General features: G+C 39.1%; 52 protein-coding genes and 1 rRNA gene (2 of these 53 running past the window's edge). 7 read left to right on the forward strand and 46 right to left on the reverse strand.

The genetic code is table 11. The features are described 5' to 3' along the window. From IGL15_RS09360 to IGL15_RS09385, 6 genes are all read right to left on the reverse strand, one after another. A 16S ribosomal RNA gene (locus IGL15_RS09360) occupies positions 1–1313 on the reverse strand; it reaches 247 nt to the left of the window's first position. Positions 1314–1999: 686 nt separating this feature from the next. Then, positions 2000–3505: a HAMP domain-containing sensor histidine kinase gene (locus IGL15_RS09365; protein WP_002298265.1), complete on the reverse strand. Its 1506-nt coding sequence runs from the start codon at positions 3503–3505 to the stop codon at positions 2000–2002. Then, positions 3502–4188, reverse strand: coding sequence for a response regulator transcription factor (locus tag IGL15_RS09370; RefSeq protein ID WP_002290973.1), 687 nt, complete (start codon positions 4186–4188; stop codon positions 3502–3504). The genes IGL15_RS09365 and IGL15_RS09370 overlap by 4 nt, the downstream gene beginning before the upstream one ends. Before the next feature lie 192 nt (positions 4189–4380). Further along, a complete protein-coding gene (gene gndA, locus IGL15_RS09375; RefSeq protein WP_002295350.1) occupies positions 4381–5802 on the reverse strand; it encodes an NADP-dependent phosphogluconate dehydrogenase in 1422 nt (473 codons plus the stop codon). A gap of 169 nt (positions 5803–5971) precedes the next feature. Beyond that, positions 5972–6151 (reverse strand): 50S ribosomal protein L32, encoded by a 180-nt coding sequence (gene rpmF / locus IGL15_RS09380; RefSeq protein ID WP_002290970.1) that lies wholly within the window; start codon positions 6149–6151, stop codon positions 5972–5974. A 57-nt stretch (positions 6152–6208) separates the two neighbouring features. Next, entirely contained in the window at positions 6209–6778 is a 570-nt protein-coding gene (locus IGL15_RS09385; RefSeq protein WP_002295352.1) for a YceD family protein, read from the reverse strand. Positions 6779–6963: 185 nt separating this feature from the next. Between IGL15_RS09385 and IGL15_RS09390 the strand changes: the two genes are divergently transcribed. Then, complete coding sequence (locus tag IGL15_RS09390) at positions 6964–7866, forward strand: LysR substrate-binding domain-containing protein (protein ID WP_002295354.1); 903 nt, start codon at positions 6964–6966, stop codon at positions 7864–7866. Between the two features lie 34 nt (positions 7867–7900). Here the strand turns inward: IGL15_RS09390 and pyk are convergent, their stop codons facing one another. The 3 genes from pyk to dnaE all read right to left on the reverse strand — a co-directional run bounded on the left by pyk (position 7901) and on the right by dnaE (position 14203). After that, positions 7901–9685: a pyruvate kinase gene (gene pyk / locus IGL15_RS09395; protein ID WP_002295355.1), complete on the reverse strand. Its 1785-nt coding sequence runs from the start codon at positions 9683–9685 to the stop codon at positions 7901–7903. Positions 9686–9758: 73 nt separating this feature from the next. Continuing rightward, positions 9759–10721 carry a 6-phosphofructokinase gene (gene pfkA, locus IGL15_RS09400; protein WP_002304759.1) on the reverse strand — a complete coding sequence of 321 codons (963 nt, stop codon included), beginning with the start codon at positions 10719–10721 and terminating at the stop codon, positions 9759–9761. Between the two features lie 167 nt (positions 10722–10888). Continuing rightward, complete coding sequence (gene dnaE / locus IGL15_RS09405) at positions 10889–14203, reverse strand: DNA polymerase III subunit alpha (protein WP_002325491.1); 3315 nt, start codon at positions 14201–14203, stop codon at positions 10889–10891. 230 nt (positions 14204–14433) lie between these two features. On the opposite strand from dnaE, the gene IGL15_RS09410 reads away from it, so the two are divergent. Continuing rightward, a complete protein-coding gene (locus IGL15_RS09410) occupies positions 14434–14619 on the forward strand; it encodes a YjzD family protein (RefSeq protein ID WP_002295359.1) in 186 nt (61 codons plus the stop codon). Positions 14620–14680: 61 nt separating this feature from the next. Here IGL15_RS09410 and IGL15_RS09415 read toward each other — a convergent pair whose 3' ends face one another. Together IGL15_RS09415 and IGL15_RS09420 are read right to left on the reverse strand one after the other, a co-directional pair. Then, on the reverse strand, positions 14681–15877 hold the full coding sequence (locus IGL15_RS09415; protein WP_002290958.1) for a multidrug efflux MFS transporter: 1197 nt from the start codon (positions 15875–15877) through the stop codon (positions 14681–14683). Between the two features lie 169 nt (positions 15878–16046). After that, complete coding sequence (locus tag IGL15_RS09420; RefSeq protein WP_002298256.1) at positions 16047–17483, reverse strand: NCS2 family permease; 1437 nt, start codon at positions 17481–17483, stop codon at positions 16047–16049. A gap of 292 nt (positions 17484–17775) precedes the next feature. Here IGL15_RS09420 and IGL15_RS09425 point away from each other — a divergent pair, with 292 nt between their 5' ends. Then, a complete protein-coding gene (locus tag IGL15_RS09425; protein WP_002296740.1) occupies positions 17776–18585 on the forward strand; it encodes a Cof-type HAD-IIB family hydrolase in 810 nt (269 codons plus the stop codon). Between the two features lie 185 nt (positions 18586–18770). Here IGL15_RS09425 and IGL15_RS09430 read toward each other — a convergent pair whose 3' ends face one another. The 5 genes from IGL15_RS09430 to IGL15_RS09450 form a co-directional block, all read right to left on the reverse strand. Next, complete coding sequence (locus tag IGL15_RS09430) at positions 18771–20924, reverse strand: peptidoglycan D,D-transpeptidase FtsI family protein (RefSeq protein ID WP_002287654.1); 2154 nt, start codon at positions 20922–20924, stop codon at positions 18771–18773. Positions 20925–21216: 292 nt separating this feature from the next. Then, positions 21217–22065 carry a MurR/RpiR family transcriptional regulator gene (locus IGL15_RS09435; RefSeq protein ID WP_104765602.1) on the reverse strand — a complete coding sequence of 283 codons (849 nt, stop codon included), beginning with the start codon at positions 22063–22065 and terminating at the stop codon, positions 21217–21219. Between the two features lie 224 nt (positions 22066–22289). Further along, positions 22290–24230 (reverse strand): threonine--tRNA ligase, encoded by a 1941-nt coding sequence (gene thrS, locus IGL15_RS09440; RefSeq protein WP_104765601.1) that lies wholly within the window; start codon positions 24228–24230, stop codon positions 22290–22292. 336 nt (positions 24231–24566) lie between these two features. Beyond that, on the reverse strand, positions 24567–24746 hold the full coding sequence (locus tag IGL15_RS09445; protein ID WP_002287649.1) for a 2-hydroxymuconate tautomerase: 180 nt from the start codon (positions 24744–24746) through the stop codon (positions 24567–24569). Positions 24747–24792: 46 nt separating this feature from the next. Beyond that, positions 24793–26616 carry a heavy metal translocating P-type ATPase gene (locus IGL15_RS09450; protein ID WP_086319352.1) on the reverse strand — a complete coding sequence of 608 codons (1824 nt, stop codon included), beginning with the start codon at positions 26614–26616 and terminating at the stop codon, positions 24793–24795. Between the two features lie 277 nt (positions 26617–26893). Between IGL15_RS09450 and helD the strand changes: the two genes are divergently transcribed. After that, positions 26894–29173 carry an RNA polymerase recycling motor HelD gene (gene helD / locus IGL15_RS09455; RefSeq protein WP_002287644.1) on the forward strand — a complete coding sequence of 760 codons (2280 nt, stop codon included), beginning with the start codon at positions 26894–26896 and terminating at the stop codon, positions 29171–29173. A gap of 92 nt (positions 29174–29265) precedes the next feature. Here helD and IGL15_RS09460 read toward each other — a convergent pair whose 3' ends face one another. The 21 genes from IGL15_RS09460 to fabT form a co-directional block, all read right to left on the reverse strand. After that, entirely contained in the window at positions 29266–29913 is a 648-nt protein-coding gene (locus tag IGL15_RS09460) for a hypothetical protein (RefSeq protein ID WP_002295372.1), read from the reverse strand. 178 nt (positions 29914–30091) lie between these two features. After that, positions 30092–30811, reverse strand: a complete 720-nt coding sequence (locus tag IGL15_RS09465) for a YebC/PmpR family DNA-binding transcriptional regulator (protein ID WP_002287641.1) — start codon at positions 30809–30811, stop codon at positions 30092–30094. Positions 30812–30941: 130 nt separating this feature from the next. Next, a complete protein-coding gene (locus tag IGL15_RS09470) occupies positions 30942–32093 on the reverse strand; it encodes a nucleotidyltransferase (RefSeq protein WP_002319387.1) in 1152 nt (383 codons plus the stop codon). A gap of 216 nt (positions 32094–32309) precedes the next feature. Then, positions 32310–33050: a class I SAM-dependent DNA methyltransferase gene (locus IGL15_RS09475; RefSeq protein ID WP_002287639.1), complete on the reverse strand. Its 741-nt coding sequence runs from the start codon at positions 33048–33050 to the stop codon at positions 32310–32312. Between the two features lie 3 nt (positions 33051–33053). Next, the gene (gene rsfS / locus IGL15_RS09480; RefSeq protein ID WP_077940756.1) at positions 33054–33413 is read right to left on the reverse strand and encodes a ribosome silencing factor; all 360 of its coding nucleotides are present in this window, start codon (positions 33411–33413) and stop codon (positions 33054–33056) included. Between the two features lie 20 nt (positions 33414–33433). After that, a complete protein-coding gene (gene yqeK / locus IGL15_RS09485; protein ID WP_002287635.1) occupies positions 33434–34027 on the reverse strand; it encodes a bis(5'-nucleosyl)-tetraphosphatase (symmetrical) YqeK in 594 nt (197 codons plus the stop codon). Further along, positions 34011–34661 (reverse strand): nicotinate-nucleotide adenylyltransferase, encoded by a 651-nt coding sequence (locus IGL15_RS09490; RefSeq protein WP_002287632.1) that lies wholly within the window; start codon positions 34659–34661, stop codon positions 34011–34013. The genes yqeK and IGL15_RS09490 overlap by 17 nt, the downstream gene beginning before the upstream one ends. Positions 34662–34670: 9 nt before the next feature. After that, a complete protein-coding gene (gene yhbY / locus IGL15_RS09495) occupies positions 34671–34982 on the reverse strand; it encodes a ribosome assembly RNA-binding protein YhbY (RefSeq protein WP_002287630.1) in 312 nt (103 codons plus the stop codon). A gap of 15 nt (positions 34983–34997) precedes the next feature. Then, complete coding sequence (yqeH, locus tag IGL15_RS09500; protein ID WP_002295377.1) at positions 34998–36107, reverse strand: ribosome biogenesis GTPase YqeH; 1110 nt, start codon at positions 36105–36107, stop codon at positions 34998–35000. Continuing rightward, on the reverse strand, positions 36104–36631 hold the full coding sequence (locus tag IGL15_RS09505; RefSeq protein WP_002287626.1) for a YqeG family HAD IIIA-type phosphatase: 528 nt from the start codon (positions 36629–36631) through the stop codon (positions 36104–36106). The genes yqeH and IGL15_RS09505 overlap by 4 nt, the downstream gene beginning before the upstream one ends. Before the next feature lie 227 nt (positions 36632–36858). Further along, positions 36859–37644: an acetyl-CoA carboxylase carboxyl transferase subunit alpha gene (locus IGL15_RS09510; RefSeq protein ID WP_002287624.1), complete on the reverse strand. Its 786-nt coding sequence runs from the start codon at positions 37642–37644 to the stop codon at positions 36859–36861. Then, the gene (gene accD / locus IGL15_RS09515) at positions 37637–38506 is read right to left on the reverse strand and encodes an acetyl-CoA carboxylase, carboxyltransferase subunit beta (protein WP_002287623.1); all 870 of its coding nucleotides are present in this window, start codon (positions 38504–38506) and stop codon (positions 37637–37639) included. Before accD ends, IGL15_RS09510 begins: the two co-directional genes overlap by 8 nt. Continuing rightward, on the reverse strand, positions 38507–39886 hold the full coding sequence (locus IGL15_RS09520; RefSeq protein WP_002287622.1) for an acetyl-CoA carboxylase biotin carboxylase subunit: 1380 nt from the start codon (positions 39884–39886) through the stop codon (positions 38507–38509). 7 nt (positions 39887–39893) lie between these two features. Beyond that, positions 39894–40313 carry a 3-hydroxyacyl-ACP dehydratase FabZ gene (gene fabZ, locus IGL15_RS09525; RefSeq protein ID WP_002287621.1) on the reverse strand — a complete coding sequence of 140 codons (420 nt, stop codon included), beginning with the start codon at positions 40311–40313 and terminating at the stop codon, positions 39894–39896. Between the two features lie 24 nt (positions 40314–40337). Next, positions 40338–40814, reverse strand: coding sequence for an acetyl-CoA carboxylase biotin carboxyl carrier protein (gene accB, locus IGL15_RS09530; protein WP_002290844.1), 477 nt, complete (start codon positions 40812–40814; stop codon positions 40338–40340). Positions 40815–40816: 2 nt separating this feature from the next. After that, positions 40817–42052, reverse strand: coding sequence for a beta-ketoacyl-ACP synthase II (gene fabF / locus IGL15_RS09535; protein ID WP_081156730.1), 1236 nt, complete (start codon positions 42050–42052; stop codon positions 40817–40819). A gap of 18 nt (positions 42053–42070) precedes the next feature. Continuing rightward, positions 42071–42808, reverse strand: coding sequence for a 3-oxoacyl-[acyl-carrier-protein] reductase (gene fabG, locus IGL15_RS09540; RefSeq protein WP_002287617.1), 738 nt, complete (start codon positions 42806–42808; stop codon positions 42071–42073). An 11-nt stretch (positions 42809–42819) separates the two neighbouring features. After that, positions 42820–43737 (reverse strand): ACP S-malonyltransferase, encoded by a 918-nt coding sequence (gene fabD, locus IGL15_RS09545; RefSeq protein ID WP_104765585.1) that lies wholly within the window; start codon positions 43735–43737, stop codon positions 42820–42822. Positions 43738–43843: 106 nt separating this feature from the next. Next, positions 43844–44068, reverse strand: coding sequence for an acyl carrier protein (locus tag IGL15_RS09550; protein WP_002287614.1), 225 nt, complete (start codon positions 44066–44068; stop codon positions 43844–43846). Between the two features lie 52 nt (positions 44069–44120). Next, on the reverse strand, positions 44121–45083 hold the full coding sequence (locus IGL15_RS09555; protein WP_002287612.1) for a beta-ketoacyl-ACP synthase III: 963 nt from the start codon (positions 45081–45083) through the stop codon (positions 44121–44123). 9 nt (positions 45084–45092) lie between these two features. Beyond that, positions 45093–45533 carry a fatty acid biosynthesis transcriptional regulator FabT gene (gene fabT, locus IGL15_RS09560; protein WP_002287610.1) on the reverse strand — a complete coding sequence of 147 codons (441 nt, stop codon included), beginning with the start codon at positions 45531–45533 and terminating at the stop codon, positions 45093–45095. 305 nt (positions 45534–45838) lie between these two features. Here fabT and IGL15_RS09565 point away from each other — a divergent pair, with 305 nt between their 5' ends. Further along, a complete protein-coding gene (locus IGL15_RS09565; RefSeq protein ID WP_104765586.1) occupies positions 45839–46804 on the forward strand; it encodes a GIY-YIG nuclease family protein in 966 nt (321 codons plus the stop codon). Positions 46805–46860: 56 nt separating this feature from the next. Here IGL15_RS09565 and IGL15_RS09570 read toward each other — a convergent pair whose 3' ends face one another. The 6 genes from IGL15_RS09570 to IGL15_RS09595 form a co-directional block, all read right to left on the reverse strand. Continuing rightward, positions 46861–47091 (reverse strand): YkuJ family protein, encoded by a 231-nt coding sequence (locus IGL15_RS09570; protein WP_002287607.1) that lies wholly within the window; start codon positions 47089–47091, stop codon positions 46861–46863. An 85-nt stretch (positions 47092–47176) separates the two neighbouring features. Then, positions 47177–48064, reverse strand: coding sequence for an NAD(P)-dependent oxidoreductase (locus IGL15_RS09575; RefSeq protein WP_002287606.1), 888 nt, complete (start codon positions 48062–48064; stop codon positions 47177–47179). Between the two features lie 88 nt (positions 48065–48152). Further along, positions 48153–49376 carry a glycosyltransferase family 4 protein gene (locus tag IGL15_RS09580; RefSeq protein ID WP_002287605.1) on the reverse strand — a complete coding sequence of 408 codons (1224 nt, stop codon included), beginning with the start codon at positions 49374–49376 and terminating at the stop codon, positions 48153–48155. Between the two features lie 16 nt (positions 49377–49392). Further along, on the reverse strand, positions 49393–50439 hold the full coding sequence (locus tag IGL15_RS09585; RefSeq protein WP_002323526.1) for a glycosyltransferase family 4 protein: 1047 nt from the start codon (positions 50437–50439) through the stop codon (positions 49393–49395). Positions 50440–50602: 163 nt separating this feature from the next. After that, complete coding sequence (gene ptsP, locus IGL15_RS09590) at positions 50603–52330, reverse strand: phosphoenolpyruvate--protein phosphotransferase (RefSeq protein WP_002295388.1); 1728 nt, start codon at positions 52328–52330, stop codon at positions 50603–50605. Continuing rightward, a complete protein-coding gene (locus IGL15_RS09595) occupies positions 52330–52596 on the reverse strand; it encodes a phosphocarrier protein HPr (protein WP_002287602.1) in 267 nt (88 codons plus the stop codon). The genes ptsP and IGL15_RS09595 overlap by 1 nt, the downstream gene beginning before the upstream one ends. Before the next feature lie 478 nt (positions 52597–53074). On the opposite strand from IGL15_RS09595, the gene IGL15_RS09600 reads away from it, so the two are divergent. Both IGL15_RS09600 and IGL15_RS09605 read left to right on the forward strand, forming a co-directional pair. After that, positions 53075–55309 (forward strand): ATP-dependent Clp protease ATP-binding subunit, encoded by a 2235-nt coding sequence (locus IGL15_RS09600; protein ID WP_002287598.1) that lies wholly within the window; start codon positions 53075–53077, stop codon positions 55307–55309. Positions 55310–55456: 147 nt separating this feature from the next. Continuing rightward, positions 55457–55777, forward strand: a complete 321-nt coding sequence (locus tag IGL15_RS09605) for a DUF1827 family protein (protein ID WP_002290825.1) — start codon at positions 55457–55459, stop codon at positions 55775–55777. A gap of 204 nt (positions 55778–55981) precedes the next feature. Here IGL15_RS09605 and IGL15_RS09610 read toward each other — a convergent pair whose 3' ends face one another. The 3 genes from IGL15_RS09610 to IGL15_RS09620 all read right to left on the reverse strand — a co-directional run. Next, positions 55982–56206 (reverse strand): hypothetical protein, encoded by a 225-nt coding sequence (locus IGL15_RS09610; protein WP_002287661.1) that lies wholly within the window; start codon positions 56204–56206, stop codon positions 55982–55984. A 100-nt stretch (positions 56207–56306) separates the two neighbouring features. Continuing rightward, positions 56307–57260, reverse strand: a complete 954-nt coding sequence (locus tag IGL15_RS09615) for an IS30 family transposase (RefSeq protein WP_438767043.1) — start codon at positions 57258–57260, stop codon at positions 56307–56309. A gap of 210 nt (positions 57261–57470) precedes the next feature. Further along, a protein-coding gene (locus IGL15_RS09620; RefSeq protein ID WP_002298237.1) for a peptide chain release factor 3 crosses the window boundary here: on the reverse strand, positions 57471–57671 show its final stretch. Its footprint extends 1380 nt past the window's final position; 201 of the gene's 1581 nt are visible here — the last part of the coding sequence; its start codon lies beyond the right edge, outside the window — the gene reads right to left on this strand; its stop codon occupies positions 57471–57473.

Consider the following 57671-nt stretch of genomic DNA (forward strand, 5'->3'; position numbering starts at 1 on the left):
AGAAGCTTTAAGAGATTAGCTTAGCCTCGCGACTTCGCAACTCGTTGTACTTCCCATTGTAGCACGTGTGTAGCCCAGGTCATAAGGGGCATGATGATTTGACGTCATCCCCACCTTCCTCCGGTTTGTCACCGGCAGTCTTGCTAGAGTGCCCAACTGAATGATGGCAACTAACAATAAGGGTTGCGCTCGTTGCGGGACTTAACCCAACATCTCACGACACGAGCTGACGACAACCATGCACCACCTGTCACTTTGCCCCCGAAGGGGAAGCTCTATCTCTAGAGTGGTCAAAGGATGTCAAGACCTGGTAAGGTTCTTCGCGTTGCTTCGAATTAAACCACATGCTCCACCGCTTGTGCGGGCCCCCGTCAATTCCTTTGAGTTTCAACCTTGCGGTCGTACTCCCCAGGCGGAGTGCTTAATGCGTTAGCTGCAGCACTGAAGGGCGGAAACCCTCCAACACTTAGCACTCATCGTTTACGGCGTGGACTACCAGGGTATCTAATCCTGTTTGCTCCCCACGCTTTCGAGCCTCAGCGTCAGTTACAGACCAGAGAGCCGCCTTCGCCACTGGTGTTCCTCCATATATCTACGCATTTCACCGCTACACATGGAATTCCACTCTCCTCTTCTGCACTCAAGTCTCCCAGTTTCCAATGACCCTCCCCGGTTGAGCCGGGGGCTTTCACATCAGACTTAAGAAACCGCCTGCGCTCGCTTTACGCCCAATAAATCCGGACAACGCTTGCCACCTACGTATTACCGCGGCTGCTGGCACGTAGTTAGCCGTGGCTTTCTGGTTAGATACCGTCAAGGGATGAACAGTTACTCTCATCCTTGTTCTTCTCTAACAACAGAGTTTTACGATCCGAAAACCTTCTTCACTCACGCGGCGTTGCTCGGTCAGACTTTCGTCCATTGCCGAAGATTCCCTACTGCTGCCTCCCGTAGGAGTTTGGGCCGTGTCTCAGTCCCAATGTGGCCGATCACCCTCTCAGGTCGGCTATGCATCGTGGCCTTGGTGAGCCGTTACCTCACCAACTAGCTAATGCACCGCGGGTCCATCCATCAGCGACACCCGAAAGCGCCTTTCAAATCAAAACCATGCGGTTTTGATTGTTATACGGTATTAGCACCTGTTTCCAAGTGTTATCCCCTTCTGATGGGCAGGTTACCCACGTGTTACTCACCCGTTCGCCACTCTTCTTTTTCCGGTGGAGCAAGCTCCGGTGGAAAAAGAAGCGTTCGACTTGCATGTATTAGGCACGCCGCCAGCGTTCGTCCTGAGCCAGGATCAAACTCTCATAAAAAGTTCGAACAATCTTGCGATTGTTAAGCTCAATTTGTTTGCTAGCATATTGCTTGCTTGTTAAAAATGTTTGTTGTCTTGAATTGAATCAAGACGCCCTACACATTTGGTTTGTCTTACTTTGTTCAGTTTTCAAAGGTCTAATCTTTTTGTTTCAACAACTCTTTAATCTTATCAGATTCAGAAGAGAATGTCAACAACTTCTTTGTTTATTTTTTCTAAACGTCTTTGTCACTCATTAGCAGCGACTTGATTATCATATCATCTTTATTGTTATTTGTCAATAACTTTTTCGAAGTTTTTTTCGATAAAATCAAGCTTTATTAGCTATCTCATCCAAACGACTTCGTTATTATAACATGACATCAAAAGTGCGTCAACACTATTTTTTATAATTTTTAGTGACACCTTAAAGGAATCATTTAGAACAAATAATAATATAGCAATCTCTTTATAAAATTGCAATAGAAAATTCCCTATTTTTATTTATTATTTTTAAACACGAATATTACAGCATTTTATTGTTTTTTCGTTCATCTAAAAGCTACTTACATTTAATTAACGGATGTTATTCTATTTAATTGTTCGCTAGTTTTTTTTATAATGACATCCCTGAATTTCTCACTTGCTTGTATTTTGTACCTTATTCTTTGTTGGATATATAAAAAAACAAGTAAAGCACATGCTTTACTTGTCTTCTGCCTTTGCGATAGGAATAAAGATTCTAAAAATTGTCCCTTGCCCTACTACACTTTCTGCTAAGATACGTCCTTTATAGTTTTCAACCAGTTGTTTAGCGATAGACAACCCCAGACCATTTCCACCCTTCGTTCTAGCTCTTGCTTTATCCACTCGATAAAAACGATTGAAGATCTTATTAAGGTCTTCTTTGGGTATTCCTTCGCCAAAGTCCTGAATCGCGATCTCAAATTCATTCAGAGTGGAAGAAATAGAGATATGGACTTCTTTTCGTGTAGTTGAATACTTTACTGCGTTATCCAATATGATAATGATTAATTGTTCAAAGTGATTACGATAAATTTGCAGGGTCACTTCTTTTGTCAAATCATCATCTAAAGTGATCACATAGTCTGGATATAATATCTTGAAATTATTATAAACTTGATAGGTGACTTCTTTTCCTTTAGTTGTTTCATTCGCATAATGAACATCTACTTGTTCTGCTCTTGATAAGTCTAGCATCTCTTGAACTAAGCTTTTCATACGGCTGATTTCTTGCATGCTGGCGCTTAATGATTCTTCTAATATCTCAGGATCATCTTTCCCCCAACGATTTAGCAGACTAAGATGCCCTTCAATAATTGCAACAGGTGTCCTTAACTCATGAGATACGTCTTCCACGAATTGCTCTTGTTGTTCAATATACAAACGCATACGGTCAAGCATCTCATTGAATATTTCAGCTAAATCTGCCAATTCATCATTTGTGTCGATTTCAGGCATGTGGATATCTGATTGCGGATCTTTACGTATAGTATCCATTGTATCTCTGAGTACCTTGAGTGGTTTTAAGAAATAAGAAGATAAAAAGAAACCTAAAATACTACTTAAGATCAAAGAAACAACTTCTAAAACAATAAGAGTCAATAATAGCTTATTTCGAATATCATAGAAAGAAGATAATTCATAGAAGCTTTGCGCATAGCCGATCTTTTCTCTTGTACCTTTAGAATATATAGGCTGGATAGATAAAAAGCCAGTTTTTCCTTCTAGTGTAACGATCGTTGGAACTTTACGTGTAGTCTGAATCAGGTTTCGACTGTTTTCATGGGTTTTAAAAATCAAGTTCTCGTCCAAATCATAAACATAAAGATCCATTGATGGCTGCCCTAGCTCAGCTATAAAGGAATCGATCTTCATTAAGTTTCCTTCGACCAGTGAAGTATGATCTACGACCTCATCTCCGTCATTTGTCGCTTTCGTCAGATTACGATACGTATTTACTAATGTCAGTTCTTCATCCGAGTTAGCCAAACGAGAAGCTACTTCTGAAATCGTACGCTCTACATTGTTTCTTTCTTTTGCCACAATCAGATTGATAGATGATTTATAGGTAATGACAGCGAAAATTGTAAACACAACGAATATGAAGAAAGAACTCGCAAAGGCCCACTTGATTGTCAAGGAGGGCCCTTTCAGTTCTCTTTTTTCCGATTTTTTCGGCTTTATCACGAGCGCATCACATAACCTGTTCCGCGTACAGTTTGGATATAGCTTTCCTCCCCGGGAACGTCAATTTTGTTGCGAAGATAACGAATATATACGTCCACTACGTTTGTTTCAACTTCTGTTTCGTATCCCCACACTTTATTTAGTAAAACGTCACGTGCTAATACCACGTTCACGTTTTCCATTAAAGTAAGCAGCAACTCGTATTCTCTTTTTGTTAGTTCAATTACTTCATTTCCGCGACGTACGACACGGTTTTCTTTTTCGATAGTCAAATCGCGATAAGTAATAGTAGTTTGTTTAGCCACATTTTTATCGCCTTCAATATCGATTCGACGCAACAATGCACGAAGACGTGCTAATAATTCTTCGATAGCAAATGGTTTGACGATGTAGTCATCTGCTCCGTGGTCAAGTCCAGATACACGATCGATCACAGAATCTCTTGCAGTCATCATAATGATTGGTGTATTTTTGACTTGGCGTACACGTCTGCAGACTTCTAAACCGTTCAATTCTGGGAGCATCAGATCCAACAATATGGCATCCCACTCATTATTTAATGCCGCATCTAAACCAGTTCGGCCGTTGTAGTGGACTTCTGCGTTATACCCTTCATGCTTCAACTCTAGCTCGACAAATCGTGCCAAGTTCTTTTCATCTTCAATGATTAGAATATTGCTCATTTATTATTTTATCCTTTCTATTCTACTGGCTTTTTAAAAACTCTATCATTATACCGATAATATGCTTAAAAATCTATAGTCATTTTATCATGGATAGCAATTTTAAAAAAGAGCTGAAGTCTACTCATAACAATCGACTTCAGCTCTTTCGTCCTCTTTTTATTTTCTCATTTCCTAACAGCCGAAAGACTATTATTCTTCATGGTACCATGAGTAATGGAAGATTCCTTCTTTGTCGACACGTTCATAGGTATGTGCGCCAAAGTAATCGCGTTGGGCTTGGATTATATTTGCAGGCAGACGTTCTGCTCTGTATGAATCGAAGTAAGCGATGGCTGATGAGAAAGTCGGTACAGGTACGCCAGCTTGGACAGCCAAGGCAACGACGTCTCTGACTGATTGCTGATATTTTTTCGTGATTTCAACGAAGTAATCATCTAGCAATAAATTTTCGATCTCAGGATTTTTGTCATAGGCATCCGTAATTTTTTGCAAGAATCGAGCTCGGATGATACATCCAGCGCGCCAGATTTTTGCGATTTCACCAAATGGCAAGTCCCAATCAAATTCTTTTGAAGCGACACGTAATTGAGCAAATCCTTGGGCATAACTCATGATTTTACTGAAATACAACGCTTCTCGGATTTTTTCGACCAATTCTTTTTTGTCTCCCGTGAACTCAAAATCGTTCGTACGAGACAAAATTTTACTTGCTTGTACGCGTTCTTCTTTATAAGCAGAAATATAGCGGGCAAATACAGATTCAGTGATCAATGGAAGTGGCACACCTAAGTCAAGCGCGCTTTGGCTTGTCCATTTACCTGTTCCTTTATTCCCAGCTGCATCAAGGATCACATCTACTACTGGTTTACCTGTTCCTTCATCGTCTTTACGTGTCAGAATGTCAGCAGTGATTTCTATCAAATAGCTGTCTAATTCGCCTTGATTCCATTCTTTAAAGATATCAGCCATTTCTTCTACTGAAAGGTTTAAAATATTCTTCATTAAGTCATAAGATTCAGCAATCAGTTGCATATCTCCATACTCAATACCGTTGTGTACCATTTTCACATAATGTCCGGCTCCATTTGGGCCAATATATGTGACACATGGTGCTCCGTCTTCTGCTTTTGCAGAAATTTGCTCTAAGATTGGTGCAACTAGCGCATAGGCTTCTTTTTGTCCACCAGGCATGATTGAAGGTCCTTTTAAAGCTCCTTCTTCACCACCGGAAACGCCTGTACCGATAAAGTTGATGCCAGAGTTGGCTAACTCTTCATTACGACGCATCGTATCTTTAAAGAATGTATTTCCTCCGTCAATCAAAATATCGCCTTTATCAAGGTGAGGAAGTAACTCTTGGATTGTTGCATCTGTTGCCGGTCCTGCTTTGACCATTAGCAAGATCCGACGTGGTTTCTCGATAGATTCTACAAATTCTTCGATTGTATATGTTGCTTTGAAATTTTTATCTGGGTGTTCTTCTACTACAGCGGTTGTTTTAGCCCCTGTACGATTGAATAAAGCCACTGAATAGCCGCGGCTTTCTATGTTCAAGGCTAGATTTTTACCCATAACGGCCATACCGACAACACCGATTTGTTGTTTTGACATATGAACTCCTCCTACATACGGGATTTCTCCCTAATCTCTTACATTATAGCTTAACACGGCTACATTGCAAACTAAAGAACAACATATTTTTTATTTACCGACTACAAAAAAATAAACCTCAAGGCTCCATGGTTAGCCTTGAGGTTTTACATTTTCTAATTAAAATGTATTAAGCTTCTTTTGACATTACGTCCTTACCATCATAGTAACCACAATTTGCACATACGTGATGGCTTTTTTTCATTTCACCACAGTTTGGACATTCGTTTAACCCTTTGATTGTCAATTTGTAGTGTGTACGACGTTTTGCTTTTTTAGCTTTTGATGTTCTTCTAGCTGGTACTGCCATTTTGCTACACCTCCTTGTAAAGTCTTGTATCTAAATTAGACACAATATATTCCAATCTTACTTGTTATCGTCGTCTTTTGATTTAGAATCAAAAAGTTCAGATAGTTTTGCAAGACGAGGATCAATTTTATTCTCGGCTTCTTCCATTTTTCTGCGCTGGTATTCTTCTTCGGAAACAACTTCCCAATCATTGCCTTTTGGAAGTTCTGTTGCTGCTTCCTCTTCTTTTGTCAATACCCGCATTGGAATCGCCAATAAGATGTTGTCTTCAATCGACTCTGCTAAATTCAATAATGGACCTTCAATTAGCAAAATCTCATCCGCAGACATTTGTTCATCTCTACTTTGGAATTGTTCTTCTGTCATGAATACTTCGTCTACAGAAAAATCCATGGGCAGTTCAACAGGTTCTAGTGAACGTGTTGAAGGAACTGTCAAAGTCGTCTGCACAGTGTAATGAACGATATAGCCTTTCTTATCAACTGAGACCAAACCTTCGACTTCCACTGGCGCAACATCAAGTATTAAATTGTCTCGCTTCATGAGAGCGGCTTTCAAGTCGAGCGTCTCATGAAAAGTTAACGGTGTCTCCTGGTATTTTCTCAATTCCAATAAAGACCATTTCATTTTTCATCACTCCTAAGCAACAAAAGCAATTATACAGGGCAAAAAGCATGTTGTCAATGAAATTTTCTTGACACCTTGCAGTTCATAAAAAAACAGAAAAATCTTTATTAGAAAGCCTCTGTTTGCTATCATCCTCAGAATCATTTACAATAATCATTATTCCATTAAAGGAGCGGATGATCTTCATGAACACGAAAGATATCGAATACTATGTCCAAATCGTCAAACAAAAAAATTTTACGAAAGTGGCTAATTATTTCCGTGTGAGCCAACCTACTATTACATATGCATTACAACGTCTTGAAAAAGAGTTTGACACCGTACTTATTACAAGAGATCGATCGCATCACGAATTAATCGTCACGCCTTCTGGAAAGCAGCTGTTTCTCCATGCACAAACCATTCTCCAAGAGATTTCTACTGCAAGAGCTGAAATCACTCAGTTGCAAAAGAAAAAGCTTCGTTTTGGCATGCCTCCTATTATCGGCAATGAATACTTTCCTAAACTGTCAAGTTACTTTATCAAGCATGAATTGATGAATCAAATTGAGATTACCGATGGAGGCTCTCGGGACTTATACGGGATGATCCGACAAGGGAGGATCGATTTAGCTGTATTAGGCTCAACACAGCCAATCGTGGATCAATATTTAGAAACAGAGTTACTTTTGGACAAACGTTTCATGATCGTCGTGCCACCTACACATCCTCTTTCCAAGCAGGATACTGTCTCTTTCAAAGATATAGCAGATGAACAGTTTGTACTATTGAACGAACATTATGTCCACCCCGCAGCATTCACTAAGCTTTCTAAACAAACACATACTCATCCAAAAGTTGTTTATCAAAGCAATGACTTGACGATTTTAAAGAGTATGGTCCGAGAAAATGTGGGTATCGGTTTTTTGGCAGAGATTGCTGTCCATCCTGAAGATCATTTAGTTTGCCTCCCTCTTTCAGATGAAGTTCAGCCTCGCTTCTTGATTTCATTGGCAAAACGAACACAGCAGATCGTCACACCTCTTCAAGAACAAGTAGTCCAAGTTATCCATGAATTCGTTACAGCACAAAAAAACAGCTCTTCGTAAAAGAAGAGCTGTTTTTATTTTTTATTAAGCTAAATTAGATAGCTGTTGTTTCGCCACGGTAAACGATGCCGCGACGTGAATCAACGGTAATCAATTCACCTTCTGTAATTGTTGTTGTTGCGCCTTTAGCACCAACGATTACAGGAATATCTTGTGCAATTCCTACAACTGCAGCGTGAGAAGTCAATCCGCCTTCTTCAACGATAACAGCAGCTGCTTTTTCGATTGCAGGCATATATTCTTTGTCAGTTGATGGTACAACTAGAACCATTCCGTCTTTTGCTTTTTTTACAGCTTCTTCAGCAGATGAAGCAATAACTGCATTTGCAACGACAGATTTTTGTCCAACGCCTTGAGCTTCTAATAATTTAGAACCAATCATTTGAATTTTCATCACGTTAGTTGTTCCGCGTTCACCAACTGGTACACCAGCAGTGATCAAGATTAAATCGCCTTCTGATGCGAAACCTAATTCAACAGCTTTTTTAGCTGCTAGTTCAAACATTTCATCAGTTGTTGATGGTTTTTCAGCAACTGTTGGGTAAACGCCCCAGTTTAACATCAAACCACGTTTTGTGCGTTCGTCAAAAGTAACAGCCAAGATATCTGCATCTGGACGATATTTTGAAATCATTTTTGCAGTGTATCCTGATTCAGTTGCAGCAACGATTGTTTTCACGCCTAGATTTTTTGCAGCACGAGCTACAGATAAACCGATTGTTTCAGTTACATCTGTTTTATCGAATTCGTTCAATTGGAATGTACCTAATTCTGATAATGCATTTTCAGCTTCTTGGTCGATACGTGCCATTGTTGAAACAGCTTCAACTGGGTAGTCCCCGTTTGCAGATTCACCAGATAGCATTGTTGCATCTGTGCCATCAAATACAGCATTAGCAACGTCAGAAGCTTCCGCACGTGTTGGACGTGGGTTTTCTTGCATTGATTCTAACATTTGTGTAGCAGTGATAACTGGGATACCAGCAGCATTACATTTTTTGATGATGCGTTTTTGAACCATTGGTACTAGTTCAGCTGGGATTTCAACACCCATATCTCCGCGGGCAATCATAACACCGTCAGAAACTTTGATGATTTCGTCAATGTTGTCGATACCTTCTTGAGATTCGATTTTAGGGAAGATTTGAACATGAGTCATGTCTTTTTCTTCTAAGATTTCGCGGATATCTAGAACGTCTTGTGCTTTACGTACAAAACTTGCAGCGATAAAGTCGATATCGTTGTCTAAACCAAAACGAATATCGTCAGCATCTTTTGGAGTAATACCTGGCAAACTAATAGAAACGCCTGGTGCATTTACCCCTTTACGTGATCCTAGCATACCTGCATTTTTAACTTCTACGACTAATTCACGGTTTGCTTCGTCTTTTTCAATGATTTGCATATCGATCAAACCATCATCAAATAAAATGTGTCCACCAACGTGAACATCGTCAAATAATCCTGGGTAAGTAACCGCGATTTTTTCTTTTGAACCTACATGTTCAGGATCCATAGAGATGCGTGTTTGATCTCCTACTTCAAATTTGATGTATCCTGCACGACCAAAATCAGCTTCTGTTGTGCCTTGAACAGTTGTACGGATTTCAGCTCCTTTTGTATCTAAAAGAATACCGACATCTTTTCCTGTCTTTTTAACTGCTTCACGGACCATAGTCATACGTGATAATTGTTCTTCATGGTCACCATGAGAAAAGTTAAAGCGGAAGACATTTGCCCCAGATTCAATCAATTGAGAAATAATTTCTACTGAGTTACTTGCTGGTCCTAATGTACTAACGATTTTGGTTTTTTTCATTTAAAAAACTCTCCCATTCAATTTTGTTTATTTAAAGCTGTACACAGCTTAAATAGCTTGGTTTCTTTCACTCTTAAAATGAAAGTGAATTATTTAGATCATATAGTGATAAGTCTGGTTTATGTTTGTTGTTTTCAAGTGTATCAATGATGTCAGACGCAACGATTTCGTTGTCATGGATACCGACACATAATCCACCTTTTCCTTCTTGAAGCAATTCGACAGCGTAAGCACCGAATTTACTTGCCAACACGCGGTCGCGTGCGCTTGGTGCTCCACCACGGACAACGTGTCCCAAGATAGATACACGTGTATGATAGTCACCAAATTCTGAAAGTTTCTCAGCGAATTCATTTCCGCCCATTACACCTTCAGCCAAGATGATCAAGCAATGTTTCTTCCCGCGATCGCGGCCTTCTTGGATTTTTTTAGCAACTGAAGCCATATCAAAATCATGTTCTGGGATGATGATTTCATCCGCTCCGCCAGCCACACCTGACCATAAAGCGATGTCTCCTGCATTGCGTCCCATTACTTCGATAACGAATGTACGAACATGAGAAGTCGCTGTGTCACGAATACGGTCAATTGATTCTAGTACTGTATTGATTGCTGTATCAAAACCGATTGTGAAATCAGTCCCAGGAATATCATTATCGATTGTTCCAGGAATACCTACTGCTGGGAAACCGCGTTTTGTCAAAGCCATTGCGCCATGATAAGAGCCGTCTCCTCCGATAACCACTAGACCTTCGATTCCGAATTTTTTCAATTGTTCGATTCCTTTTAATTGACCTTCTTCAGTTGCAAATTCTGGATAACGTGCAGAATACAAGAATGTACCACCACGTTGGATCTTGTCACCTACATCTGCCACATCAAGACGACGAATATCTCCAGCAACTAAACCGGCAAAACCATAATTGATCCCGTATACTTCCAGTCCTTCGTAAATACCTTTACGAACAACGGCACGAACAGCTGCATTCATTCCAGGTGCGTCTCCGCCACTGGTCAAAATTCCGATGCGTTTCATAATAAACATTCACCTCATTAAAATACTTTATCCTAAGTATGACTTAGGTTTACAACCATTTTTGCGTTAACCACGACTAACATTCTAACATTATTTTTCTCACTTGTCTTGATTTACGGATAAAAAAATGAAAAAAAATGAAAGCAAGTAGTATTTTTTACCGTAAGTTATTTGAAAACCACATTATCTTCGCCAAGCAGATAAATAAGTTGCCCCTTTATACTCTTGCTGTCATCCACCCAATAAGCATCTGACAGAACTACTTTTCGTTGCGTTTTTTCGTGATACATAACTACTGGTATATATCCTGGGTGTTTCTGAAAAATCACTTGTAATTGTTTCATTATCTCGGGATCTTCCCGTTCTTCTGTAATACGCAAATAGCAAGTTTGTGAAGGATACTGGGCTTCTAACTGGTTAGGATCAGCAAAGCTTTCTCCAATTAGTTGCAGTTCCTGATTATATTTGCTGATTTCGCTCCGCCCTTGAACAAAGATCACTCGATCAACGGCAAACAAATTACGATATTTACGATAAAGAGTTGGAAAAACTGTGACAGAAATTTCTCCACTACTGTCGGTTCCTTCAACAAAGGCCATCAGTTCTCCTTTTTTTGTCCGAATTTCTCTAACTTCCTTGATCATCACTAATAAATTGACTGGTTGATTAGGGACGATATCTGTAATCAGCTGAACTTGTTTAGCTAAACGAAGACGATCAAACCCTTCTGCAGGATGACCTGACAAATAAATACCTAAGTACTCCTCTTCCAGCTTCAAGCGTTCTTCTAGTGTATAGTCAGCGACTTCTTCTTCTTTTAATGCCATGATTCCCAGCAAGTCAAGACTTCCACCACTGTAAACGATATTTTGGATTTTTCCTTCGAGATCAAGCATCAATTGTTTCCTGTTAGGAGATAATTCATCAAAAACGCCTACTGCTGTCAGTGATTGCAGTAACTCTAATTTCAGCCAACGCTTATCGATCCGTATGAGGAATTGATCCACTGACTGGAACGGGCCATTTTGTTTTCTTTCGTTTAATATATCTTCTACAAAATCACGCCGAATACCTTTTATCGCTGTCAGTCCGAATCTGATTTCTTCCTTATTGACCAACTCAAAACTGGAATTACTTTGATTAATGGACGGCGAGGAAAGTTTGAGTTTATTTTTACGTGCTTCTGCAATATATTCTTTCAATTTTGATGTGTTATGCCGAACAGAATTCATCAGGCTGGTAAAGAAAGCACCTGGATGATGGGCTTTTAGATACGCCATTTGGAATCCCACGAATGAATAAGCAAATGCATGTGACCGATTGAATCCATAGTTTGCAAATTTTTCGATATATTCATATACGGTCGCTGCTGTTTTTTCCGAATATCCCTGTTGTAATGCTCCTGATACAAAATGCGACTTTTCTTCATCTAATACGTCTTTTTTCTTTTTACTCACTGCCCGTCGCAGAATATCTGACTGCCCTAATGTAAATCCAGCCATAGTCGAGGCGATCTGCATGATTTGTTCCTGATAGACGATCACTCCATATGTGTTTTTCAAAATCGGGATCAGTGAATCATCTGGGTAGCGAATGGCTTCTTTTCCTTTCTTCCTGGCAATGAAGGTATCTATATTTTGCATAGGGCCTGGTCGATACAATGCATTGACTGCGGCAATATCTTCGATGTTTTCTGGACCTAATCTTCGTAAAACGTTCCGGATACCAGCAGATTCAAATTGAAATACTCCTGAGGTTTCGCCTCGTTGAAACAAGAGCAGCGTTTTTGCATCATTTAGCGGGATCTCTTTTAATCGGATCTCATACCCTTCTACTCGCTTAACAGCTTTCAAAGTAAAATCAATAATCGATAAGTTGCGTAGTCCTAAAAAGTCCATTTTCAAAAGACCGATTGCTTCTACCTCATTCATCGTATACTGGGTCAGAAAAGCTTCATCAGAACCGCGTTGGAGCGGAACTAGTTCAAGTAGATTCTTATCGCTGATAACTACACCTGCTGCGTGAGTCGAAACATGTCTTGGCAATCCTTCTAAAATCACTGCAGTTTTGAATAAAAGTTGGTTTTTTTCGCTTGCCTGAACTAATTCTACTAATTGATGCGAAGTTTTATAAGCTTGGGTCAATGTGATTTTCAATTGATTGGGTATTGCTTTTGACCAGCGGTTTGCTTCACTTTGCGATAAACCAAACACTCTAGCTGCATCTCTAAGAACCATTTTTGCTGCCATTGTGCCAAATGTTGCGATTTGTGCCATATGATATTGTCCATACTTTTCTCGAACATAATTCAATACTTCTTCACGTCGATTGTCAGGAATATCCAAATCGATATCTGGCATCGTAAAGCGTTCGGGGTTTAAAAAGCGTTCGAACAGCAAATCATATTCTAATGGATCCACATCTGTAATTTCTAACACATAGGCTACTAATGAACCCGCAGCAGAACCACGACCTGCACCGGTAACGATTTTGTTTCTATGAGCAAAAGCCATTACATCCCATACGATCAAGAAATAATCATCGAATCCCATTTGATGGATGACAGATAACTCGTAGTCCAAACGTTCTTGGTATTCCTTTGTATAATCAGTGATTCGGCGTTCCACTTGCGAATAGCATAACTCTCTTAAATATTCTCCAGCTTGTTTTCCATTAGGAACTGGATAATGCGGAAGTAATTTCTGATGGAACTGGAATTCAAATGAAATCGATTCAGCTAAACGCTGGGCGCCTATTACAGCTTGGGAAAGACCCGCTTTTTCGAATCGTTTGATCATTTCTTGTTCTGAAAGAAGATAGCCATTTGCTGTTAGTGGTAAAGATGCAGATAAATTTTCTAAAGGTATTTGGCTTCCATCTTTGATATGTTTCATCACTTCAAGTGCAAAAAGTTCTTCTTGTTGTAAACTAGCGATGGGATGTAATGCACAAAGCGAATAATTTTCTTTTATCACATACTGATACCATTCAGGCAATTGATCAGGCGTGTTTTCTGTCAAGCCGATATAAAAATTTCTAGTAAAAACATTTTCAAGTAAAAACTGCCAATGACCGAAAAAGTTATCCTCTTTATTGAAAGCCTCAGAAACAGAATGATTTGCCGGAACAACAAACGCTAGATGGTCGGTTTCTGTCATTTCTGCAAGTTCCAATTTTTCTTGGATCATTTTTCGGCTGGAAAGTTTCATCAGCTGCTGATAACCTATTTCATCTTTTGCGTACGCAAGCAAGCCATAATTTTTTTCTTCATAAGTATAACTAAGATGTAATCCAATGATTGGCTGTACTCCTTCTTCTACACAAATACGATAGAATTCAGGTGCACCGTATAAGACATCTTTATCCGTTATGGCTAATGAAGTGTAGCCTTGTTTTTTTGCTTCTTGTACATATTCTCGAATACGTATCGTACTTTGTAAAAGAGAATAAGAAGTAATTGTATAAAGTTGTGGGAAAAACATCTTGCATTCCGCCTTTTTTTTCGTTAAAATTCACTAGCGTTAAAAGGTTTGATCCTTTTACTTTCATTAAGATAGCAGGCGCTGAAGTTGATTATTCCACTTCATTTGCTTGCTTGTAATCTGTAGGAATGAGTTCTTTCGTAAGAACTCAAATTTTATTGAGATTTGGTCTCGTTTCTTTACATTCAAAGAAAATCTGGTAAAATTAAGATAGAAAAGAGGTGTTCTTTATGCGATATATCGTTACATTATTCTGGGCTGTCGTTCTAGGTCAAGTAGTCGGTTATATTGGTGCTGCATTAACAAGCGGAACATATGATTTTACTTTGACAACAATCATTTCATTCATTGCGGGTGTCATTATCCTTTTGATTGGTGCAGTTGCGCCAAGAAAAGAAACCTCTGCCCATTCGTAAAAAAACAGCCAAGAGCTTGAGATATCTCAAGCTCTTTTTTATTTTCTGCTCCTCACCACCATTATAATCTGCTGCGAAGAACTTTACGAAAGTTGAATAAAGAAAGAAGAATATTTGACAGAACAAACAAACTTGTCACAATAAAAACAGCACTGTAATTATAAGCATGCGCGACTGTCGATCCTAGCATGGGACCTAAAACTTGTCCAAAGTTGCTAAACATCTGATTGTAGCTATAGATTCGGCTGACTCCTTCTTGAGGCGTAATCTTACTGATCAGTGTATTGACAGAAGGCATCAAAGCGCCAGTTGAAAAGCCTAAAATAAAGCGAAGTATACCTAATTGGAGCGGTGTAGTGACGAATGCCATAGGTAAATAACAGCAAAATGATAAAATGAGTCCTCCAATTAGAACTTTTTGATTCCCAATCTTATCCCCTAGTTTTCCTAGTTTCGGTGAAGAAAAGACAGCGGAAACACCAGCTATCGAAACAATCAAGCCGCTGACAAAAAGGATATTTTCTGTACTTCCGCTCAATTCACGAATATATAAGGTCAAAATAGGGCTGATCGTAGTGATTCCTATCTGTAAAATCAAGGTCGTAATGAAGAGACCGATCAAAATAGAGAGATGATCCATTTTTGAAAAAATTTCTTTGGTGCTTATCAGATCTTTTTTCTCGATCGGATGGAAATCTTCTTTGACTAAGAAAATGGTCAATACCGTTGTGATCATCAACAAAGCCCCTGTGATCAAGAATACATTTTCCATACCAAACCACTGAGCCAGTGCACCGCCCATTGAAGGTCCGATCAGATTTCCAGCAATCGCTCCGGTAGACAATGTTCCTAACGCCCATCCGCTCTTTTCTCTAGGTGCCTGTGAAGCAATCATCGCTGTGGCATTTGGAATATATCCAGACAAAATCCCATTCCAAAACCGCATGATCAAAAGCCAATACGCGTTCGGTACAAAAGCCAAAGATCCCATTGTTAATGTCATCCCTGCTGCTGCACGGATCATCATGAGTTTTCGTCCTTTTCGATCAGCTAGATTTCCCCAGATTGGTGCAACCACGGCAGACGCAAAAGCAGTCACAGAGATTGCTAGTCCTGAAAACAATTCGATTTGGTCTTTTGGTGTTCCTAGTTGCTCGACATAAACTGGTATGAATGGCATAACTAAACTAATACTTGCACCAGTGAAAAAACAGCCAATCCACGCAATCACTAAATTTTTTCTCCAATTAATCTCCATCTATCATCCCTCTTTCGTCTCTTTTATCATACCTATTTTCGAATAAACAAGCAACGATCTCGCCAGTAAAAAGAGAAAAATCCCGCAAAGGTCATTTTATATGTAACGTTCTTTTTATGTAAAACAAAAAGAGATCAGAACAAATACTGTTCCAATCCCTTCTCTTTAGTTAAATTGTTGCTAGAATGATGAAGTTGATAATGAATAAAATATCAACGATCCACAAAGCAACAGAAACTTCATTGTATTTTCCTTTGATTACTTTCACAATTGTATAGAAAATAAATCCTGCTGCAATCCCATAGGAAATGCTATAGCACAATCCCATAAAGATCGATGCAAAGAAGGCCGGTAAAGCTTCTTCCATATCTAGCCATTTGATGTCTGCAAAAGAAGCCATCATCATTACTCCAACTAAAATCAATGCTGGCGCAGTTGCTTGATTTGGTACAATAGCGATCAGTGGAGAGAATAAACTACTTAATGCGAATAGCACTGCCACTACTACTGAAGTCAAACCAGTACGTCCACCGGCCCCGATCCCAGCTGCAGATTCGACATAAGTTGTTGTATTCGATGTACCAAAGATAGCCCCCACGGAAGTAGCGATCGCATCGGCAAATAGTGCTTTATCCATTTTTGTTTTGAACCCACGACCATCTTCCAACGCGATCTCGTCTTCTTTTGAGAAAATGCCTGTGCGGCGTCCTGTACCGATAAATGTTCCGATCGTATCGAAAGTATCAGATAAACTGAATGCGATTATCGTCATCAATACTTGAGGAATCTTGGAAGAATCACTGAATAAAGATTGCATGCCTTCAGAACCAAATGCTGCACCAAAAGTTGTTCCTAATTCTTTAAATGAATTACCTAACGAATTCGTTTGCCAATCAATGGAACTCAAATCAACAACACCCATAAAAATACCAAGGACTGTGGTCGCTACGATACCGATAAGAATAGCCCCACGGACATTTTTTACAACTAAAATGGCTGTCAGTACCAAACCAATCACAGCCAATAAGATAGGAGCGTTGTCAAAGTTGGCTAACGCAGGGACGATTCCACCATTTATCGTAACATTTGTCGCTTTTCCGCCTTCAACGACAGAGCTCGAAATAGCTGACTGGTCTGCTGAAAAAGATAAGAATCCTGCATTTTTGATTCCGACATACGCAACGAAAATACCGATCCCGCCACCAATCGCATGTTGAAGACTTTCGGGAATCGCCCGAATAATCATTTTTCGAATATTTGTGACAGTAATAAAAATATTGATTAATCCGCAAATAAACACCATTGCCAAGGCTTGTTGCCAAGAATAACCAAGCCCAAAAACGACCGTAAAAGTGAAAAATGCGTTCAATCCCATACCAGGTGCCTGAGCATATGGTACATTTGCGAACAATCCCATTACCAGCGTACCAATAATCGATGCAATGATTGTCGCTAGAAATACTGCTTGGAAGGGCATACCTGATGCTGACAAAATCGTCGGATTTACGAATAAGATATAACTCATGGCAAAGAATGTCGTTACTCCCGCCATTATTTCAGTTGATACATTTGTATTGTTTTTCTTTAAACCGAAAAACTTTTCCATAAAAAGTTCCACTCCCTGAATTTTTTTCTGATGGAAAACTATAATAATAAAAAATAAGTAAAATAGGGCAAATCCATCGAACAATTTCAAATTATATAGACGTTTCATTCGCTTTTCAACGTTTTTTTAACAAAAAAAGCGAAAACAATACTTAACGTTCGTGTTTAGCTTATGTTTAGCTATTTATATAGCCATAACTGTAGTTTTTGTTAGGAATAGCTGATTGCTCTTGTTAATTACCTAAAATATGCTAGACTAAAACAAATGCTAGTTGAGGAAGGAAGGACCCTTATTGAATAAAAAATTAATTGCCATCGATCTGGACGGAACTACCCTCAATCAAGATTCGATGATTACATCTAAAACAAAAGAGACTCTGAAAAAAGCAATCAATGCCGGTCATCATGTCAGTATTGCTACAGGACGCCCATTCCGAATGAGCCATCAGTTTTACCAACAATTAGAATTAACAACACCGATGGTTAATTTTAACGGCGCATTAGTACACATCCCTAATCAGCACTGGGATGGTGAAAGAGAAACGTTGATCAATCGTGAAATCGCTTTTGAAATCTTATCGCAAAAAAAGCAGCTAAATTTAGATTTTATCGCTGCTGAAAATCGTGATACTTTTTTTATTGACAGTTTTGATTTCTTTGATGAAAAAATTTTTGCTTCTTCTCGTCCAGGAGAGAAGAATTTGCTTTCTCCTAAAAATTTGACGACAAATCCTACATCTTTGCTTGTCCGAACAGACAAACGTTTTGCAGGAGCTGTATCTGCTGAATTAACACGTCAATTTGGCAGTTATGTCGATGTTCGGACATGGGGTGGACCTACTGCCATCTTAGAGATTGTTTCAAAAGGAATCCAAAAAGCAAAAGGCGTGCAAGAGATTGCTAACTACCTGTCTATCGATCAAAAAGACGTCATTGCCTTTGGTGACGAGCATAATGATTTGGAATTGTTGGATTATGCAGGTTGGGGAGTAGCTATGGCTAACGGTACTGATCAACTCAAAGGCATTGCAAATGATGTCACTCCTTTGAGCAATCAGGAAGACGGTTTAGCTGTTTATCTGGAAAAACTACTTAAACTATAATAGAGAATTAGATTCCACAAAAAAGAGGTTGTGACAATTTTTGTCACAACCTTTTTTGCCGAGTAAACGGTGTTCAAAAGCCAGTTTCTCGGTATGAAGTCAAATTTAAGCAAAAATGTGAGAAGCTATTTTCACAAAATTTTTCTTCATACTCGAAACTAAGCGGCTTTTTCACGACCTCTTTTTTATTTTGCCATGAACATATCATAATACGCGTCCATTATTTCTTTAGCAATCGTCAAGTTCATGTGGTCTTGTTCGTCTAATAAGTTCGGCAAGACAACACTGATGGCAATTTCCGGATTGTCTGTTGGTCCGTATGCCACGATATTACTATTGACTGTCGTAATATCTGGATGACCTTCCGCAACCGTTTCTGCAGTCCCTGTTTTTGCGGAAAGGTCCATTTTCGCACTGGCTAATGGTTTGGCTGTTGTGTAAGGATCGGTACCATGGACAACTTGGTGGAATCCTTCACGGAGGATCGCCATATTTTCTGCAGAAATATTGACCGTATTTTCTACTGTTGTGCCAATTTCTTTCTTCACTTCACCCAAGTTTCCATTTTCGTCATTGCCATAGATCGCTTTGACTAGGTGCGGCTGTACTCGTTTCCCGCCATTAGCGACTGTTGAAGCATATTGAGCTAATTGGATTGGTGTATATGTGTCAAACTGTCCAAATGCCAAATCGGTAAAGTTACCTGGAGTATACCATTCTTTGCCATTATCCGCATTGAACTTCTTCATATAATCAACAGAACGTGAGATCCCAGGAGATTCATTCGGCAAATCGATCCCAGTCGTTGTACCAAGACCAAACTCTTTGAAAGAGTCTCTCAATTGCTGATAAGCTTTAGCTTCTTCATCTAAACTAGGTAGTCCCATTCCAGGTGTATAGTCTAGTCCTAACATCTTTAACGCCACTTTGATCATATACGTATTAGAAGACAATTCCAATGCTTTGACTGCATCAAGAGCAACTTGTCCGCTTCGATTAAAGACAGAGCTTTTTTCTGAAGCACCTTGCAGACGAATCGGCTCATCAATCAAAACTTGATTTCCGCTGATCGCGTTACTTGCCCAGCCTGCTGTCAAAGTACCAGCCTTGACTACAGACCCTGGAGCAAAGGCGCTAGTAATCGTGCCTAAAGCATTCTCGGTGATTTCTTTGGAACCTTGTTCATGACTGAAACCAGTCATTGCTAGCACTTCTCCTGTCTGAGGATTCATAGCCACTGCATAAGCACCAGGCGAATACTGTGCTTTGCCGTTGTTGATCAATGTTTGATAATTCCTTTTCAAAATTTCTTCTACTTTTGATTGGAATTCTGCATTCATAGATAACATTAAATTAGAACCTTTTTCCCCAGAGAAGATTTCTTTTTGATTCGAAACATTTCCTTCATTATCAAGGGAAACTTCATATTGGGTTTTGGTTCCTTGCAGGACATCTTCATATTGTTTTTCCAAATAACTTTGTCCTACACGGTCATTCCGAGAATAACCTTTTGCTAGGTATTTCTCTGCTTCATCTGCTGGAAGTCCTTGCTTTTCAGTCGTCACACTGCCAAGAATACTTTTCAGTGAACTTGCTGCATTATATTCTCGTGTCCAGTCTGTGCCAGTCGAAACTCCTGGAAGTTCAGAAGCGCGTTCTGCCACAACAGCTAACTCTTGATCAGTAACACCAGAGTTTTTGATATAGACAGTGTTTAATTCATATGCACTATTCATCCGTTTAAAGATGGTAGCAATTTTTAATTGCTCCTCGTTTAAATTAATCTCATCAGCTGTGACTTTATTGACCATCGCACTATATTGTTCGCTGTTCCCTAATTGCTTTTCTTTTGCCGAAAGTCTTTTTGTGGCTTCTTTCAAATGTTTGGGATCAGCCAGCCAAAAATCTTTTTTATCTCTATCTGTCAGATTTTCATCTACCGGAACATCGATCAGCGAGTTCAGCTTCGTTGCGATTTCAAGCAAATCTTTAGCCGTAACTTGTGTTCCTCTCGTATATGTGATGGCCTGATTCGCTTTATTCGTAACTAAAGCTTTTCCTGTGGAGTCGTAGATCATTCCGCGAGGAGTACTTTCTTGGACCGTAATCGTAGAAGTAGACTTCACTCGCGCCTCCATCTCTTCGCCGTTCACGATCTGCAAATAACCCAATCTAGCAATCAACGCAACAAATAACGTAAATATAATGAAAAAAAGAAAATTTAAGCGAAAAGGAACATGGGACCGGCGAAACGTTTTGTTCTTAGGTTCTTGTGCACCTTTTCTTATTTTTTCTAACCAAGAAGTATTTAATATTTTTTTCATAAAATCTTTCATCATTTCCTATCCTTCCGCCTATTTACATTCATGCTTCATTGTACCCAAAAACTTCTTAATAAAAAAGAAAAAATGGGCGGAGCAAGAAATTCTTTACCTAATTTCAAGATAAAATCAACTTTTTGTTTCACAGCAATCACTTAAAGTTACATATCCAACTATTTTTTTCATTAAAAAATAAACTTATTTTTGAAAATTATGTTTTCTTAAGTCGTGAAACACTTTGATGGATCATTTATTTGTGGAAAACTACGTTTTGTTATTCTAAAAAACTTATATAAAAATAGTAAGGTTTTTATTTCGAATCCATAAAATATTCTTGGATTGCTTCTCGTGTTTTTTTCACTTTTTCGCTAAGCTTTTCGTTTTTAGCCATATAGAAATAAAAAATGATATCGATCGTAGCAAATTGGGCCAAAAGTGAATTAGTTGCTGCACTTCGATTCGTGATTTCTTTTGGTCTAGACGTTTGTACGAGTACATCGGCTATCTTGCTAAGCGGGTTATTTCCAAATTGCGTCAACGCAATGATTTCGATACTCATGCTTTTCGCCAGCTCGGCTAATGCGACTACATCTGCACTTCTACCTGAGTTTGAAACAAGCCAAAGCACTTTCTTTTTCTCATTGCTGACAAGTTGCGGGAGCAAGACGTGGATATCTTTTTCAAAAATGATTGGCTTACCGACACGAGACCATTTTTGCAGAATATCTTCTACTACTAAAGAAGAGGCGCCAACCCCATATAAAAAAACAGTCTCTGCCGATTCCAAACACTCTACGACTTTTTGGATCGTTTCTTCTTCTAGAATATCTACTGTTTCTTTTATCGCTACTTGTGCATTGTTACCAAGTTTGTTTTTGATAGAGTAAAAGGACTCATTTGCTTCTATATCACTAAAACCTTCATCGATTCCAGTCTGTAGTTCTGTTGAAATCGTGATTTTGAAGTCCGTCAGACTTTGAAAACCTATTTTTTTGGAAAAACGTACAACTGTCGGCGCACTCAACCCGGAAGCTTCTGCTAATTCATTAGCTGTCATTGTAGGGACCTTCTCAATATTACCGATAATGTAGTTGGCCAACTTTTTTTCTGCTGAAGAATAATCTTCCATCATACTTTCAATACGACTAATTACGCTCATAAGTTCCTCCACCCTTTTAATGATAGTCTATGTAAGTATACCATATCAGACCCTTATTCACGGTCGTATACTGGATAAAAAAACAAAAAAACAATCCGCCCAACAGAATATCTTATCCCATCAATCCCACAGATTCTATTGAGCATCTGTGTCTTTGAGGAATATCTGTTATCTATTGTTCGGATTGTTTTCTATCTACTACTTTTTTACAGGAAATTTACCTATTAGTTTTCTCTGCTGTAATTTTTGACTTCTGCTTCCATAGCATCAATAAAGATATTCAAATCTTCTACAGCTGTTTCTTTACTTCCATAACGACGTACGTTCACTGTTGCATCTTCCAATTCCTTGTCTCCAACAACCAATTGGTAAGGGATCTTTTGTGTTTGAGAGGCACGTATCTTATAGCCCATTTTTTCATTACGATCATCAACTTCTACACGCAGCCCCTTCATTTGCAAACGTTCTTTGATTTCATAAGCATAATCGCCATGTGCATCAACAGAAACAGGGATGATTGTTGCTTGTATTGGGGCCAACCATGTTGGAAAAGCGCCTTTGTATACTTCTGTTAAATAAGCAACAAAACGTTCCATTGTAGAAACGATTCCGCGGTGGATAACTACTGGACGATGCGTATTTTCCCCGTCTTCTCCAACATATGTCAAATCAAAGCGCTCTGGCAATAAGAAGTCTAATTGTATAGTTGATAATGTTTCTTCTGTACCAAGAGCTGTTTTGACTTGAACATCTAGTTTTGGTCCGTAAAAGGCTGCCTCGCCTTCTGCTTCAAAGTAATCTAGTTCTAATTCATCCATAGCGGCTTTCAGCATTGCTTGGGCTTTTTCCCACATTGCGTCATCATCAAAATATTTATCTGTATTGTTTGGATCGCGATAGCTCAAGCGGAAACGATAATCTGTAATATTGAAGTCAGCATATACTGCCACCATCAATTCAAGAGTACGTTTAAATTCATCTTTGATTTGATCAGGACGAACAAATGTATGACCATCATTCAACGTCATTTCTCGTACACGTTGTAAACCTGACAAAGCACCTGATTTTTCATAGCGATGCATCATTCCTAATTCAGCGATACGAATTGGTAATTCACGATAAGAATGGATCGTGTTTTTGTAGACCATCATGTGATGAGGGCAGTTCATTGGACGAAGAACAAGCATTTCGCCATCTCCCATATCCATTGGCGGGAACATGTCTTCTTGATAATGATCCCAGTGTCCAGATGTTTTGTACAACTCAACATCTCCCATTATTGGTGTATATACATGTTGGTAACCTAGACTAACTTCTTTGTCTACAATATAACGTTCGATCGTGCGTCGGATTGTTGCCCCTTTTGGAAGCCAGAATGGCAAACCAGAACCTACTTCTGGGGAAACCATGAACAAGTCAAGTTCTTTTCCTAGTTTACGATGGTCTCTTTCTTTTGCTTCTTCACGGAGACGGATATATTCTTTCAAAGCTTTCTTGTCAAAAAAGGCTGTCCCGTATACACGTTGCATCATTTGATTGTTTGAGTTTCCACGCCAATAAGCACCTGCCACTGATAATAATTTAAATACTTGTATACGGCCAGTGGATGGAACATGTGGTCCACGACACAAATCGATGAATTCGCCTTGTTGATAAGCAGTAATCACTTCTTCTTCTGGCAATTCACTAATCAGTTCTACTTTGTACGGATCACTTGCAAAAATTTCTAATGCTTCCTGTTTTGAAAGAACACGGCGTTCGATCGGCAGATTTTCTTTGACGATTTTCATCATTTCTGCTTCGATTGCCGGCAAATCTTCTGCAGTTACTTGGTTTTGTCCATTATCTGTATCGTAGTAAAACCCTGAATCGATAGCTGGTCCAACGCCAAAGTGGATATTTGGATAGAGGCGACGCATGGCTTGGGCCATCAAATGAGCTGCTGAATGACGGACTAAGCCAAGTGCATCTTCATGGTCTGGTGTGATGATCTCAATACTTGCATCTTCCTCGATTGGACGAGTCAAATCAACGAGTTTTCCGTTCACTTTACCAGCTAAAGCTTTTTTTGCTAAGCTTTTTGAAATGCTTTCAGCAATTGTCAATGTTGTTGTTCCAGACTCAAATTCTTTGACTGCACCATCTGGAAAAGTAATTTTTATCATAATAGTTTCCTCCTTGAAATGTTTTGATTGATCAGATCATCAAGCTGAAAAACAAAAAAATCCTAGCATCTCTTGAAAAGAGATACTAGGACGAAAAGTTCGTGGTTCCACCTAATGTTCAAACGCAAATGCGTTCCTCAAGCGTTGTAACGGTCCGACCGCCCTTGCTTCAACAAGGGTTTCGAAAGTGGTCATCCTTTGGTTTTCTCCTGGAAAAGTTTCAGCCTAGCTTTTCCTCTCTTATCGAAGACTCTCAAATTCAGTTGGCTTTCTCATCAATCAATTATGTGTTTATTTAACCACTAATAAATAGAAAAATCAAGTGGGAAACTAAACTTATTTTTTCCATTCCCCATTTACACCGTATGTTCCTTTTTTCATCTCATTGATGATGACATGGATGTGTTCTTTTGGTGCCTGCGTGTTTTTATGAACAGCTTCCGTGATATCTTTCATCATATTTTCTAATTGTTCCGGACTGCGACCTTCTACTAATTCGACATGTACGAATGGCATAATGCTCTCTCCTCTTTCTGATCGTTCTTTTTTCAACTCGATTCTATCATACTATGTTTGTCTTGGGTACTGAATCAGGAAAAATGGCTGGATCTTTTTTTGCTCTCAAGGCACTCAAAATAGAGACCGTATCCACGACTTCTTGCAAAACAGCTCCGTATAATGCGGGGATTAGTCCCGTACTTGCAATTAACATCAAAAAAATACAAATAAAGATGCCAATCAGTACAGACTGTTTAGCTATTCTCATCGTATCTCTTGAAATCACTACTGCTTTTGCTACACGCAAGAGATCATCTTTCAAGATGACCGCATCTGCACTTTCACTAGCAGCTGTAGAACCATGAGCCCCCATTGCAATACCGATATCTGCAGCAGCAAGTGCTGGAGCGTCATTCACGCCGTCTCCTACCATCGCAACAGGTCTTTGATCTTTAGGGATACTTTCTAAAATGGTCAGTTTATCTTGAGGCAAGCTACGGGCATGTACAGAATCTAATTGGACTTTTTCTGCAATCGTTTGAGCAATGGCAGATCCATCCCCGGTGATCATCATCAAATTTTTCACATCAAGTTTTCTTAGCTCCTTGATTGTCTTCGCTGCTTCTGGGCGAATCTGATCCGAAAATAGGATCGTTCCTGCAAAAGATCGATCAATTGTTACATAGATTGCTGTATTGGACGTTTCTATTTCTTCAGCTGAAACAAAAGAGGCACGTCCAATCTTTACTTCATGATTATTGACTACTGCTTGGATTCCTTGACCGGTCACTTCTTTCAGTTGACTAACAGGATACAGTTGGCTGTTTTTCACGTTGTTCACTAACGAACGAGCTAAGATATGGCTAGATTCCTGTTCTGCACTAGCTGCATACAGAAGTAGCTCTTCTTTTTTTATTCCATTGACTGGCTGAATCGCCTCTACTTCCAATATCCCTTTGGTAAGCGTTCCTGTTTTATCAAAAGCAATCGTTTTTGTACGTGCGAGCTTTTCAATCGTTGTTCCAGTTTTTACAACGATCCCGTTTTTACTTGAACGGCTCATTCCTGCAACTAAAGCAATGGGCGCAGCTAGAATCAGTGGACAAGGTGATGCCACTACCAGTACCTCAGCAAATCGTAAAGGGTCTTTTGAGAACCACCAAGAAATACCACCGATCAAATAAGCAATCAACGTGAAAGGGACTGCATAACGATCAGCTAAACGGACAAATCGGGCAGGCTTTTCTTTTGATTCTTCGACTAGTTTAATAATCATTTGATACTGGCTGTCTGCGGCACGTTTTTCAGCGATCATTTGGATCGATCCGTCTCCATTTAAAGACCCTGACATAATCTGATCTCCAGGTTTCTTGGTTTCCGGGCGGGACTCACCTGTCAAAGAAGATTCATCGACCGAAGATTCTCCTTTGGTCACTCGACCATCTGCGGGTACAAGTTCGCCAGGCTTGACTAGTAACTGGTCATCAATATTTATTTCATCGATTACTATATCCTGCAATTTTCCTTCTTTGAATCGATGGGCAATTCTTGGGGTGTTATCTAACAAAGACTGCAGTTCTTTACCCGCTCGTTTATTCGCGTAATCCTCTAGACTATCTCCGCCCGTAAGCATGATCAATATCATCAAACTAGCCCAGTATTCTTTGACGGCTAATGTTGCAAGGATTGCGGTAATCGCTAATACATCTACGCCATATCTTCCTGAACGTAACGTCTTGATCATTTCCAAAAACATCAAGAAGGCGAGAATTCCTCCAGTAAATGCGACAATCGCAAATGCAAGGGCCGGCTGGTGAAAAACAAATTCACTTAATAAAGCTATCCCACCAATAAGCAAAGTAAGTAAAAATTTTTTGAAATGTGTCATTGTTTTTTCTCCTCTTTTATGTGACTTAGAGAGGTTAGTAATAAATTTCCAGCTGCCTCTTTCATCTTAAGCATAGTCCTTGACTAGCACTTTTTAAAACAATAGGCCTTAATTGAAAACAACTATCACTATCAGCGTTTCCAAAATTCATCAGTTCTACAAACAAAAATATTCAGCAAGGATTACTTTTTCGATTCATCAGTTAAAAAGTACCTTTTTTCGAAAAACTATGCTATACTTTTAATTCGTTATTTACGGCGGAAGGAGCAAACATGCGATGAATGAGAAACAACTAGAACAAACGCACGTGGATGAAACGATCGAACTAATCCAGATCGAACAAAATATGCTGGATACAAAACAACAAGAATTGACTCAGGAAATGAATCATTCGACAAAAGACACAGCTAATCACAAGATTCGAGCTGGTTCCAATGAAGCTTTTTATGAATCTGCTGTTGAATATCGCCAACATGAGCAGGAATTGCTTTTGAAATACCATACTCTTGAAGCACAGCAAAAACGCCTGCAAACGTTGTCTGTCATGAAAGATAGTCCTTATTTTGCCCGTATCGACTTTAAAGAAGACCGTGAAACAGAAACATTATATCTAGGTATCGCTTCTTTAAGAGATCTGGCAGAAGAAACAATCGTTATTGACTGGCGCGCACCAATTGCCAATCTTTATTATGAAGGTGAGATTGGTCCCGCATTTTATGAAACTGAAACAGATAGAATAGATGTCGATCTGCAGTTGAAACGACAATTTAAAATCCAAGAAGGACGTATTTTATCTATGGTAGATACGTCGGAAGTAATCAATGATGACTTTTTGCTAGAGATATTGGATGAATCATCAAGCAACCATATGAAAAACATCGTCTCTACGATACAAAAAGCACAAAATGCAATCATTCGGGACACAACAAGTAAAGTAATGCTGATTGAAGGAATCGCCGGAAGTGGAAAGACATCCGCTTTGCTTCAACGTATTGCTTTTCTGTTGTATCATAATCGCAAGTGGCTCGAGGCTGAAAACGTTCTTCTATTTTCACCCAACCATTTGTTTTCTGATTACATCTCGACTGTATTGCCTTCATTAGGTGAAAGCGGCGTGCCTACACAGACATTCAAAAATTATTTGGTGCAGCTGCTGCCAGAGTTTTCTTTACTAGATGAACAGCAACAAGAAAGTGGTTTTTTGCTAGGGGAAAAAGATCCGATACAAGTGATGAAAAGCGGATTGACCTTAGTCGATCAGATTGATCGCTATATCCAAGGCATCACAAACTACGGTCCCTTGTTCCGTGATATGAAAATAAATGGCCGTACGATCCTATCAAAGGAATCGATTCGCCAATGGTATAAAGAAACAAATGAACAATTACCTTTACATCATAGACTTTCTCTATTACAAACGAAGCTCCTGAAAAAATTAGGCGGTCTGCAAAAAGACGAAACACGTCAGCAATGGGTCAAAGATCTGGCGGAAGAACAGCTCCAAGAACTATACGCAACAGATCCAAATCTTGAATATACAGAACAAAAGGAGCGTTCATTACGTAAAAAACTGGCCAACCAAATCGTACGTAAAAGATTCCGTCGAATCCATCGAGGGATCATGAATTATCAATTTGTCAATATAACGAAACAATATCTCCACTTTCTACAAACTGTGCCACTTTCTCTTCTAACACGACATAAAATCAGCGAGACCAGGTGGCAGGAACATTTGACAACTGTTCGTACACACTTGCGTCAAAGAGAATTGCGTCAAGAGGATGCTGTACTATTCTTTTTACTGATGCGCCGAACATATCCAGTGACGGTTACACACAAAGCTCGCTATATCTTTATTGATGAAATGCAGGATTTCGCACCATCACAAGTGGCATTGCTGCAAGCCTTGTTCCCAAAAGCAAATTTGACTTTCTGTGGAGATCTAAATCAAAATGTCTTTGGAAATGAAACGATCGTTGGATCATTGGAAGACCTTTTCGTGGACCGTGAAGTCACTCGTTTCCAATTAACGACAAGCTATCGCTCCACAAAAGAAATCACTGATTTTGCTAATCATTTTATTGTGAAAGAACATCAAGTAGAAACAACAGCAAGAAAAGGAGACCTTCCTTTGCTCATCCAAGGAACAACAGATGATATCAAATTGAATTGGTTAGCAGATACCATTCGAACGACTCAGGGAAAAGCCCGGTATTGGCGTACAGCAATCATAGCTAAAACACAAGAAGAATGCGAAGCTCTTTATGCTCAACTGCCAGACGAGTTGAAACAACAAGTCCAACTGATTTTAAATGAGAGTGACTTTATGAAACGTTCCATTATTTTACTTCCAGCCTTTTTAGCAAAAGGTCTGGAGTTTGACCGAGTTTTCTTGTGGGATGTAGATGCAGAACATTTTTCTTCTCAGCAAGACAAATTGATCCTTTACACCATGTGTACACGTGCGATGCATGAATTGACCCTTTTTACCTCCAATAATGAAAGTCCTTTGTTAAACAATATGGATATTTCATCTTATGAGAAAAAAGTACTGTAAATAAAAAGACAACTGCTATCATTAATGTTAGCAGTTGTCTTTTTATTTACAATAATAATTGCAGAAAAAGTAATTCAATCATTTAAGGTCATTTATTCTATATATAAATCCAAATCTGTTTCAGGATATTTTAATTTGACAAGCGAAATAATCATTTTCAGTTCTTCCATGTTTTCTGGATATTCTGGGTCAAATACCTTGCTATGACGGCCAATCCCGCCATTGTCGATCAATCGGTAAATTCGATTCCATTCAATGAACTGGTCAATTGATTGGAAATTGCTGATTGGATAGCCGCCACAATCCAAAATCTCTGATACACGAAATGCTAGGTATGCACTATCGATCACATTATTTTTTTTCGTGTCTATCTTCTCATTTCTTTCGATAAGAATTTTTTCAGGACGATGCTTCAAGCTCCACTCTAATAGTAGAAAGAAAGCCTCCATCCGATACTCTTCTTCAAATAACCGAAAGGCTGAATCAGAACGACGAAAAAGCAGCGGAATCAAATATTTTTGTCTATAAATCAGCATTGGTGCGCGGTCCACCATACACTCTAAATAACGGTTCAGATACCCTGTACCGACATAGTTTCCTAATCGATAGCCTTCAACGCCGAATCTTGCGTATTTTTGCGCTAATTTTGAACAATCAGTTACGTTCACAGCTAACTCTTCTACTTTGCGGTAACCGCTTAAGATACGTTCAAAAGGTTCTAAAGTGATTTTTGCTTCCATATTCTTCCCCGTCCATCTTCCACATACTTCATATCATTTCACATGATACTTATGCTCTCATCATACCACAGGTTGAATTAGAAAAGAAAATAAATCACACAAAAAAGCAAGACAATCTGTTAGTGAGATTGTCTTGCTTTTCGAAAAAGACTGAATACTTTTCGTTAAAACTGGTTGCTTAGTCTTCTAATGCCACATTATGGAACACATGCTGTACATCTTCTAGATCTTCCAGTGCATCAATCATTTTTTCAAATGTTTCTTGATCTTCTGGAGATAGTGTTACCTCGTTTTGAGGGATCATTTGGATCTCAGCGATTGAAAAATCAGTGATTCCTTTTTCTTTTAATGCTTCTTGTATACTATGGAAATCCGCTACTTCACCGTAAACGATGATTTGTCCTTCTTCTTCCATTACATCGCGAACATCGATGTCTTTTTCCATTAGATATTCAAGGATCTCATCAGCGTCTTCTCCTGCAAAAGCAAAGATTGCTGTATTGTCAAACATGTAAGAAACCGCTCCGGAAACACCCATGTTCCCGCCATTTTTCCCAAATGCTGCCCGTACGTCTGCTGCTGTTCGATTCACATTGTTCGTCAATGTATCAACAATCACCATTGAGCCGCTTGGTCCAAATCCTTCATAGCGCAATTCAGAGTATGTTTCATCTCCTGCACCTTTTGCTTTTTCGATTGCTCGGTCAATAATATGTTTTGGTACATTATAAGTTTTAGCGCGATCAATGACGAAACGTAGTTTTTGGTTTGCATGCGGATCAGGATCACCTGATTTTGCTGCCGCGTAGATTTCAATCCCAAATTTTGCATAAATCCGGCTATTATTAGCATCTTTAGCAGTTTTCTTTGCTACGATATTTGCCCATTTACGTCCCATATTTTCACTTCGCTTTCTGATTTGATAGTTTCATAACGCAAAAACGTCCTGTTCCATTATACTTGTGAATCACGATTCTGTGAAGCTTTTTTTCTTTCTTCCTTCATTCTTCTCATTTTTAGTCAATTATCTATACTCGGATTGGGATTTGCCCGAAATTCTGTTCCGGAATATTGCCTCCCAATTGATAGATTTGATCACTTCTAACTAACAGTTCTGCTTCTTGTGCCTCTTTTTTTCCGATTCGGGAATAAATAGAAATCTCTTTTTTTTCTTTTAAGAATCTTCTTCCAACATCGGTAAATCCAAGTAGTCGAAGATAATTTTTATTTTGTTGGACAGGAATCTCTTGCTTTTTGATATTCAGCAAGACATAACAAGATAATCGTTGGATCCGTGTCCATGTATATCTTTTTGTTTTTACCTTTGACACAAAATCCTCAAAACTATCAGCAGTTGCAGCTGCTGTTTTCATGCGCGATTCTATTCCTTCGGTCATCTGATAGATATCTGTCAGTTCCAGCAAAGTAGAAGATAACAACCGATAACGCAAATACGGCCAATAAGATTCCCAAGTCTGCAGCGAACAAGTTGAAAGATCTTCTTCTGTCTGAGGCGGCACAAGTCCAGCTATTCTTTTTCCTTCTTCTAACGCATGGCGAATGGCTGTTGCACTGGCTATCCTCTGATCTGTGATGATTTTTTCATGATAGCCTGCACTTTTACGTCGGATCGGATGTAATTCCATAGGGTGGACATACTTGGCATTTTCCTTTGCATAACTTAATCCCAAGATATGATTTGGCGAAGAAAAATCAAGCGTAATATCGGGATACAGACTGCGAAAAACCTCAGTCATTTTTTGCGGATAACTATACGTTTGATCAGACAGTTCTTGAAATGCCTCTTCTATCCTATCTTGATTCTCTTGGACAAAGCGTCCGAAACTGCTGTAATCAAACGAAGTCTCTTCTTCTGTTCCAAAACACAAACTGTCACAGTCCAGTGTTTGCAAGATTTTTACTGCACCTTTAGCAAAATAGTCAGCTGACTGAACCGCCCATTCGACGGGAAGCTCCACTACTAAATCCACACCATTTTGTAAAGCTTCATTCGCGCGATGCCATTTATCGATGATAGCCGGTTCGCCTCGTTGCAAAAAATTCCCGCTCATTACAGCAATGACGACCTCTGCTCCTGTTGTTTTTCGTGCCATTTCCACATGATAGCGATGTCCATTGTGAAAAGGATTGTACTCTACGATAATCCCGCAGCTTTTCATGCGCATCCTCCTTCATAGTTATCGATAAAAAAGAAATAGAGACAAGTAAAAAAAGGCAAAAATCGGAAAAAATACCCGAACTATATAAACTATTCTCGCAAACACAATACTTCTGCGACGAAAAGCTGCACTGCAAGAGCAATGCCTATATCGTTCGGATATATAATTTATGTTGAAGATTTATTCTTTTCTTGTTAACTCGAGCAGGCAAAACCGCTAGTCTTTGTATGCTACAAAGAACCAGCGCTTTGATTTCTCTGATGCTGCTTCGTCTGTAAAATCAGAAAATGCTTCGACTTTCGAAAAGCCGCTGTTTTCCAGCATTCTTAAATAACTTTCCAATGGATAGGTACGCTCTTGATGTAGTTCATCTTCACGAATAAATCGACCAGACCCTTCTTGTTCTTCAACGAAAAAGGTAAGAAAATGTTCGATGCTGTGTTTCTCGCTTCCTGGATAACTATCCCACAAAAAAGCAAAATTATCCCCTTGATAATGATAGCTATATTCTGGAAAAACTTCATCTACTTGATAGGTGGAGTGTACGTCAAATAAAAATCGGCCATTTTCTTCTAACGCTTGATAGACTTCGTCAAACACTTGCTGTACCTCTTGTCTATTTTTCATATAGCACAGCGAATCAGAAAAACAGGTAATTGCCTGATATTGTCCGATTTCTGATAAATCGAGCATATTGCCTTCCACAAATTGGATCGATGCGTCTTCTTCATATGCTCGCTGGCTGGCAATCATCAACATCTCTTCTGAAAGGTCTAACCCTGTCACTTTATATCCATCTTTTGCAAAAGCAACCGCTAATGCTCCAGTACCGCATGCCAGTTCCAAAATATTTTTTGTGTCTTCTTGTAAATGACGTTTCGAAAAAGCTAGCCATTGCTGATAAAGTGTTTCGTCCATCACTTCATCGTAAATGAAAGCAAATGTTTCATAAGCCATATGTTAATCCAACCATTCACTAAGATCGACTAGCGGAGCATCTGACCATAGTTTTTCCAGATTATAGAAACTTCGTTCTGGTGCATGGAAAACATGTACGATCACATCTCCAAGATCGATCAATACCCATTTTCCGCCTTCTTTTCCTTCAATACGTTTTACTTCATATTTGTTTTCTTCTTCTTTATCAATGATTTCTTCTGTAATTGCGTTGATTTGACGTTCGCTATTTGCTGAACAGATCATGAAATAATCTGCCAACAAGGAAACATTTCGAACGTCTAAAGCGATAATGTCTTCTGCCCGTTTTGAATCTGCTGCTTCAACCGCAATTTTTAATTGTTCTTTACTATCTATGATGATTTCCTCCTAATATGAGCAGCTTATTTTTTTGCTACCCAGTAATTATATGTTTCGATTGTTTTTGGATAAATCTGTTGTTCTTGCGCAAGCAAATGGGCCAATGTATGTTTTGTTTCAAATGCTACAGCTTCGTCTAGATCAGCCCATGCAATGGCTCGTGCATCTTGTACCCCAGGAAAATCTCGACCTGGTTCAATATAGTCTGCTACATAAATGATTTTGTCAAGGAGACTCATCTTAGCAGCCCCAGTCGTATGCACCCGGATTGCATGAAGAATCTCTGCATCGGTGATTCCTAATTCCCGCTCTACAAACGAAGCGCCAACAAGACCATGCCAGATTGCATTATTATAATTCAATAACTCTGGATCAAAACCGTCTCTTACGATTACCATTTTGAACTCCTCATCTGGTCGTTCTTTTGCATAATCATGTGTCAATGCAGCAATACTAGCTTTTTCAGGAGAAGCACCGTATTTTTTGGCAAGAGCCACGGCTGTTTCTTCTACTCCAAGCACATGCTTGAAGCGTTGTTCGCTCATTCTCATCTGTATTTTTTGCATCAGGTTTTCTCTAGAATAAGCAGTATATTCATTACTATAGTCCATATTCATACAACCCTTCATTTTGAATATAATCAATTACTTTATCTGGAACAAGGTAGCGGATAGAACAGCCTTCTTTGATCTTTTGACGTATTTTCGTGGAACTGATGTCGATCTCAGGTACATCTACCCAAATTACAGGATATGGAGTATCCGTTGTGTATCCTGGTCGACGTATACCCACAAAGTTGACCATAGAAGTCAGCTCATCGATTTTATACCATTTTGGCAAATATTCTACCATATCCCCACCGATAATAAAGTAATAATCTGTATCCGGATTGTTTTGCGTCAATTCCTTCATAGTATCATAGGTGTAACTTTTCCCACCACGAGCTAATTCAATCGTTTCAATCTGCAAAAAAGGATTGTCTTCCACAGCTAATTCCAACATGTTGAGTCGATGTTTTGCATCAATCGTCTGTTTCTCATCAACATGAGGTGGCTGATAAGAAGGCATCAAAAATACGCGGTCAAGACCTAAATTCCGGCCAGCTTGTTCAGCCATCACTAAATGTGCAAGGTGAACGGGATTGAATGTTCCGCCCAAGATCCCTACTTGCTTTTTCTTCTCTAAGAATTGAGGCATTTCTTCAGGAAATAATTGTGAACGAACAAATGTCTTAGCTTGCGTATTCATCATGGTCACTCCTTATATTGCTTTTACTTCTTTTGATAGCCTTTGATACTTTTCTTTTGTGGAAGGTTTGTATAATACAATAACACGTCCAATGATTTGGACGATTTCGCAATCTATTTCTTTTTCTAATACTTGAGCTGCTTCTTCTGCAATCTCATCTGTATTTTGAAGTAACGATACTTTGATCAGTTCTCTTTTTTCTAAAGCTTCTTCAATTTGAACGATCATTGCTGAATTGATCCCACCTTTTCCGATTTGAAAAATCGGCTGAAGATGATGCGCTTTGCTACGTAAAAAACGCTTTTGTTTTCCTCTTAAACTCATAATTTTCCTTCTTCCTTAAATCAATGCTTTGCGTTTCAATACATCTACACCCTTTGGCGCCCAGCCCGCAATTACTGCTGGCGCTGTTACAGTGATCCAGCCTAGACCGGCAAAAACGATGTCTGTTTTTTCTTTCACAGAAAACTCAAAACGAACAAGCTCCGGAAATGCCTCGACTTCATCAGGACGAGGAGGCTGTAATAATCCACCTACATGTTTTTGATAAAATTCGTCTGCTTTTTCCAGTTTCGTTCGATGAATATTTACATCATTTGACACATAAGCAATAAATGAAGCACGATTGCCGCTGATAAAATCAAATCTTGCAAGTCCGCCCAAGAAAAGTGTTTGCCCTTCATTCAGCTGATAAACTTTAGGTTTGATTTCTTTTAACGGTGCAATGATCCGCAAATCTTTTTTACCTAAGTAGTGCGCCATTTGATGGCGATGGATAATTCCCGGTGTATCAATCAAAAAATGCCCGTCATCTAAAGGAATCTCGATTTTATCCAAGGTCGTTCCTGGAAACTGCGAAGTTGTGATTACATCTTGTACTCCCGCTGTATTTTTGATGATTTGATTGATAAGCGTCGATTTTCCGACATTTGTTACTCCGACGATATAGACATCCCGTCCATCGCGGTATTCTTCGATTTTTTCTAATAGTTCCGTCATCTCATGAGATTTCTTAGCACTAGTTAATAATACATCTACTGGACGAATTCCTGCTTCGTAAGCACGTTCCTTCATCCATTGTGTTAATTTAGTTTTTTTCAATGATTTAGGTAATATGTCCACTTTGTTCCCAACTAAAAGTACTGGATTGTCACCGACAAAACGGTGTAGTCCTGGGATTAGTGAACCATTGAAGTCAAAAATATCCACCACATTGACGATCAATGCATCTTTTTGCCCTAATTCATTCAGTAAGCGCAAAAAGTCGTCATCCGTCAATGAGACATCTTGGATCTCATTATAATGGCGTAATCTGAAACAACGCTGACAATAGACTTCCCCGGAAGCTAAACCTTTTTCCAAAGCCGTTTGCGGCGTGTATCCTAATTCACCGGGTTTGTTTGTTTGTATAACGGCACCACAGCCGATACATTGTAATTCTTCTGTCATTCGATTCCACCTCGCCAGCCCATATCAGGGTGTTTTGCTAATAGATAGGCCATAATTCTTTTTTCCCAAAAACGATTAAATTGTGTCTTCCAACTATCTGTTGCGATAATGGGTTTTACAAGGATGCTACGTATCCCTGCACGATTGGCTCCACGTATATCAGTCATAATCTGATCGCCTACCATTACTATCTCATCATCTGCTAAATCCAATTGTTTCTTTGCTATGTTGATCCCTCTTGCTAAAGGTTTCATTGCTCGTGCAACATACAAAAGATCAAATTTTTCAATCGCTCGCGCGACACGTTTTGAATTATTGTTTGAAACAACAACAACAGGGATTCCTGCATTTTTCATTTCTAAAATCCAAGTAAGCAACTCTTCTGTTCCATCTGGATTATTCCATGCAATCAACGTATTGTCTAAATCGGTCAATACTGCTTTGATGCCTAGATTCTTTAATTGGGCAGGTGTAATCTGATAGATGGCTTCTACCATCCATGTTGGTTTGTAATTTGAAAACATGCTGTCTCCTCATCTGCAAAAAATGAAGGAGCACATAAAGTACTCCTCAACCCCGTATTATACTGCATATCAGCAAAAAAAACTACCTCTATACTCGTTCGTCTTTCAGAAAAAGCATTTCTTTACAAAATGACCAAAAATAAAGATTGATCACAGAAAAATTTAGAAACAAAAAACAACTAAGCGAGCAAGAACCATTCTTTACTCTTTGCTTAGTTGTTAAACACCTAATATTGGCGGAACCTCTTGTATCGTTTTTCCAGTAATTTATGCTGATCTAATCGAACAAGTTCCGTCAATCTTTCAATCAACGCTTTTTTCATAATGTGTGCGACTTTATATCGTGGCAACTGCTCGCCGTTGAACGTTTCAGGAATAACTCGATCAACGATTCCTAACTCGCGTAGTTCTGGCGCAGTAATTTTCATCAACTCAGCTGCTTCTGCGGCGCGACTACCGTCTTTCCACAAAATCGACGCAAATCCTTCTGGAGAAAGCACAGCATAAATCGTTTCTTCCAGCATCCAGACTTCATCCGCTAAACCTAGAGCAAGGGCACCGCCACTTCCACCTTCACCAATGATGATGGCGATGATCGGTACCTTTAAATCAGACATTTCGAGCAGATTTCTGGCAATAGCCTCTCCTTCGCCGCGCTCTTCTGCTCCTACACCGCAATATGCACCTGCTGTATTGATCAAGGTAATCACCGGTCTATTGAACTTTTCCGCTTGTTTCATCAGTCGTAAAGCTTTTCGATAGCCTTCAGGATGGGGAGAACCAAAATTTCTGCGGATATTTTCCTGCAGATCCCGTCCTTTTTGAATACCGATCACTGTTACCGGTTTGCCATCTAATCGAGCGATTCCACCAACAATCGCTTCGTCATCTGCAAATAAACGATCACCATGGCATTCCTCGAAAGAATCGAAGATCTCTTCAAAAAAATCCAAGCTTGTCCATCGTTCTTTAGCTCTTGCTAACTGAACGACATCATGTGCTGTCTTATCCACGATCTATCCATCCTTTCTGTGTATGCAATTCAAGAAGCGTATGGATTTTCTGCTTCAATTCCATGCGGGGAACAATCTGATCGACAAAACCATGAGATAATAAGAATTCAGCCTTTTGGAAATCTTCTGGAAGTTCCTGCTTGATCGTCTGTTCGATGACGCGTCTTCCAGCAAAACCGATCAAGCTTTGGGGTTCTGCTAGAATGATATCGCCTTCCATTGCAAAACTGGCAGTTACTCCTCCGGTCGTCGGGTCCGTTAAAACAGTTAGATAAAAAAGACCTTCATTGCTATGCCGTTTGACAGCAGCAGAGATTTTTGCCATCTGCATTAGAGAAAAGATTCCTTCTTGCATCCGTGCGCCACCTGAAGCTGTGAACAAGACGACTGGAAGACTTTCCTTTGTTGCTCGTTCGAATAATCTGGTGATCTTTTCTCCGACAATCGTTCCCATACTTCCCATGATAAAATTAGGATCCATCACTCCAATAATGAAGGGAATCCCTTGAATGGTTGCTTTACCAGTGAGGACTGCTTCATGAAGTCCTGTTTTATCTTGCATTTTTTTAATTTTTTCCGTATATTCGGGAAATGCTAGCGGATCTTTGGTTACAAGATCCGTATCCCATTCTTCAAAACTTTTTTCATCAATAATCAAAGCTAGACGCTGCCATGCACCGATTCGAAAAGCGTATCCGCAATGAGGGCATACTTTTTCTTCACCGATGTCTTTCGTATAAAGGATATGTTTGCAATTTGGACACTTTGCCCACATGTTATCAGGAACAGATGGCGAGTTAGCAGGTTTGCTCTCTCTATTAGGATTGATCCGAATATATTTCTTTTTCTTAAACAGAGCCATCTATGCGCCTCCTATCTCCGTTTCTGGTGTCCAATTCGGTAAAAATTCTTCTTGTAAAAATGCTGTGCTGTAATCACCTGCTATGACTGCAGGATGACTAATCAAATCCATCTGAAATTCTGCGTTCGTGATGATTCCTTCTGTGATAAATTCACTTAAGGCTCGCTGCATCTTCATTAATGCTTCAAAACGCGTATTTCCATGGACGATTATTTTTGCAATCATTGAATCATAATATGGCGGGATCGTATATCCCGGGTAAACTGCACTGTCTACCCGCAGTCCCATCCCACCTGCTGGAAGCAGTAAGTTTTGGATCTTCCCTGGAGAAGGAGCAAAATGGAAAGCAGGATTTTCTGCATTAATCCGGCATTCGATTGCGTGTCCTTGGAATACTACTTCTTCTTGACACACATTCAAAGGCTCACCGGCTGCTATCTCCACCTGTTTTTTTACTAAATCGATTCCTGTGACCATTTCTGTTACTGGATGTTCCACTTGGATTCGAGTATTCATTTCCATGAAATAAAAATCGCCTTCTTCATCCATCAGAAACTCGATCGTTCCGGCATTTTCATAATTGACTGCTTTAGCTGCTCGAACAGCAGCGTCTCCTAGTGCTTCTCTTTTTGTTTGTGAGATCACTACAGAAGGAGATTCTTCCAGTACTTTTTGATTGTTGCGTTGTAAAGAACAATCTCGCTCACCTAAATGAATGACATGACCAAATCGATCACCTAAGATCTGAACTTCTATATGGCGAGCAGGATAAATGATTTTTTCCAAATACATATCATCATTTCCAAATGCCGCTGCTGCTTCTTGCTGAGCTGAAGAAAAATGCTGTGGGAGCTCTTCTTTTGATTGAACTTTCCGAATGCCTTTCCCGCCACCGCCTGCAGCTGCTTTCAGCATCACTGGATAACCAATTCTGTCTGCTATTTCCAATGCTTCTTCTACTGTAGATAATACACCAGTACTTCCTGGAATGACTGGGACATTTGCTTCTTGCATCAATTGACGCGCATTGATCTTATTTCCCATTGCATCGATCGTTGCACTTTTAGGACCAATAAATGTGATATTGCACTCTTCACACATGGAGGCAAATCGGCTATTTTCAGATAAAAAACCAAATCCTGGATGAATTGCTTCGGCTTTTGTCACGATTGCAGCGCTCAGTACTTCCTGAACATTCAGATATGAATCAACGGCTTTTGCCGGGCCAATGCAGATTGCTTCATCTGCTAACTGTGTATGAAGTGCTTCGGCATCTGCTTCTGAATATATCGCTACGGTTTGGATCCCTAGTTCGCGGCATGCACGAATGATACGTACAGCGATTTCACCGCGGTTAGCTATCAATACTTTAGAAAACATATTTCACCTATCCAATCATAAAGGTTAATTCCGCTTCGGCTACTTTTTTACCGTCTACTTTAGCGATTCCTTTGCCTATTCCGGCTGAAGCTTTCACTTTCAATATCTCAACTTCAAGGTATAAGGTATCTCCCGGTGTAACTTTCTTACGGAATTTTGCTTTGTCCAATCCGCCGAAATAAGCCGTCTTTCCCTTGAATTGTTCAAGAGAAAGTAATGCAACTGCTCCTGCTTGAGCCATCGCTTCAACAATTAATACCCCTGGCATAACAGGTTCTTCTGGAAAATGTCCTTGAAAAAAGGGCTCATTGATCGTTACATTTTTCTTAGCAACGATCCGTTCTCCTTCAACCATTTCTTCCACTCGATCAATCAAAAGCATTGGATAACGATGCGGAATGATTTCTTTTATTTCTTGTATGTTCATTGATTTCCCTCTTTCCTGCTTTGCTTATTTTTGCTGAATCCTAAAGAGTGGCTGTCCATATTCGACAACTGACTCGTTTTCTACAAGGATTTCTGTGATCACTCCGTCGGCCTCACTAGTTATCTCATTCATCAGTTTCATCGCTTCAATAATGCAGATAACTTCTCCTTTGGCAACTTGATCACCTACTTTTTTGAAAGCTGGTTTGTCGGGCGCCGGTTGCAGATAAACGATTCCCACGATTGGCGAAACAACCTCGATTCCATCAAATACTGCCGATTCTTTTTCTTTCATTGTTTCTGGAGCAGTTGTTGCTTGTTCAGGTATGACATTGACTGGCTCCGAAACTGGCAACGTTTCGTTTGTTTGAACCATATTCATGCCTCGACTTGTTTTATTTTTATTCATATACAATTCAAATTGACCTTCACGCAAATCGAATTCCGTTAGCGAGGATTGATCAAATTGACTGACTAATTCTCTGATTTCATTGATATCCAAAATTATTCCTCCCAGCGTTTCATGCACAGAACCGCATTATGTCCGCCAAACCCTAATGAATTACTCATTGCATAAGTAAAACTTGCAGGTTTGCTTTCGTTTTTGACAACTGTCAAGTCAATCTCAGGATCTTGTTTTTCTACATTGATCGTAGGTGGGATAAATTGATGTTCTAATGCCAGCAAAGTTGCCAAGGCTTCGATCCCGCCGGCTGCTCCCAATAAATGTCCAGTCATCGATTTCGTGCTGCTGACGTAAGTATCTCTGAAATTTTCACCTAATGCGATTTGGATTGCTTTTGCTTCTGCCTGGTCATTGGCTGGTGTACTTGTTCCGTGAGCATTGATATATCCGACTTGTTCCGGCTGTACACCAGCTTCTTCCATCGCAAGCTTCATTGCTTTAGACGCACCAGAACCATCTGGAGTAGGGGCTGTCATATGGTAAGCATCACAATTTGCACCGTATCCAACGATTTCTCCATAGATTTTGGCACCGCGAGCTTGTGCATGCTCTAAAGATTCAAGAACTAGAACACCTGCTCCTTCACCCATCACAAAACCATTTCGATTTTCATCAAACGGGATCGAACCACGATTAGGATCAGTTGATTCCGAAAGTGCAGTTAAAGCTGCAAATCCAGCAATCCCCATCTCACAAATCGTTGCTTCTGTTCCTCCAGCAAGAATGACATCTGAATAGCCATGTTTGATGTTACGGAATGCTTCACCGATTGAATTCGTTCCGCTAGCACAAGCTGTTACGATAGCTGTACAGATACCTTTTGCGCCTACTCGCAAAGCAATATTTCCAGCTGCCATGTTGGCAATCGCCATTGGCACGAACATTGGAGAAACTCGTTTTGCGCCTTTTTCATGTAGACGGATAACTTGATTTTCGATTGTCGGAAGACCACCGATTCCTGATCCGATAATGACACCAAACCGGTCTTGATTCATTTTTTCTTTATCTAAACCGCTTATCTCCATTGCTTCTAAAGCAGCGTAGATCCCATAGATCGAAAACATATCCATTCGTTTGCTATCTTTTTTAATAAAATATTTATCGTAAGGGAAATCTTTGACTTCACCCGCTAAGGTAATCCCTGTTTCTGAAGCATCAAATTTAGTGATCGGTGCGATGCCATTCGTACCCTCTTTTAAGCTATTCAAAAAGCTGTCTGCGTCATTTCCAATAGGCGAAGTGACTCCATAGCCAGTAATTACCACTCGATTCATTTATTTGCTCTCCTTTTCTTATCCGTGCATGACCAATCCGCCATCGACATTGATGACTTGTCCGGTGATATATGGATTTTGTGCTAAGAAAACTGCTGTTTGTGCAATATCTTCTACTTGTCCGAAACGCTGCATCGGAATTTGCTTTTCCGCTTGTTCCTTGACTTTGTCTGCTAAAACTTCCGTCATATCAGTTGTGATGAATCCTGGCGCAATGGCATTACATGTAATGCCTCTAGTTGCAGCTTCTCGTGCCACAGATTTTGTTAATCCTACTACGCCAGCTTTACTAGCTGCATAATTTGCTTGACCAATATTTCCAATCAACCCAGATACACTAGAGAGATTAATGATGGCCCCTTCTCGCTGCTTCATCATTTTTTTCAATACGTGCTGCGTCATATTGAAGGTTCCAATCAAATTGATATCAAGACATTTTTTGAAATCTTCTGCATCCATTCGCATCACAAGTTTGTCATTTGTGATTCCGGCATTGTTTACTAACACATGGATCGATCCAAGCTTTTCTTCTGCTTCTTTGATCATTTGTCCCGCTTTCTCATAATCAGAGATGTCACCGGAAACTCCTACGCATTTTACACCGAATGCTTCGATTTCTTCTATCTTTTCTTTTGGAATCTCTCCGCGACCATTCAAAATGATATTTGCTCCAGCTTTTGCAAAAGCTAAGGCCATCGCTTTGCCGATTCCTCTTGTACTACCTGTGATAAATACATTTTTTCCTTTTACATCCATAACGTTCCTCCTTATAGTATTGCTATTGTTTCATCAAATGTCTGCTTATTCTCAACACGCAGAACTGGTATTGTTTTATCGATTTTTTTCATAAATCCGCTTAATACTTTTCCGGGGCCGACTTCGATGACTTGTTCGATGCCGATTGTTTTTAACTTATGGATACTCTCATAGAAACGAACAGGTTGCATGACTTGCTGTTCAAGTAGTCCCGCGATTGTTTCTTTCTTCATTATTTCCGTTGTTGTGTTGCTTATGATAGGAAAAGAAGGTTCAGAGAATTGAATCTGACTTAGGTCCTTCGCCAGTTTTTTTGATGCTGGTGCTAAAATAGCTGTATGGAAAGGTCCACTGACATTTAGTGGGATCATCCTTTTGATTCCTTTTTCTTTTAAGAGCAAAACAGCTTCATCTACGGCTTTTTCTTCGCCACCGATCACGATCTGCTGAGGTGTATTGTAATTAGCAGGAGACACGATGCCGTACTTGCTTGCTTCATGACAGCTTTCCTCAATCGTCTCAATCGGTGCATTCATTACTGCGACCATTTTTCCGCTTCCAGCTGGGGCAGCTTCCGTCATATAAGCGCCTCTCTTCGCTACTAGTGCAACGGCTTCAGTGAAGGATAACGCATCACTGGCTACTAATGCCGAATATTCTCCTAAACTCAGTCCTAAAGCTGCATCTGGGATGATTCCATGCTCCTTCAATAAGCGATAATACGCGATGCTGACTGTTAGAATAGCTGGCTGTGTATATTGCGTCTGATCCAAACGTTCATTTTCTGTAAAGCAAAGTTCAGCCATATCGTAGCCGAGAATCTCACTTGCTTCATCAAATGTCTGCTTTACAACGGCTTCTTCATATAAATCTTTTCCCATACCTTGATATTGTGCACCTTGGCCACTAAATAAGAATGCTGTTTTCATGTTTTTCTCCAATATATCCAGAATATATGTTTGATTCTTCCTATTCAAAAAGGCCGAGACATTCCTATTTCAGGAAATGTCCCAGCCCCCAACCTAATTTTAATGATTATGCAGTTTGTTTTTCTACGTAAGTCACTAAATCTTGAACCGTTTTGATTCCGTCTTCTGTTTCGATTTTCACGTCAAATTCATCTTCAATTTCATTGATGATTTGGAATAAATCCAAGCTGTCAGCTTCTAAGTCTTCTTGGATGTCAGTAGTCAATTTGATTTCTTCAGTTTCTTTTCCTAATTCTTCTGCGATGATTTCTTGAATTTTTTCGAATACCATAATAATATATTCCTCCGATATTGTTTGCTTTTTATTTTTATAATTTAACAGTCTACAACTCCATGAGAATACTTCCCCATGTTAAACCTCCGCCATAGCCTGTAAATATTACTTTCTGCTGTTTTCCCAAGGTGATCTTTCCACTAGAAACTGCTTCATCCAATAAGATAGGGATGCTTGCAGCAGATGTATTCCCATATTTATCCATATTGGTCAGGAACTTTTCTTGCGGCATCTTTACTTTTCGGGCAATTTTCTCAATAATTCTGAGGTTTGCCTGATGCAAAAGCAGATAATCAACTGGTTTGTCTTTCATGACTTCTTGGATATTGTTTGCAACGTCTCGTACGGCAAAATCAAAAATATCTCTGCCAGTCATTTGCAAATAATACGAACCTTCTGAATCTTCTGAATAGAACGGATTTTTATTTTGCTGGTAGCCAGCGGTCAATGAGCTACTTCTGGTACCGTCAGCTGCTAATTTTTCTTTCAGCAATTTTTTCTGTGGATTCGCTTCTAAGAGAATCCCACCTGCTCCATCGCCAAACAACACAGCAGTCGTACGATCAGACCAATCGATTAGCTTAGATAGTGTTTCACCACCAATCACCAGTCCCTTAGTTGAGCCGCAGCGGATCATTTTTTCAGCCATGCTTAACGCATAAACAAATCCTGAGCACGCAGCACTGATATCAAAAGCGATAGCATGAGTTGCTCCCAATTTCCCTTGTACTTGTGCTGCTACAGATGGTGTCGTGTAATCGGGCGACATTGTTGCTACTAAAATAAAATCCAAATCTTTAGGGTTTAGATTTTTCTGTTTTATCAATTTTTCCGCCACTAAAATGCATAAATCAGAAGTCTCCTGATTTGTTACACATCTTCGTTCACGAATACCCGTCCTTGACGAAATCCATTCATCAGAGGTATCCATCATCTTGGAAAGATCATTATTAGTAATAATCTTTTCAGGAAGGACGCTGGCTGTTGCAGTAATCATTCCAAATTGTTCCATTAAATATCCTCACTTATAGTCTTGCAAGAAGTCGTGCAAGTTTTTCAGTGCATCCAGCAAGGCATGCTGTTCCTCCGTAGCCATTCCGTCTAAGATGTTCTTGACCATTTCACGATGAAAATGCTGATGGACCCGAAATAGTAACTTTCCTTTTTTCGTTAGTCCCAACTTTACAACGCGGCGGTCATCTTCACTGCGGATACGTTCGACATAGCCTTTTTTTACTAACTTGTTAATAGCAGTGGTCAAGGTCCCAACAGTAATTGATAGTTCTTTGGCTACTTCTGAAGTTGTTTTTTTCTTGTACATCCCGATTGCCTCGATCGTGTGCATCTCTGTGATTGACAGATCTTTGAATTGAGATTTTTTCAGCTCAGACTCTTCGATTGTCAAAATATCATTGAAGACACTAACAAGATAATCATTTACTGTTTTTAAATCTGGTTCCATGTTCCACCGTCCACTAATTAGTTTGATTATCAAATCTTTTGATGTTCAAACTATATCTTAACTTTTTTCAAAATGCAACCTTAAAAGATCATTTTTTTACTATATGAGCTTTTTTTAAGATTTTACTCATTTAAAACAACTGATAAATCAGCATTTATAATTTCTTTTATTAGAAAAATCATCTATCTCACATATTTTGATTATCAAAGTATTTTCTGTGAACAGAACTATAGAATTCCTTAAAACTTGTCCATTATTTCAAAATTTGTTATAGTCTTTTTATTCAAAGCGTAAAAGGAGATCCTATGTTAAAAGAAAAAATGAAAACTCTCCCCATGCTGCCGGGTGTCTATCTTATGAAAGACCGAGATGGTAAGGTCATCTATGTTGGTAAAGCAAAACGGCTCAAAAATAGAGTAAGCAGCTATTTTCATCAGAATAAACAGCATTCAAAAAAAGTATTACGTATGATTCATCATATAACAGATTTTGATTTCGTCGTAGTAGACACGGAATTAGATGCTTTATTGCTCGAGTGTCAATTGATCCAACATTACCGTCCTTTTTATAACCGACAAATGAATTATTTCAGTAATTATAATTATGTACATATTACCAATAAGGGATTTGTATTAACAGATACTCCTACGGCTCGAACATACGGGCCTTTTCGTCTCTATAAAAAAATGCCGTCTATTTTGCGTATAATGGAAGAAACTTATCAAATGCCTTGGTTGTCTGAAATTAGTTTGTTAGCTTTGCGAGTCCAGCTTCCTGACCTACAGGAAATGACTTTTGAACAGAAAAAAAAGGAACTCCAAGGGCTGTTTCAAGGCCGAAATAAAAAGCTACTGACTTACTTGAAAAAAAGACAACAACATTTCATCTATCAGTTGAATTTCGAAAAAGCCGGTATGCTTCAAAAAGATATCGAATTAGTTACTTATTTTATTAGACGGATCCAGGAACAAAAGCATTTTTTAAGAACACCATCCCTCACCTTCAGCATGCCATTAGCAGCAGATGAGAGTCAGAAAAAGCACTACCTCGTTTGTTATGGTCAACTTGCAGAAACAATGATTGCCTCTGCTGACGTTTCTCCTGACTTCTATTATGAAAAGAAAGAAGCTCATTTATCTTTGAAACGTCAATTGTCAAAAGAAGAAATCGATCCTGTACAAATCTTGATCAGTTACCGCAAAAAATTAGAAAAAGAACAGTCTGAAATTGAACTGTTAAACAAAAAAGAAGCTGAGAAGCAACTAAATTAGTTGCTTCTCGGCTTCTTTTAGGCATCTTCAACTTCAAATGTCAATTATCCTAAAATTTATTGGATTAAGTCATAGATTTCCATCGCTACGATATCGATATTATCAAATTCGTATTGCTGATGAGTATCTGTTTCAGTTAATTCAAATGTATCGGTCGCTTTATCATAAGTTACTGTACACTTCTCTACGCCTTCTTTTTCAAAACGGCGAACTTGCAGTTCATTATCTGCTGACTCGACCATAGCCTCCAGTCGTTTTATGATTGCGACTAATTGTGAATGTGTCATCGGAGGTCCTCCTTTTCTTATTTCTGTTATATTGTATCAAAAGCATAGCCTACTTGCATTGATTTTCTCTAAAAAAACTCGTTTTTTATGATTTTTTTTCTGGTATTTTTCCTTCAGGCCACCAAAGTTTGATCAAAGCTTGGGTTCCGTCATTCTCAAAACCTTTATCTGCCAACTCTTCATATAGTTTCAATGCTTGGGTAGTTGCTGGCAATACAAGGTCCATTTTTTCTGCTTCTTCTAATGCAATCTTTAAATCTTTGATAAAATGTTTGACAAAAAAACCAGGTGTGTAATCTTCTTTTAAAATACGAGGAGAATAATTGCTTAAAGACCAGTTAGCTGCACTTCCACCTGAAAGCGTCTCAATCACTTTCTTTAAATCAAGTCCATTTTTTTGTGCATAGACAAGCATTTCCGTCATTCCTGTCATCGTACCTGCAATCATGATCTGATTAGCCATTTTTGTATGCTGACCTTTCCCAGCAGAACCATGCAATGTAAATGTCGTACCAAATTCTTTGAATAAAGGCAGTACTTGATCATAAACGGCTTCTTCTCCACCGACCATGATCGTCAGTGTACCATTCTTTGCTCCTAAGTCACCACCGGATACCGGTGCATCTAACGCATCTGCGCCTTTTTCTTTTGCTGTTTTTGCAATTTTTTCTGCCAGGCTTGGTGTACTTGTAGTCAAGTCAACTAAAATATGTCCTGAGATATCTGCAGAAAAAATCCCCGACTGTCCATAGTAGATTTCTTCTACATCTTTGGGGTAACCTACCATTGTAAAGAGAATATTACTTTGTTCTGCTACCGCTTTCGGTGTATCTGCCCAGATAGCTCCTTCTGTTACTAAAGGATCAGCTTTTGCTTTTGTCCGATTATAGACAGCTACTTCGTGTCCTGCTTCTAGTAGATGGCGTGCGACAGCACTTCCCATGACGCCTGTTCCGATAAAACCAAGTTTCATTTTTTCGACCTCCTAAAAATCAAAAATCCTTGCTTCTATGCTAGTATACGCTAGAAACAAGGATTTTTTCATAAAAAATGTTTGAATTTTATCTTTTAAATGAATTTAATTTTATTTTGATTCGTTCAATCGAGTCTTCTTCTTCTTTTCTTCGCATCTCTTCTTCATGATAAACAACCATGTCTTGATAAAATTCGATCATAGCTTCGCCGAAATGTGTAGATGAAATATCATAAAGTTTAGCTTCTAAAACTTTTGGATCTTTAGGAACTTCACTGGAAATATAATCAATAAGTGCTGGTGCAAAGTCTTCGTCGGTTTCAAAAGTTTTCCCTAATGAAGGATGATCGAACAATCGGTTCAAATAAGCATTTCCTTCCACGACACAAGGTGTTCCGGCTGCCATCGCTTCTGTATAAGTAAGCCCTTGTGTTTCTGAAGTAGAAGCACTGACAAAATAATCTGCCGCTTTATAATAAAGTGCTACATCATTGTTGTCCACTTCTCCTGTGAACTGCACAAATTCTTCTAACTGCAGTTCTGAGATCAATTCCTCTAACTCTTCTACATAAGGTCCTTTTCCTACGATAACTAATCTGGCGTTAGGATAAGCGGAGATGACCTGAGGAAACCCATTAATCAAGGCTTGGATATTTTTCTCATAAGAAATCCTGCTTAAAGAAAGAATCATCAAATGGTTTTCCTGAAGACCTAGTGACTCCCTTAATTTGCTGATATCCTGCTGAGTGATATCAGAACGTTTGAATTTTTCAATGTCGATACCAGTAGGAATCACGCGAAGCGGTGCTATTACACCATAGCTGCGTAATGTATCAATAACACGTTCACTTGGACAAACTACACCTGTCGTATGATTTGCAAATAATCTAGACAAGTATTTTACATGGGATTGCCTGATCACTTTTCCTTTACCGATATAATGAAGGTAGTCTTCATACATCGTATGGTAAGTATGGATCAGAGGTATTTTCAACTTCTTAGCTACCATCTTCCCAAGTATCCCTGCTCCGAATTCTGTATGGGTATGAATAAGATCTAGTTCTAGTTCTTTGGCAACCAAATAAGCATACCACATGCCTCTAACAACAACTCTTCGATCCTTGAAAGAAATAAATGGTACACTTGGCATTCGAATCACATCTTTTTCCAACTTATCCGCATTAGGATCGGTCGTTGTAAAAATATAGACTTCATGCCCATGTCTTTCTAATTCTTGTTTTAATGTTTTGATCGATGTAGCAACTCCGCTGACTTGCGGAAAGTAGGTATCGGTAAAAAAGCCGATTTTCATGTTTTTCGCCTCCAAACTAGTCCTTGACCTGATTTACTTTTTTTAATTTGCTAGAGACTTTTTCATTCAGTACACTTTCGTATACATTTTTAAGTTCTTCACCGATTTTATTGATACTTCGCTCTTTTGCTGTTTGATAACCGGCTTGTGTCGTACTCGGTAGTTCTTGATTGGTAATCTGTTGGATCAGTCGGATAAATTCTTCGTTTGTCTTCCCCATATAGCAGTTCTTGCTATCTTCTAACCAGCCATTATACACTGGAATATCTCGAACAAGTACGTTTTGTTTGCTTGCTAAAGCTTCTAAAACAACGATCCCTTCTGTCTCTTCATAAGAAGGGAAAAAGAATAGATCTGCACCTGAATACGCACCTTCTATGATCTCTCCACGAATGTAACCAGGAAACAGGACATTTTCAGGATGATCTTCTTTTACAATTTTCCGGATGTTCCGAGGAATCGAGTACATGGGAACATGACCAAACCAAATAAATGTGTATTCGGGCATCTTCTTAGCAATTTCTACGAAATCAATGATTCCTTTACGTTCGAAAAACAAACCGACACAAATGATTACTTTTTGATCCGGAGACAGTTTGAAATATTCTCTGAACTTTTGTTCTTTCATTGGATCAGGGCGATATTTCTCTAAGTCGATCCCATTGGAAATAGCTTGAATCGGCACACGGATACCATAGCTTTCCAACAACTGTTTTGAATAAGGTGTTGGCGTGATCAGATAGTCCGCTTTTTGGTACAATCCTACCAGATATTTTTTTACGATAGGAGAAAGCTGGTTCGATCCGATAAAGGAATTTCGGAAATCTTCCTCTGTAGAATGCGCATGATAGACAACTTTTTTTCCTTCTCTTCTGGCTTTATTGACCATATTATGACTATTGATTCCGTATGTATTGATGTGCAGGATGTCATAATCTTCTTTTTCATCTAGTGTATAAGAGATACCGACTTCCGTCAGAGCACGTTTTTGATGATCAAGCGCACGCCCGATTCCAGATTTTGCAAGCATCTTTTCACTTTCAAAATATAATAATACCTTCACCTTACGTCCCCCTTCACTTATATAGTATAACATAGCCTACAAACTGTCACTCAAACTTAAGCCCTATTTTTGTCTATTCTTACTGACAAAAACGTTTTCTTAAAAAAGAACAAAAAAACTGGCGTAGCTCTTTTACAAGCCACACCAGCTTTTGATACGTTGTTTATTTTACATATTCATGAACAAGTTCAACGACTTCTTCCATCGTATCGCATTCTTTCAATGCACGATCAGCAAGTTCAGCCATTTTCGCTGTGTCCAAGCGTTTCATTAAACTACGCGTTTTAAGAATAGATGTCGCACTCATTGAGAACTCATCTAGACCCATACCTACTAGCAATGGAACAGCTGTTTGATCTCCAGCCATTTCTCCACACATACCTGCCCATTTTCCTTCAGCGTGTGCTGCATCAATTACATTTTTGATCAAACGTAAAATTGATGGGTTATATGGTTGGTACAAGTAAGAAACGCGTTCGTTCATACGGTCTGCTGCCATTGTGTATTGAATCAAATCGTTCGTACCTACAGAGAAGAAATCTACTTCTTTTGCAAACTTGTCTGCTAAGACTGCTGCTGCTGGAATCTCGATCATGATGCCGACTTGGATCGTATCAGATACTTCCTTGCCTTCACTGATCAATTTTTGTTTTTCTTCTTCAAAGATCGCTTTTGCTGCGCGGAATTCTTTGAGTGTAGCTACCATAGGGAACATGATACGTAAGTTACCATGAACAGATGCACGAAGCAATGCACGCATTTGTGTACGGAACATTTCATCGCCTTGTTCAGATAAACTGATACGCAATGCACGATATCCTAAGAATGGATTCATTTCATGAGGTAATTGCAGATATGGTAGTTCTTTATCTCCACCGATGTCCATTGTACGAACAACTACAGGTTTTCCTTCCATACCTTCTAATACAGCTTTGTAAGCTTCATATTGGTCATCTTCTGTTGGGAAGTCTGGAGAATCCATATACAAGAATTCAGTACGGTACAGACCAACTGCTTCTCCACCATTATTATGGACACCAACTAGATCTTTTGGTGTTCCGATGTTTGCAGCTAATTCAAAATGCTTGCCGTCAGCTGTGACAGTTTCTGCATTTTTTAATTTTTCCCATTCTGCTTTTTGTGCTGCGTAATCTGCACCTGCTTTTTCAAATTCAGCTTTTTGTTCATCTGTAGGATCGATGATTACATCGCCTTCGATCCCGTTGACAGCCAAAATATCGCCTTCTTTGACTTTAGCAGTAATTTCTTTTGTACCAACGATTGCTGGAATTTCTAAAGAACGTGCCATGATAGCAGAATGTGAAGTACGTCCACCAATGTCTGTTACAAACGCTTTTACAAAATTGCGATCTAATTGTGCTGTATCACTTGGAGTCAAGTCATGTGCAACAACGACCACTTCTTCGTTGATCATTGATGGATTTGGTAAAGTAACGCCTAATAAGTGCGCTAAAATACGTTTAGCAACGTCACGAATATCTGCAGCACGCTCTTGCATATAAGCATTATCTTCCATTGCTTCGAACATACCGATATACATATCCGTTACTTCTTTTAGCGCTGATTCAGCATTTACGCTGTTGTCTTTAATATTTTGCTTGATTTGACCTACCATTTCTGGATCTGAAAGAACCATCAAATGGGCATCAAATACTTGCGCTTCTGCTTCACCTAAGCTTTGCGCTGCTTTTTCACGAATTTGCTGCAATTCTTCAGTAGATTTAGCTAATGCAGCATCCAAACGAGCTTCTTCAGCCGCAGTATCTTCTACTGTTGCCTTACTGAATGTTAAATCCGGTTGAACTAGCAGGTAAGCTTTTGCAACGGCTACACCGTCACTAGCGGCAATCCCTTTTAGCATTTCAACCATTATTCAGATAAGCCTTCTTTCTTCATTGTTTCAACGATTGCTGCCATTGCATCAGCTTCGTCAGCACCTTCTGCAGTAATAGTAACATCAGAACCTTGACCTACACCTAAAGACATAACGCCCATGATTGATTTCAAGTTTACTGATTTACCTTTATACTCTAAGTTTACATCAGAGTTAAATTTGCTTGCTGTTTGTACTAATAGTGTAGCTGGACGAGCGTGGATCCCAGTTTCTGCTACTACGTGAAATTCTTTCTTTTCCATATTAATCGGTCTCCTTTAAGTGAGTGTTGTTTTTATGTGAGGGTTTTCTTTTTTAGTAATTCAGAGAATCCTAACAAATGCCACCCTTTCATCTGTAAAGATTAACATTTTTTTTCGTTAGATACAACAGTTTTCATTCAATTTCAGATAAAAGTATTCAAATTATTCCGGATTCTTTTTCATCCTTTTCTTCACATTTTATAACAAACGTGTTTATTTTCTTTTTCTTGTCGCTTTCTCTTCTCCTGACGTTTATCATTCTTTCCTTTGACCCTCTTTGTTTTCATATGAAACGAATTACTTGCTTCCCTTTTTATTTTTAGTATAATAAGAGTCAAAGGTCAGGAATGGTCAATAGAGATTTCACCTTTTCTACCTCATAAATCTCTTAAAAAACTAGGGGTTATTCTTTTACCTCATGAAAAACGAGATGTAAAATATGGATGTACCCATTTTTGTGAAAGGACGTGAATGATTCATGCTTTGTCAAAACTGCGGCAAGAATGAGGCAACGATTCACTTGTATGCCACTGTCAATGGTCAGCGGACACAACTCGATTACTGTCAGAGCTGTTATCAAAAAATCAAAAATCAACAAAATGGAGGTCTGACTAATATGGCCCAAAATGATCCATTTGGATTTGGCAGTTTGGACGATCTTTTCCGTTCCATGTCTCGCCAAATGCAACAGCAAGGAAATTATGAGCAAACACCACCAACACAATTTGGCGGAAACAACAACTTCAATGGTGGTCAGCCACCTCAAGGCAATACAGAAGGTTTATTGGGAGAATACGGAATCAATATCACAGAACAAGCACGACAAGGTGATATCGATCCTGTGATCGGACGCGATGACGAAATCAAACGAGTCATTGAAATTTTAAATCGCCGAACCAAGAACAATCCTGTCTTGATTGGAGAACCAGGTGTTGGTAAAACAGCAGTTGTTGAAGGTTTAGCACAAAAAATCGTAGATGGTGATGTACCGCAAAAATTAATGGACAAAGAAGTCATTCGTTTAGATGTCGTATCTTTAGTCCAAGGTACTGGTATACGAGGACAATTTGAAGAACGTATGCAAAAATTGATTGAAGAGATCCGTCAAGCAGAAAATGTGATCCTATTCATAGATGAAGTTCACGAAATCGTCGGTGCTGGTTCTGCTGGTGATGGAAATATGGATGCTGGTAATATTTTAAAACCAGCTTTAGCTCGAGGAGAATTGCAAATGGTTGGTGCTACTACCTTAAATGAGTACCGCATCATCGAAAAAGACGCTGCTTTAGAACGTCGTATGCAACCTGTACGGGTAGATGAACCAACTGTCGAAGAAACGATCAGTATTTTGAAAGGTTTGCAAAAACGTTATGAAGACTATCATCATGTAAAATATACTGATGAGGCCATCGAAGCAGCCGCAACTTTATCCAATCGTTACGTCCAAGATCGCTTCTTGCCGGATAAAGCCATCGATTTGCTAGATGAAACAGGTTCTAAGAAAAACTTGACGATCCAAATCGTTGATCCTAAAACAATCGAGAAAAAACTGCAAGAAGCAGAAGAACAAAAAGTTTTAGCTTCTCGAGAAGAAGATTTCGAAAAAGCAGCTTATTATCGCGATCAGATCAATAAACTTCAAAAAATGAAAGAACGTCAGCTCACTGAAGAGGAAACACCTGTGATTACCGAAAAAGATATGGAAAAAATCGTTGAACAACGGACAGGTATTCCAGTGGGTGAATTAAAAGAAAAAGAACAGACACAACTGAAAAACTTAGCAGATGACTTGAAAGCTCATGTCATCGGACAAGATAACGCTGTAGATCGAGTAGCGAAAGCGATTCGCCGAAACCGTGTTGGATTAAACAAACAGAATCGTCCAATCGGCTCCTTCTTATTTGTTGGACCAACTGGTGTAGGTAAAACAGAGCTTGCGAAACAACTTGCCTACGAACTATTCGGTTCACAAGATTCAATGATTCGTTTCGATATGTCTGAATATATGGAAAAACATAGTGTCTCTAAATTGATTGGTTCTCCTCCAGGTTATGTCGGATACGAAGAAGCTGGTCAATTAACAGAAAAAGTACGGAGAAATCCTTACAGTCTTGTCTTGTTAGATGAAGTAGAAAAAGCTCATCCAGATGTTTTGCATATGTTCTTGCAAATCTTAGATGATGGTCGATTGACAGATGCACAAGGAAGAACGGTCAGCTTTAAAGATACGATCATCATTATGACAAGTAATGCCGGAACTGGTAAAGTAGAAGCAAACGTTGGTTTTGGTGCGGCACGCGAAGGTGTTACTCGTTCTGTATTGAACCAATTAAACAACTACTTTACACCAGAATTTCTGAACCGTTTTGACGGGATCATCGAATTCAGTGCATTATCAAAAGAAAACTTGATGACAATCGTCACACTAATGCTAGACGATGTCAACCAAATGCTGGCAGCACAGCAACTTCACATCGAAGTTCCTACGAATGTCAAAGAAAAATTAGTTGACTTAGGCTATGATCCATCTATGGGTGCTCGTCCTCTTCGACGCACGATCCAAGAACAAATCGAAGATGGTATCGCTGAATTTTATCTTGATCACCCTTCTATCCATGAGTTGAAAGCAAAACTGGATAAAGATGGAAAAATCATCGTTACTTCTAAACCAGAACGTTTGGCTAAAGAATCAGCCGAAGAAACGGCTGAATAAATCCAGTTTTATAGCGTGAGACGGTATTTCTTTGAGAAATGCCGTCTCATTCTTTTTTCAGAAAAGTCAAAATACTGTTCATTTTATAAAAAAGAAATTATAATAAGAGAAACAAGCAATTAAAAATACATAAAAGAGGTGAGCGCCATGAAATTGGTAAATGTAACAAACAGCCATTCCCGTCTTGTATTAAACCAGCTTGAAAACACTGATGCCCATCTAGTCAAGGTCTACACAGCCGGAAATACCACTATTGTCTACACTGAAGCCCCTGAACATAATGAAATTCTGCTGATCAATGACAAACGTAAAATCCAGCCGAAAGAAATCGAAGATGCTAAAAATTATTTCTTAGATAAAATCAAAGACGCCGTTTACCACGAGGATGAAATCAAAGTAATCGAATTGGCAGGCCTTGTTGAAATCTCGATTCCAAAACATGAATTAGGCGCTACATTAGCCGTGTAAACAAATTTTGAACATAATAATTAAAGAGCGTGGGACAAAAGTAAAGAACACTTTTGTCTCACGCTCTAAACACGTATAAACGGCGGAAGCAGAAGCAACTCCTTCGGAAATAAGCTGAAATTCACGAAAATTGCTTTTCAAATTTTTGTGAATTCCAGCTTATTTCTTGGAGTTAAACGCTTCTGTCTCAGCCTCTTTTTCTTTCTAGCTTTTTGATTTTTCTCTTTTCTTTTGTACTTTTCTCTTTTCATTTTCAGTTCTACGCGTGTCTTTATTTTTAACTTTTTCCTCTTTATGGATGATTGATCGTACTTTTTGTGCAATTTGCTCGTTTTTGTCCCAGTCTTTTACATCTAATAATCGACATAATCGTAACATCTCTTCTTTTTTCTGTTTTTTTCTTTCACGTCTTTGCCATTCTGTTTCCATGTGTCACACTCTCCTTTCTTTAATCATATGTACGCAAAATAATTTTTATATTTTTTTGATTAGACATTTCTATGATTTTAATATAGTATTATTTGTCAAATTAAGCGAGACAAAACTTTCCATTTACGTAACTCAAAAAAACTTCTAATGGTGTTTGGTAATTTAGTGATTTTCTAGGGATATGGTTTCTTTTGGACGCAACGGATGAGATGAATCCTTGATTGACTTGGTTGAATTCCATTTCTTTTGGTAGTCCATCTTTTCGGAGGAGTCCGTTTGAATGTTCATTTAATCCCCGTTGGGAAGGCGTTCCTGGGTCTGCGAAATAAATATCAATATCATTCGTATTACTAATACTTTTCCAATTAGAGAATTCTTTTCCACAATCAAAGGTAATTGATTTGAAAAGATTTTTGGGTACGGATTGAAGCCATTCATTAATCGAATTTTCAATATCAACTGCCTTACGGCCTTCTGGTTTCAAGGCGATAATGGCTTTTGAAAGTCGCTCAACGAGTGTGATGACGGCACTTTTATGGTGGATGCCGTCAATCGTATCACCCTCTAAATGTCCAAATTCTTCTTCGAAAACGACATAATCTTTTTTACGTTCAGAAATATTTCTTTTGAATGCCTGTTTTCCACGTTTTTCCTTATAACCATTTGGTTTTCGTTTTCCTTGCATCGGTAAATGTAAAACATTGAATTCTCCCGTCTTAAACCGGCGATAGAGGGTACTTACTGAACAAGAGAAGGTTCGCTCTGCACGGCCAATAATGACGTCTGGGGTCCAACCTTCAGTTGATCTTTTTTCAATGTATTCTTTTTCCTCAGCAGGAAAAATGATTTCGGTTCTCCCACAACGTCGCTTATTTTCTTTGTATTGTTCAAAGTATTCAAGTGCTGTTCCACCACATTTGAGAAAGTTATAGACATTGTAAATTGTTTGGCGTCCACGTTTAAGCTGCTTCGCAACGATAGCAACCGGAGTTTCTTGATGAAAATATGCTTCTATCATTACAAGCTCGTTTGGTGTAAGATGGGTATAAGTCATTTATGTTCACTCTCCTTGTATGCTTTAGCGGGTATTACAATTTGAGTGTAACATAAATGGCTTTTTTATTTGTCTCGCTTAATTATACAAACGGCGTAGTAAAAAGAGCCGTCACGGAAAATCCGTCACGGCTCTAAACAAAATATGAGAGGCTGTTTTTGTTTGGCTATTCTTATTACTTGATGCAGGGCAGCTTGTGTCAAGACTTCTTTACATCAAACTTTTTAATTTTACATTAGGATATTTATCCGCAAACCAGCGTTCTGCAAATTGGTTCTCGAATAAGAACAATGGTTGGTCGAAACGGTCACGAGCCAAGATATTGCGACTTGAACTCATCTTCTCATCCAAATCTTCTGGATCGATCCAGCGAGCGATTTTGTGTCCCATTGGAGACATGATTACTTCGGC

The organism is Enterococcus sp. DIV0436a (assembly GCF_051711605.1).
In the GTDB taxonomy this organism is placed as follows: Bacteria; Bacillota; Bacilli; order Lactobacillales; family Enterococcaceae; genus Enterococcus_B; species Enterococcus_B faecium.

Bases quoted from the DNA above. Each gene is read 5' to 3' on its own strand.
- IGL15_RS09370 (WP_002290973.1), bottom strand. From the start codon at position 4,188: ATGAGCAATATTCTAATCATTGAAGATGAAAAGAACTTGGCACGATTT.
- gndA (WP_002295350.1), bottom strand. From the start codon at position 5,802: ATGTCAAAACAACAAATCGGTGTTGTCGGTATGGCCGTTATGGGTAAA.
- rpmF (WP_002290970.1), bottom strand. From the start codon at position 6,151: ATGGCAGTACCAGCTAGAAGAACATCAAAAGCTAAAAAAGCAAAACGT.
- IGL15_RS09385 (WP_002295352.1), bottom strand. From the start codon at position 6,778: ATGAAATGGTCTTTATTGGAATTGAGAAAATACCAGGAGACACCGTTA.
- IGL15_RS09390 (WP_002295354.1), top strand. From the start codon at position 6,964: ATGAACACGAAAGATATCGAATACTATGTCCAAATCGTCAAACAAAAA.
- pyk (WP_002295355.1), bottom strand. From the start codon at position 9,685: ATGAAAAAAACCAAAATCGTTAGTACATTAGGACCAGCAAGTAACTCA.
- pfkA (WP_002304759.1), bottom strand. From the start codon at position 10,721: ATGAAACGCATCGGAATTTTGACCAGTGGCGGAGACGCACCTGGAATG.
- dnaE (WP_002325491.1), bottom strand. From the start codon at position 14,203: ATGTTTTTCCCACAACTTTATACAATTACTTCTTATTCTCTTTTACAA.
- IGL15_RS09410 (WP_002295359.1), top strand. From the start codon at position 14,434: ATGCGATATATCGTTACATTATTCTGGGCTGTCGTTCTAGGTCAAGTA.
- IGL15_RS09415 (WP_002290958.1), bottom strand. From the start codon at position 15,877: ATGGAGATTAATTGGAGAAAAAATTTAGTGATTGCGTGGATTGGCTGT.
- IGL15_RS09420 (WP_002298256.1), bottom strand. From the start codon at position 17,483: ATGGAAAAGTTTTTCGGTTTAAAGAAAAACAATACAAATGTATCAACT.
- IGL15_RS09430 (WP_002287654.1), bottom strand. From the start codon at position 20,924: ATGATGAAAGATTTTATGAAAAAAATATTAAATACTTCTTGGTTAGAA.
- IGL15_RS09435 (WP_104765602.1), bottom strand. From the start codon at position 22,065: ATGAGCGTAATTAGTCGTATTGAAAGTATGATGGAAGATTATTCTTCA.
- thrS (WP_104765601.1), bottom strand. From the start codon at position 24,230: ATGATAAAAATTACTTTTCCAGATGGTGCAGTCAAAGAATTTGAGTCT.
- IGL15_RS09445 (WP_002287649.1), bottom strand. From the start codon at position 24,746: ATGCCATTCGTACATGTCGAATTAGTAGAAGGTCGCAGTCCGGAACAA.
- IGL15_RS09450 (WP_086319352.1), bottom strand. From the start codon at position 26,616: ATGACACATTTCAAAAAATTTTTACTTACTTTGCTTATTGGTGGGATA.
- helD (WP_002287644.1), top strand. From the start codon at position 26,894: ATGAATGAGAAACAACTAGAACAAACGCACGTGGATGAAACGATCGAA.
- IGL15_RS09460 (WP_002295372.1), bottom strand. From the start codon at position 29,913: ATGGAAGCAAAAATCACTTTAGAACCTTTTGAACGTATCTTAAGCGGT.
- IGL15_RS09465 (WP_002287641.1), bottom strand. From the start codon at position 30,811: ATGGGACGTAAATGGGCAAATATCGTAGCAAAGAAAACTGCTAAAGAT.
- IGL15_RS09470 (WP_002319387.1), bottom strand. From the start codon at position 32,093: ATGAAAAGCTGCGGGATTATCGTAGAGTACAATCCTTTTCACAATGGA.
- IGL15_RS09475 (WP_002287639.1), bottom strand. From the start codon at position 33,050: ATGGCTTATGAAACATTTGCTTTCATTTACGATGAAGTGATGGACGAA.
- yqeK (WP_002287635.1), bottom strand. From the start codon at position 34,027: ATGAATATGGACTATAGTAATGAATATACTGCTTATTCTAGAGAAAAC.
- IGL15_RS09490 (WP_002287632.1), bottom strand. From the start codon at position 34,661: ATGATGAATACGCAAGCTAAGACATTTGTTCGTTCACAATTATTTCCT.
- yhbY (WP_002287630.1), bottom strand. From the start codon at position 34,982: ATGAGTTTAAGAGGAAAACAAAAGCGTTTTTTACGTAGCAAAGCGCAT.
- yqeH (WP_002295377.1), bottom strand. From the start codon at position 36,107: ATGACAGAAGAATTACAATGTATCGGCTGTGGTGCCGTTATACAAACA.
- IGL15_RS09505 (WP_002287626.1), bottom strand. From the start codon at position 36,631: ATGTTTTCAAATTACAAACCAACATGGATGGTAGAAGCCATCTATCAG.
- accD (WP_002287623.1), bottom strand. From the start codon at position 38,506: ATGGCTCTGTTTAAGAAAAAGAAATATATTCGGATCAATCCTAATAGA.
- IGL15_RS09520 (WP_002287622.1), bottom strand. From the start codon at position 39,886: ATGTTTTCTAAAGTATTGATAGCTAACCGCGGTGAAATCGCTGTACGT.
- fabZ (WP_002287621.1), bottom strand. From the start codon at position 40,313: ATGAACATACAAGAAATAAAAGAAATCATTCCGCATCGTTATCCAATG.
- fabF (WP_081156730.1), bottom strand. From the start codon at position 42,052: ATGAATCGAGTGGTAATTACTGGCTATGGAGTCACTTCGCCTATTGGA.
- fabG (WP_002287617.1), bottom strand. From the start codon at position 42,808: ATGGATGTAAAAGGAAAAAATGTATTTATCACAGGTAGTACAAGAGGA.
- fabD (WP_104765585.1), bottom strand. From the start codon at position 43,737: ATGAAAACAGCATTCTTATTTAGTGGCCAAGGTGCACAATATCAAGGT.
- IGL15_RS09550 (WP_002287614.1), bottom strand. From the start codon at position 44,068: ATGGTATTCGAAAAAATTCAAGAAATCATCGCAGAAGAATTAGGAAAA.
- IGL15_RS09555 (WP_002287612.1), bottom strand. From the start codon at position 45,083: ATGGAACAATTTGGAATGATTACTGCAACAGCCAGCGTCCTTCCTGAA.
- fabT (WP_002287610.1), bottom strand. From the start codon at position 45,533: ATGGAACCAGATTTAAAAACAGTAAATGATTATCTTGTTAGTGTCTTC.
- IGL15_RS09565 (WP_104765586.1), top strand. From the start codon at position 45,839: ATGTTAAAAGAAAAAATGAAAACTCTCCCCATGCTGCCGGGTGTCTAT.
- IGL15_RS09570 (WP_002287607.1), bottom strand. From the start codon at position 47,091: ATGACACATTCACAATTAGTCGCAATCATAAAACGACTGGAGGCTATG.
- IGL15_RS09575 (WP_002287606.1), bottom strand. From the start codon at position 48,064: ATGAAACTTGGTTTTATCGGAACAGGCGTCATGGGAAGTGCTGTCGCA.
- IGL15_RS09580 (WP_002287605.1), bottom strand. From the start codon at position 49,376: ATGAAAATCGGCTTTTTTACCGATACCTACTTTCCGCAAGTCAGCGGA.
- ptsP (WP_002295388.1), bottom strand. From the start codon at position 52,330: ATGGTTGAAATGCTAAAAGGGATTGCCGCTAGTGACGGTGTAGCCGTT.
- IGL15_RS09595 (WP_002287602.1), bottom strand. From the start codon at position 52,596: ATGGAAAAGAAAGAATTTCACGTAGTAGCAGAAACTGGGATCCACGCT.
- IGL15_RS09600 (WP_002287598.1), top strand. From the start codon at position 53,075: ATGCTTTGTCAAAACTGCGGCAAGAATGAGGCAACGATTCACTTGTAT.
- IGL15_RS09605 (WP_002290825.1), top strand. From the start codon at position 55,457: ATGAAATTGGTAAATGTAACAAACAGCCATTCCCGTCTTGTATTAAAC.
- IGL15_RS09610 (WP_002287661.1), bottom strand. From the start codon at position 56,206: ATGGAAACAGAATGGCAAAGACGTGAAAGAAAAAAACAGAAAAAAGAA.
- IGL15_RS09615 (WP_438767043.1), bottom strand. From the start codon at position 57,260: ATGACTTATACCCATCTTACACCAAACGAGCTTGTAATGATAGAAGCA.